Consider the following 57,301-nt stretch of genomic DNA (forward strand, 5'->3'; position numbering starts at 1 on the left):
CGGCCTGCCCGTCCGGCGCTCGGCCACCGTCGGCTCCGACCCGCGCTTCGCCGCCGCCGTCCGCGACCTCCTCCTGGAACGAGCCGCCACCGAACGGGGGACCCGGGCGGAACGGTGCGCCCTGGGCACCCTCGGCCCCTCCCACGACCTGTGCCCGATCGGCTGCTGCCCGGCCCGGACGGAACGACCCGCAGCCGCCGGCGCCGACAGCCCCTACGCGTAGGAGCCCCAGCCCGCGCAGGCGAAGCGGGCGTCCGAGTGAAGCCGTACGCGCAAGGAGATCCCATGACCGAGGTTCCCGACCCCCTGCTCACCGAACTGCACGAACTCGCCCTGGAAGCCGCCCGGCGGGCCGGAGCGCTGCTGCGCGACGGCCGGCCCGACGACCTGGCCGTGGCGAGGACCAAGACGAGCCCCATCGACGTGGTCACCGAGATGGACATCGCCGCCGAGAAGCTGATCACCGGCTTCCTCGCCGAGCACCGCCCGCAGGACGGCCTCCTCGGCGAGGAGGGCGCCGCCACCCCCGGCACCAGCGGCGTCCGCTGGGTCATCGACCCGCTCGACGGCACCGTGAACTACCTCTACGGCCTGCCCACCTGGGGCGTCTCGATCGCCGCCGAACGGAACGGCGAGACCGTCGTCGGCGTCGTCGAGGCGCCGATGCGCGGCGAGACCTACCACGCGGTCCTCGGCCGCGGCGCGTACGCGGGGGACCGGCGGCTCGCCGCCCGCCCCTCGCCCGCCCTCGACCAGGCCCTGCTCGGCACCGGCTTCGCCTACGTCCAGACCCGGCGCGACCATCAGGCCGACGTCGCCCGGCGGGTGATCCCGCTCGTCCGCGACATCCGGCGCGGCGGCTCGGCCGCCCTGGACCTCTGCGACGTCGCCGCGGGCCGCCTCGACGCCTACTACGAGCGCGGCCTCAACCCCTGGGACCTCGCGGCGGGCGCGCTGATCGCCCGCGAGGCGGGCGCCCTGACCGGCGGTCGCCCCGGAGAGCCGGAGTCCGGCGAGCTGACGGTGGCGGCCTCCCCGGGCCTCTTCGCGCCCCTCCAGGAGCTCCTGGAGGGACTGGGGGCCTGGCACGACTGACCCCGGCCCCGGTACGCACGAGGGCCCCGGAGCCGGGACGGCTCCGGGGCCCTCGTGCGGGTGTACGGCTCCGCCGGTGGAGCGGGCGGCGTCAGGCGCCCGGCGCGGCCACCTCCACGCCGTGCTCGGCGGCCAGGCGGTGCAGGTCCTCCAGCTCCGCCTGCTCCACCTCCACCAGGTAGTCGTCTCCCGTCTCACGCGCCCGCGTGAGGTCTGTTTGCGTGGTCCTGATGCGCTGCAGCAGGCCGGCGGTGAAAGCGTCCATCGTGCGCCCCCTCGTCGTGGGTCGAATGGCACGGGGGTGTGCCGAGGGTGGGTCGGATCACGCACCGTGGTCTCTGGGGGACAGAGGGCGTCGGGTGGCGCGCCACTACAGGGCGTGATCGCGGGGTGTGCAGTCGTCCTCCCCAGCGCTTTCCTCAGGGAAACCTCAACTGGCCCGCGAATCAGGTGAATTCTCGGTGCCCCCTCCGGGGGCGCCGCCCGCCCCGGGGCCCGCACCGTCGCCTTACAGCCGGTTTACGCGCGTACGGGGCAGGATGGACACCCACAGTCAGCTCAGGTACCGGCCGGTCCCCGCCCCGGGTCGCGGCTCAACGGAAGGATGTACGACGTGCGCGTACTCGTCGTCGAGGACGAGCAGCTGCTCGCCGATGCGGTGGCCACCGGACTGCGCCGGGAGGCCATGGCCGTCGACGTCGTGTACGACGGAGCGGCGGCCCTGGAGCGCGTGGGGGTCAACGACTACGACGTCGTCGTCCTCGACCGCGACCTGCCCCTCGTGCACGGCGACGACGTCTGCCGCCGGATCGTCGAGCTGGGCATGCCCACCCGCGTCCTGATGCTCACCGCCTCCGGGGACGTCAGCGACCGCGTGGAGGGCCTGGAGCTGGGCGCGGACGACTACCTCCCCAAGCCCTTCGCCTTCACCGAGCTCACCGCGCGCGTGCGAGCCCTCGGCCGCCGCACCACTGTTCCCCTCCCGCCCGTCCTGGAGCGCGCCGGCATCAAGCTCGACCCGAACCGCCGCGAGGTCTTCCGCGACGGCCGCGAGGTCCAGCTCGCGCCGAAGGAGTTCGCCGTCCTGGAGGTCCTCATGCGCAGCGAGGGCGCCGTCGTCTCGGCCGAGCAGCTCCTGGAGAAGGCCTGGGACGAGAACACCGACCCGTTCACCAACGTCGTCCGCGTCACCGTCATGACCCTGCGCCGCAAGCTCGGCGAGCCCCCCGTCATCGTCACCGTGCCCGGCTCCGGCTACCGGATCTGACCCGATGGCCACCACCCCCGCGCCCCACCCCCAGGCGCCCCCCAAGCCGACCTGGGACCCCAGGGACCCGGTCCGCCCGCTCCTGCGCCCGACCATCCGGATACGGCTCACCCTGCTGTACGGCGGGATGTTCCTGATCGCGGGCATCCTGCTGCTCTCGATCATCTACCTCTTCACCGCGCAGGCGCTCAGCGACAGCGCGGCCCAGCTCCCCTTCAAGATCGTCAAGGGCGAGGTCCAGGCCACCACCTCCCTGTGCGTCCTGCCCGGCACGGGCACCGTCGACCAGTTCAACGACGCGGTGTCCGTCTGCCTCCGGCACCAGAGCGACCGGGCCCTGGACGACCTCCTGCGCCGCTCGCTCTTCGCCCTGCTCGGCCTGAGCATCATCGCCTTCGCCTTCGGCTACGCCATGGCGGGACGGGTGCTCTCCCCGCTCGGCCGGATCACCCGCACCGCCCGCCAGGTGGCCGGTTCCGACCTGTCCCGGCGGATCGAGCTGGACGGCCCGGACGACGAGCTCAAGGAGCTGGCCGACACCTTCGACGAGATGCTGGAGCGCCTGGAGCGGGCCTTCACCGCCCAGCAGCGGTTCGTCGCGAACGCCTCGCACGAGCTGCGGACCCCGCTCGCGATCAACCGCACCCTCCTGGAGGTGCACCTCTCCGACCCCGGGGCCCCGGTGGAGCTCCAGCAACTCGGCAAGACCCTGCTCGCCACCAACGAGCGCAGCGAGCAGCTCGTCGAGGGCCTGCTCCTGCTCGCCCGGAGCGACAACCAGATCATCGAGCGCAAGGCCGTCGACCTCGCCGAGGTCGCCGAGCGGGCCGTCGACCAGGTGCACGCCGAGGCCGAGGCCAAGGGCGTCGAGATCCGGGGCGAGCGGGCGCCCGCCGTCGTCCAGGGCAACGGCGTCCTGCTCGAACGGATCGCCCTGAACCTGCTCCAGAACGCCGTGCGGTACAACGTGCCGGAGGGCGGCTGGGTGGAGGTCGGCACCGAGTCCGGACACGGCCGGGCGGTGCTGCTCGTCTCGAACACGGGACCCGTGGTCCCCGCGTACGAGATCGACAACCTCTTCGAGCCGTTCCGGCGGCTCCGGCAGGAGCGGACCGGCAGTGACAAGGGGGTCGGGCTCGGCCTGTCGATCGCCCGGTCCGTGGCCCGCGCCCACGGCGGCCGCATCATCGCGGAGCCCCGTGAGGGCGGCGGCCTCGTGATGCGCGTCACTCTGCCGATCTGACACACTGCACGTGCCGACCGGTTCCGTTCGCTTTGCGCGGAATTCCGCGGCCCCGCCCCTGAGACGCTCATGTGTGATCGATCACAGGGGAGGGCGTGCGGGCATCCACTCTCCGTGACCGGGAAATCCCTCCGAAAACCAGGAAAAGTCCGGGTTTCCGGGGGCCTGGATGACGGGAAGTACACGGGGTGGCGCCCGCGAGGGACACCCGTGGGACCGTGTACGGTCCGGTTCGCCACCCGAAGCCGATCACTCATGAGAGGGCGCGACGGGTGTCGATTGAGTAACAGACCTTGATGTGAGGCAAAATCTCCGCCTCAGGTCGGGCACAAGTCCGACCTCTCACGCGTTACGTGCGCTGGAGACACCGCAACCACCCAGAGGGGGAGAGCGACATGGCAACGGATTACGACACCCCACGCAAGACCGACGACGACGTCGACTCGGACAGCCTTGAGGAACTGAAGGCCCGCCGGAACGACAAGTCGACCTCGACCGTCGACGTCGACGAGTTCGAGGCCGCCGAGGGCCTGGAGCTTCCGGGCGCCGACCTCTCGAACGAGGAGCTGGCCGTCCGGGTCCTGCCCAAGCAGGCGGACGAGTTCACCTGCATGAGCTGCTTCCTCGTGCACCACCGGAGCCAGCTGGCCCGGGAGAAGAACGGTCAGCCCATCTGCCGCGACTGCGACTGAGAACGCTCGGCCGTGGCAGGCGACACACCGTCCCGGAAGCGGCGTCTGCGGCTCCCCGGGAGCCCGCGGACGGACAAGGGCGGACCAGGCCCGGCAGAGGGTGCCCAGGAGGCCCCCGACGCCGAGCCCACCGCCTCCCTGCCCTCCCTCGGCGCACGTGACGACGAGCGGGGCCTACCGGCCTCGCTCGAAGCGGTCACCGGACCGGAGGCGGCACCCCTCCCCGCGGAGCGGGGCACGGGGCAGGATGACGGGCCGCCCGTCGAAGCACGACGAGCCGGGCGCCTCGACGCCGTCAAACGGCTCGCCGACCCCGCACGGGACCGGCTCGACAAGCTGAAGATCGACCCCGGCCGGATCGACGCCGTCCGGCGCGGCGTCGCGCAGGGCGTGAAGCGCGGCGGAGACAGCGCCAGGGCCGGCATCGGCCATCTGGCCGACCGGCTGATCGACCTCGCCCCGCGGATCCCCGTCCGCGACCTGGCGACCCTGCGCAAGCAGTTCCCCGGGCTCGGCCCCGAGGAGATCGCCGACAAACTCGTCACCGGCGCGGCGAACGCCTCCTCGACCGTGGGCGCCGGCATCGGCGCCGCCGCCATGCTGCCCGTGCCCCCGGCCATGCCCGCCGAGCTGGCGGCCGAGATCACCGGCGTCGCCGCCGTGGAACTCAAGCTCATCGCCGAACTGCACGAGGTGTACGGCCTGCGGCCCCCCGGCCGGCTGACCCAGCGCTCGGCGGCCTATCTGACCTCCTGGGCCGAGGAGCGGGGCATCGACCCCACCAAGCCCACCACCGTCAACGCGGCGCTCGGCGGACAGCTCAAGCGCGAACTGCGCCAGCAGATCATGAAGCGCATGGTGCGCAACCTGCCGAACCTCATGCCGTTCATGGTGGGCGCCGCCGTCGGCGCCGTCATGAACCGCCGCGACACCAAGAAGCTCGCCTCGCACATCCGCAAGGACCTGCGCGAGCGCCAGATCCCCTGGGACGCCCTCCCGGAGCTGCCCCCGCTGGAGCAGCCCGAGAACCCCGAGGAGCTGGACTTCTAGGCCCGCCGTGCCGAAGGCGGCTGCGGCTTCCAGCCCCCGGTGCCGGTCCGCTTTCAGTCCCTGGTGCCGGTCCGCACGGCCTCGACGGCCGCCTCCAGGGCCTCCGGCTCGCGCGTGGACAGGTACACGTACGGCGTCGGGTCCGCCGGGTCCACCACCTCGATCCGCACCGCCCGCGGCACGTAGCTCCGCATCAGCATGAAGGCGCGCGGATCGGCCTTGTGCGTGCGCCAGGCGCGCGCCTCCTCCGCGTCGAGGACCTCGACCGCCCCCAGGGCGGAGACCGGGATCCGCGCGTCCCCCGCCACCAGCGAACCGGCCACCACCCGGATGCGGGCGGAGCCGTACGAGGAGACCGCGGCGCCGGCGAGCACCGCCGCCACGATCAGGCCGCCCAGCATCGGGACCGTGCCGAACGGGAACATGATCAGACCGCCGGACAGGCCGAGCAGGCCCGCGATCGCCCACCAGGAGCCGGGCGCCGTCAGCCGCTCGTCGAAGCGCGGCGCGGCCGGGGCGGCGGAGGACTCGGGGGAGGGGGCCGGGGACGGTACGGAAGGCTGCATGCGTCCAAGCTTGGCACGGCGCGACCCGCGTCCGTCCGCGCGGGTAAGGTCTGCGCCTGTGACTGCAACATCTGCCGCCCTCACCCCGCCGGCCGACGCCATACCGCCGGTACGCCACCCCGACGCGCCGGCCCCCGGCGAGCTCCTCGGCTCGCACTACGGGCACTGTTTCGGATGCGGCGGCGGGCAGCCCCACGGCCTCCACCTGGAGGCGCGGGCGGGCGAGGGCGTGACCGTCACCGCCGAGTTCACGGTCACCGCCGACCACCAGGGCGCCCCCGGCCTCGCGCACGGCGGCGTCCTCGCCACCGCGCTCGACGAGACCCTCGGCTCCCTCAACTGGCTGCTGCGGGTCATCGCCGTGACCGGACGCCTGGAGACCGACTTCCTCCGGCCCGTGCCGGTCGGCACCGTGCTCCACCTGGAGGCCGCCGTCACCGCCGTGCACGGCCGCAAGCTCTACTCGACCGCCGTCGGCCGGATCGGCGGGCCCGAGGGCCCCGTCGCCGTCCGCGCCGACGCCCTCTTCATCGAGGTCAAGGTCGACCACTTCATCGACAACGGGCGCCCGGAGGAGATCCGGGCGGCCATGTCCGACCCCGACCAGGTCAGGCGCGCCCGCGCCTTCGAGGTGAACCCCTGATGCGCAACCCCGTCGACGTACTGATCCGGCGCGTGGACCCCGAGGTCCCCATTCCGGCCTACGAGCACCCCGGCGACGCCGGCGCCGACCTCGTGACCACGGAGGCCGCCGTCCTGGCCCCCGGCGAGCGCGCCGTCCTGCCCACCGGCGTCTCCCTGGCCCTCCCCGACGGGTACGCCGCCTTCGTGCATCCGCGCTCCGGCCTCGCGGCCCGCTGCGGAGTGGCGCTCGTGAATGCCCCGGGGACGGTGGATGCCGGGTACCGTGGAGAGATCAAGGTGATCGTGGTCAACCTCGACCCGCGCGAGAGCGTGCGGTTCGAGCGATTCGACCGGATTGCCCAACTCGTCGTCCAGCAGGTCGAGAAGGTGCGCTTCCACGAGGTGGCGGAACTTCCCGGTTCGGCGCGGGCCGAGGGGGGCTTCGGGTCCACCGGCGGCCACGCCGCCGTGGACGGCACAACGGGTGGGAATCGATACGCTTCGGTCGTATCCGACCGGGAAGGACAGTGACGTGTTCGGACGTCGCAAGAAGAGCGGTGCCGCCGAGGACGCGGCGGGCGAGGCCGAGCAGGTCGTCGACGCGGTGGAGGACGAGGACGACGCGGCCGAGCCGCGTCGGGTGAACCTTCCGCCCGCGCCCCGGCCCGACGGGCCCTGGGACATCTCCGAGGTCACCAAGCCCGACGAGGGCCGCGTGGACCTCGGCGGGATCTTCGTACCCGGCGTCGAGGGAATGGAGCTGCGGGTCGAGGTGGCGGGCGACGCGATCGTCGCGGCCACCGTCGTGCTGCGCGACAGCGCGGTGCAGCTCCAGGCCTTCGCCGCCCCCAAGAACGAGGGCATCTGGGGCGAGGTCCGTGACGAGATCGCCACGGGCATCGTGCAGCAGGGCGGTGTCATCGACGAGGTCGAGGGGCCGCTGGGCTGGGAGCTGCGCGCGCAGGTCCCCGTGCAGCTGCCGGACGGCAACCGGGGCGTGCAGCTCGTGCGCTTCGTGGGCGTCGACGGGCCCCGCTGGTTCCTGCGCGGAGTGATCTCCGGACAGGGCGCGGTCCAGCCCGAGGCGGCCGGCCTCCTGGAGCAGATCGTCCGCGACACCGTGGTCGTCCGCGGCGACGGCCCGATGGCCCCGCGCGACCCGATCGTCCTCAAGCTGCCGAACGACGCGCAGATGGTGCCGGACGGCGTGCAGCAGGAGGAGCAGGAGAACTCCCGCTTCTCCGGCGGCATGGGCCAGCTCCAGCGCGGCCCGGAGATCTCCGAGATCCGCTGAACGACGGGCTGCGGAAGCCCGTGGACGAGGCCGGTGGGCCGTCTCCCGACCGCGAGGTACGGGAGACGGCCCACCGGCGTGTCCCGCTCTCCCCGGTTGTCCACAGGCCGGAGCCCCGCCCCTGGTCCTCCGGACCCGCGCCGGACCATACTGGCGAGCGCACGCGTTCGAAGAGGGGGAGCACACGGTGAGCGAGAGCAGCACGGGGTCCGCGACGGCCGTCGTCGAGGACCCGGCGGACCGGCCCATGGTCCGCGTCGAGGACCTGCGCCGCTCGTACGGCACGGGCGAGGCCGCGGTCCACGCCCTGCGCGGCGTCTCCTTCGACATCCCGCGCGGCGAGCTCGTCGCCCTCAAGGGCCGCTCCGGCTCCGGCAAGACGACCCTGCTCAACCTCGTGGGCGGTCTCGACAGCGCCGACGGCGGCCGGATCGTCATCGACGGCACCGACCTCTCCACGCTCGGCGAGAGCGGACTCCTGGAGCTGCGCCGCGACCGGATCGGCTTCGTCTTCCAGTCCTTCGGCCTCCTCCCGATCCTCTCCGCCGCGGAGAACGTGGGCGTCCCCCTGCGGCTGCGCAGGGCGGACCCGAAGGAGCGCGAGGAGCGGGTGGCCCTGCTGCTCGGCCTGGTGGGCCTCGCCGACCACGCGGCCCAGCGGCCCGGCGAGCTCTCCGGCGGCCAGCAGCAGCGCGTCGCCATCGCCCGCGCCCTCGCCAACAGGCCGGCCCTGCTCATAGCCGACGAGCCGACCGGCCAGCTCGACGCCGAGACCGGCCTCGCCGTCATGCAGCTGCTGCGCGCCGTGGTCCGCAGCGAGGGCTGCACGGCCCTGGTCGCCACCCACGACCCCCAGCTCCTGGGTCTGGCGGACCGGGTCCTGGAGCTGCGCGACGGCGAGATCCTGGAGGCCTGAGGACACCCGGGACCCGTCTTCCGGATCCTTCCGGATCGTGCCGGATCGGGGAGACGGCCCCGGACGCGGGCGGGCATCAGGATCACGTCAATACCGCCCGCGACCGTTCTCCGCGTGCGGGACGGCCGGTCGGCTGGACGTATGGTCGAGCCATGGGACGCGGCAAGCTACGCATCTACCTCGGCGCTGCGCCGGGCGTCGGCAAGACCTACGCGATGCTCTCCGAGGGCCACCGCCGGGTGGAGCGCGGCACGGACTGCGTGGTCGCGTTCGTGGAGCACCACGGACGCCCGCGCACGGAGACCGTGCTGCGCGGCCTGGAGCAGGTGCCGCGCCGCACCCTGGAACACCGGGGCGCCACCCTCACCGAGATGGACGTCGACGCGGTCCTGGCCCGCCGCCCCGCGGTCGCCCTCGTGGACGAGCTCGCCCACACGAACGCGCCCGGCTCCCGCAACCCCAAGCGCTGGCAGGACGTCGCCGAACTGCTCGCGGCCGGCGTCGACGTCGTCTCCACCGTCAACATCCAGCACCTGGAGTCGCTCGGCGACGTGGTCGAGGCGATCACGGGCGTGCGCCAGCGGGAGACCGTCCCCGACGAGGTCGTGCGCCGGGCGGACCAGATCGAACTGGTCGACATGAGCCCGGAGGCGCTGCGGCGCCGGATGGCCCACGGCAACGTCTACACCTCCGACAAGGTCGACGCGGCCCTCTCCAACTACTTCCGCCCCGGCAACCTCACCGCCCTGCGCGAACTGGCGCTGCTCTGGACCGCCGACCGGGTCGACGAGTACCTCCGCAAGTACCGGGGCGAGCACAACATCCGCTCCACCTGGCAGGCCCGGGAGCGCATCGTCGTCGGCCTGACCGGCGGCCCCGAGGGCCGCACCCTCATACGCCGGGCCACCCGCCTCGCCGAGAAGGGCGCCGGGGGAGAGGTCCTCGCCGTCTACATCGCCCGCAGCGACGGACTCACCGCGGCCTCCCCGAAGGAGCTGGCCGTCCAGCGCACCCTGGTCGAGGACCTCGGCGGCACGTTCCACCACGTCATCGGCGACGACGTCCCCACCGCGCTCCTGGAGTTCGCCCGCGGGGTCAACGCCACCCAGATCGTCCTCGGCTCCAGCCGCCGCCGGTCCTGGCAGTACGTCCTCGGCCCCGGCGTCGGCCAGACCGTCGCCCGCGACTCCGGACCCGACCTCGACGTCCACATCGTCACCCACGGCGAGGTCGCCAAGGGCCGCGGCCTGCCGGTCGCGCGCGGCGCCCGCCTCGGCCGCTCCCGCATCCTCGCCGCCTGGACGGTCGGCGTCGCGGGCCCCGCCTGCCTCGCCCTGCTCCTCACCCATGTCGACGCCGACCTCGGGCTCGCCAACGACATGCTGCTCTTCCTCGCCCTGACGGTGGCCTCCGCGCTGCTCGGCGGGTTCCTGCCGGCGCTCGCCTCGGCCGCCGCCGGCTCGCTCCTCCTCAACTGGTTCTTCACCCCGCCCGTCCACCGCCTCACCATCGCCGACCCCAAGAACATCGTCGCCCTCGCCGTCTTCCTCGGCGTCGCGATGTCGGTCGCCTCGGTGGTCGACCTGGCCGCCCGCCGCACCCACCAGGCCGCCCGGCTGCGCGCCGAGTCCGAGGTGCTCTCGTACCTCGCGGGCAGCGTGCTGCGCGGCGAGACCAGCCTCGACGCCCTCCTCGAACGGGTCCGCGAGACCTTCTCCATGGAGTCGGTCGCTCTCCTGGAGCGCGAGGACGACGTCGAACCGTGGACGCCCGTCGCGAGCGTCGGCCCCCACCCGGCGGTCCGGCCGGAGGACGCGGACGTCGACATGCCGGTCGGGGACCGCCTGGCGCTCGCCCTCTCCGGCCGGGTGCTGCCCGCGGAGGACCGGCGGGTCCTCGGCGCCTTCGCCGCCCAGGCCGCCGTCGTCCTCGACCGGCAGCGGCTCGTCGGCGAGGCGGAGGAGGCCCGGAAGCTGGCCGAGGGCAACAAGATCCGCACCTCCCTGCTCGCCGCCGTCAGCCACGACCTGCGGACCCCGCTCGCGAGCATCAAGGCCTCCGTCTCCTCCCTCCGCTCCGACGACGTCGAGTGGTCCGAGGAGGACCGGGCCGAGCTCCTGGAGGGCATCGAGGCCGGGGCCGACCGCCTCGACCACCTCGTCGGCAACCTCCTCGACATGTCCCGGCTCCGGACCGGCACCGTCGCCCCCCTCATGCGGGTCGTCGACCTCGACGAGGTCGTCCCCATGGCCCTCGGGGGAGTGCCGGACGGCAGCGCCGAGCTCGACATCCCCGAGACGCTGCCCATGGTCGAGGTCGACAAGGGCCTCCTGGAGCGGGCCGTCGCCAACATCGTGGAGAACGCCGTGAAGTACAGCCCCGGGGGCGTGCCCGTCACCGTCGCCGCCAGCGCCCTGGGCGACCGGGTCGAACTGCGGGTCGTGGACCGCGGCCCCGGCGTCCCCGACGAGGCCAAGGACGGCATCTTCGAACCCTTCCAGCGCTTCGGCGACGCCCCGCGCGGCTCCGGCGTCGGCCTCGGCCTGGCGGTGGCCCGCGGCTTCGCCGAGGCCATGGGCGGGACCCTCGGCGCCGAGGACACCCCGGGCGGCGGCCTCACCATGGTGCTCACCCTGCGGGCCGCGCGGGGCGGGCCCCCGGCCCCGGCCGCCGACCTGCCGGCCCACGCGGTGACCTGAACCGCGCCCCCGCCCCGTACCCGTACCCGTACCACCGTCCCGTCCGCCCGCACGGCGGCCGAAAAGGAAGGCATCACCCCATGACCCGGGTCCTCGTGGTCGACGACGAGCCGCAGATCGTCCGCGCCCTGGTGATCAACCTCAAGGCGCGCAAGTACGAGGTCGACTCCGCCCCCGACGGCGCCACCGCCCTCCGCCTCGCCGCCGACCGGCACCCCGACGTCGTCGTCCTCGACCTCGGCCTGCCCGACATGGACGGCGTCGAGGTCATCAAGGGCCTGCGCGGCTGGACGCGGGTGCCGATCCTGGTCCTCTCCGCCCGGCAGACCTCCGACGAGAAGGTCGAGGCCCTCGACGCGGGCGCCGACGACTACGTCACCAAGCCCTTCGGCATGGACGAACTGCTCGCCCGGCTGCGCGCCGCCGTGCGCCGGAACGAGCCCGTCGGCGTCCCCGAGGGCGGGATCGCGGTCGTCGAGACCGAGGACTTCACCGTCGACCTGGCGGCGAAGAAGGTCCACCGCGACGGCCGGGACGTCCGGCTCACCCCCACCGAATGGCACCTCCTCGAAGTCCTCGTCCGCAACAGCGGCCGCCTGGTCGGCCAGAAGCAGCTCCTCCAGGAGGTCTGGGGACCGTCGTACGGCACGGAGACCAACTACCTCCGGGTGTACATGGCGCAGCTCCGCCGCAAGCTGGAGCGCGACCCCTCCCACCCGCGCCACTTCGTCACCGAACCGGGCATGGGGTACCGCTTCGAACGCTGAACCGGACGCCGTACGGAGGGGCGCCCCGGGCCCGGTCCCCGTGACGGCGGCGGCCGGTACGCTTTCTGTATGAGTGCTGCACCGCGTACAGAGAAGCCGGCCGGGAGGTTCCGCCGGATGCTCGACCGGCTCTCCTCCTCGTCCGAGGACCTGGAGTCCGAGGAGCTCCAGGAGGACGCCGAGGCGTCGGGGTGCACACGTATCTCCGACTGCTCCGACCGCCAGATAGTCAAGGTGACTGGTACCTTGCGCACGGTCACGCTGCGCCCCCGGGCCGGTGTGCCCGCCCTTGAGGCCGAGCTCTTCGACGGCACGGCGCCGCTCGACGTCGTCTGGCTCGGCCGCCGCTCCATCGTGGGCATCGAGCCCGGCCGCAAGCTGATCGCCTCCGGCCGGATCTCCCTGAGCCACGGCAGGCGGGTCCTCTTCAACCCCAAATACGAGCTCCGACCGCTCGGACAGGAGTAGCCGGTGACGTCCCTCGACAAGCCGACCAGCACGGACCAGGGCGCCCAGGACGCACGCGCCTCGAAGGAGGCCACCGAGGCCGCGCTGTTCGAGGCCTTCGGCGGTCTGCGGGGCATGGTCGAGACGGTCGTGCCGGGCCTGCTGTTCGTCACGATCTTCACGGTCAACAAGAACCTGTACGCCTCGGCGATCGCCGCGCTCGCGGTCTCCCTCGTCCTCGTCGCCGTCCGGCTGATCCGCCGCGACACCGTCAAGCACGCCTTCAGCGGCGTCTTCGGCGTCGCCTTCGGCGTGGTCTTCGCGATGATGACGGGCAACGCCAAGGACTTCTACCTGCCGGGCATGCTGTACACGCTGGGCCTCGCCCTCGCGTACATCGTCACCGCCATGGCCGGAGTGCCCCTGATCGGCCTGATCCTCGGCCCGGTCTTCAAGGAGAACCTCTCCTGGCGCACCCGCAACCCGGGCCGCAAGAAGGCGTACACCAAGGCGAGCTGGGCCTGGGGCCTGATCCTGCTCGGCAAGTGCGCCATCCTCTTCCCGCTGTACTTCTGGGCCGACCCGACCCGGTTCGGCTGGGTCTCCGTCGCCCTGAAGATCCCGCCGTTCCTGCTCGCGGTCTACCTCACCTGGGTGTTCCTCGCGAAGGCCCCGCCGCCGATCGACGTCTTCGCCGAGATGGAGGCGGAGGAGCGCGCGGAGAAGGCGCGCGAGGAGGCGGCCGCGGCCGAGGGCCGGCCGGAGGCCTGAGCCCCGGAGCCGGGGCTGCCCGCCCCCGGCACGTCCACCGTATGCACGGAGAAGGGCCCGGACCTGGTGGACAGGTCCGGGCCCTTCCGTACGGCAGTCTGCCGTCAGGGCGTCTCGCGACGCACCTGCAGCAGGTCCTCCAACTGCTCCTCGCGGGCCTGCGCGGCCACGAACAGCAGCTCGTCACCGGCCTCCAGGGTCTCCTCGGGGCTCGGCGTGAGCACCCGCGAACCGCGGATGATCGTCACCAGCGAGGTGTCCTGCGGCCAGTCCACGTCCCCGACCGAGGTGCCGGCGACGGCCGACTCCGGCGGAAGCGTCAGCTCGACCAGGTTCGCGTCGCCGTGGCTGAAGCGCAGCAGCCGGACCAGGTCGCCGACGCTCACCGCCTCCTCCACCAGGGCCGACATCAGACGCGGCGTCGAGACGGCCACGTCCACGCCCCACGCCTCGTTGAACAGCCACTCGTTCTTCGGGTTGTTCACCCGGGCGACCACCCGCGGCACGCCGTACTCGGTCTTGGCGAGCAGCGAGACGACCAGGTTCACCTTGTCGTCGCCGGTCGCCGCGATCACCACGTTGCAGCGCTGGAGCGCCGCCTCGTCCAGGGAGGTGATCTCGCAGGCGTCGGCGAGCAGCCACTCCGCCTGCGGCACCCGCTCGACCGAGATGGCGGTCGGCGCCTTGTCGACGAGCAGCACCTCGTGCCCGTTCTCCAGGAGCTCGCCCGCGATGGAACGGCCCACCGCACCCGCGCCCGCAATGGCGACACGCATCAGTGACCACCCTCCTCGGGACCCTCCGCGAAGGCCTCCTCGACCTTCGCGATCTCGTCCGTACGCATCATCACGTGCACCAGGTCGCCCTCCTGGAGCACCGTCTGCGACGAGGGGATGACGGCCTCGCCGAGCCGGGTCAGGAACGCCACGCGCACCCCCGTCTCGTCCTGGAGCCGGCTGATCTTGTGGCCGATCCAGGCCGGCGAGGTGTGCACCTCGGCGAGCTGCACGCCGCCGCTCGGGTCCGTCCACAGCGGCTCCGCGCCCGAGGGCAGCAGCCGCCGCAGCATCTGGTCGGCGGTCCAGCGGACCGTCGCGACCGTCGGGATGCCCAGGCGCTGGTAGACCTCGGCGCGGCGCGGGTCGTAGATCCGCGCCGCCACGTTCTCGATGCCGAACATCTCGCGCGCGACCCGCGCCGCGATGATGTTCGAGTTGTCGCCGCTGCTCACCGCGGCGAAGGCCCCGGCGTCCTCGATCCCGGCCTCGCGCAGCGTGTCCTGGTCGAACCCCACGCCCGTGACGCGCCGACCGCCGAAACCCGACCCCAGGCGCCGGAAGGCCGTCGGGTCCTGGTCCACGACCGCGACCGTGTGCCCCTGCTGTTCGAGGGTCTGCGCGAGAGCGGCTCCCACTCGCCCGCAGCCCATGATGACGATGTGCACGTCCCCTTACCCCGCACTCCTGATCGCCTTGCTGACCTGCGAAAACAACCTGCTCACAACTTTCCTCGCCCGAACCGCCCGGGCCGCGGCGGGCGACGCCCTGCCGGGTCGCCCGCTCCGAGCTTAAGCGGCAACGCCTACGGGGGCCGCATCCGAGGTGGTCCGCGGAAAGATTCCGTATGGATCCGTGAGGACAAGGGGGTCGCGGTGAACTTGACGCTTTTCGAACGCTTACGATCCTCTCCGTGTCCAAACTGACCGACGTGCCCAAACGGATCCTGATCGGGCGGGCCCTGCGCAGCGACAAGCTCGGAGAAACGCTCCTCTCGAAGCGGATCGCCCTCCCCGTCTTCGCCTCCGACCCGCTCTCCTCGGTGGCGTACGCGCCCGGCGAGGTCCTCCTCGTCCTCTCCGTAGCAGGTCTGTCGGCCTACCACTTCAGCCCCTGGATCGCGCTCGCGGTCGTCGTCCTGATGTTCACGGTCGTCGCCTCCTACCGGCAGAACGTGCACGCCTACCCGAGCGGCGGCGGCGACTACGAGGTCGCCAACACCAACCTCGGGCCGAAGGCCGGACTCACCGTGGCGAGCGCCCTGCTCGTCGACTACGTCCTGACCGTCGCCGTCTCCATCTCCTCGGGCATCGAGAACCTCGGCTCGGCGATCCCCTTCGTCGTCGAGCACAAGGTCGCCTGCGCGGTCGCCGTCATCGTGCTGCTCACCCTGATGAACCTGCGCGGGGTGAAGGAGTCCGGCACCCTCTTCGCCATCCCGACGTACGTCTTCGTCACCGGCGTCTTCCTGATGATCGCCTGGGGCGCCTACCGGGGCATCGTCCTCGGCGACACGATGAAGGCCCCCACCGCCGACTTCGAGATCAAACCCGAACACCAGGGACTGGCCGGATTCGCCCTCGTCTTCCTGCTGCTGCGCGCCTTCTCCTCCGGCTGCGCCGCGCTCACCGGCGTCGAGGCCATCTCCAACGGCGTCCCCGCCTTCCGCAAGCCGAAGTCGAAGAACGCCGCCACCACGCTCGCCCTCATGGGCGGCCTGGCCGTCACCATGTTCTGCGGCATCATCTTCCTGGCCATGGCCACCGACGTCCGGATGGCGGAGAAGCCCGCCCAGGACCTGATCCTCAACGGCGTCCCGGTCGGCCCGGACTACGTCCAGGACCCGGTCATCTCGCAGGTCGCGGCCGCCGTCTTCGGCGACGGGACGTTCCTCTTCGTCGTCCTCGCCGCCGCCACCGCGCTCGTCCTCTTCCTGGCCGCGAACACCGCGTACAACGGCTTCCCGCTCCTCGGCTCGATCCTCGCCCAGGACCGCTACCTGCCGCGCCAGCTGCACACCCGCGGCGACCGCCTCGCCTTCTCCAACGGCATCGTGCTCCTCGCCGGCGCCGCCGCCCTCCTCGTCTGGCTCTACGGGGCCGATTCGACCCGGCTGATCCAGCTGTACATCGTCGGCGTCTTCGTCTCCTTCACCCTCAGCCAGATCGGCATGGTCCGGCACTGGAACCGGCACCTGAAGGACGAGCAGGACCCGGCCAAGCGCCGCCACATGATCCGCTCCCGCGCGATCAACGCCTTCGGCGCCTTCTTCACCGGCCTCGTCCTGGTCGTCGTCCTCGCCACCAAGTTCACCCACGGCGCCTGGGTCGCCCTGCTCGGCATGGTCATCTTCTACGGAACGATGACCGCGATCCGCAGGCACTACGACTCGGTGGCCGCGGAGATCGCCGCCGCCGAGGAGCGGCCCGACGAGTACGTGCGCCCCTCCCGGGTCCGCTCCATCGTCCTCGTCTCCAGGCTCCACAAGCCCACCCTCCGCGCCCTGGCCTACGCCAAGCTCATGCACGCGAACGAGCTGGAGGCGCTGACCGTCAACGTCGACCCGGCCGATACGAAGGCCCTCAAGGAGGAGTGGGAGCGGCGTGGCATCAACGTCCCGCTCAAGATCCTCGACTCGCCGTACCGCGAGGTCACCCGCCCGGTGATCGAGTACGTGAAGAGCCTGCGCCGCGAGAGCCCGCGCGACGCCGTCTCCGTCTACATCCCCGAGTACGTCGTCGGCCACTGGTACGAGCACCTGCTGCACAACCAGAGCGCCCTGCGCCTCAAGGGCCGGCTGCTCTTCACCCCGGGCGTGATGGTGACCTCGGTCCCGTACCAGCTCCGGTCCTCCGAGGCCGCGCGGAAGCGGGCCAGGAAGCGCCAGGAGTGGAACGCGCCGGGCGCGGTCCGCCGGGGCCCGGTGGAGAAGGGCCACAAGGAACCGGCCGGAAAGAACACCCCCTAGGCCGCCCCGGGAGAACGACGGGAAAGACCGGGCTAGACTGGTGGGCTGCCGTCCGAACGGCAGCCCGCACCCCTTCCCCTTGGAGCTCCCCGCCATGCAGAACACCCCTGTCTCGTCGCTGGTCGGGGAGGAGTACGAGGTCGAGGTCGGCCCGGTCGCCCACGGCGGCCACTGCATCGCCCGTACGGAGTCCGGCCGGGTCCTCTTCGTCCGCCACGCCCTGCCGGGGGAGCGGGTCCTCGCCCGCGTCACCGAGGGCGAGGAGACCTCCCGCTTCCTGCGGGCCGACGCGGTCGAGATCCTTGACCCGTCCAAGGACCGGGTCGAGGCCCCCTGCCCCTTCGCCGGCCCCGGCAAGTGCGGCGGCTGCGACTGGCAGCACGCCAAGCCCGGCGCCCAGCGCCGGCTCAAGGGCGAGGTGATCGCGGAGCAGCTCCAGCGCCTGGCCGGGCTCACCCCGGAGGAGGCCGGCTGGGACGGCACGGTCATGCCGGCCGAGGGCGACAAGCTGCCCGCCGGCGAGGTCCCGCAGTGGCGCACCCGCGTCCAGTACGCGATCGACCCCGAGGGCCGCGCGGGCCTGCGCAAGCACCGCTCCCACGACGTCGAGGTCATCGACCACTGCATGATCGCCGCCCAGGGCGTCTCGGAGCTCGGCGTCGAGCAGCGCACCTGGGAGGGCATGGCCTCGGTCGAGGCGATCGCGGCCTCGGGCTCGAACGACCGCCAGGTCATCCTGACCCCCCGCCCGGGCGCCCGCCTGCCCCTGGTCGAGCTCGACAAGCCGGTCTCGGTCATGCGGGTCGACGAGAAGGACGGCGGGGTCCACCGCGTCCACGGCCGCGCCTTCGTCCGCGAGCGCGCCGACGAGCGCACCCACCGGGTGGGCAGCGGCGGCTTCTGGCAGATCCACCCGAAGGCCGCCGACACCCTGATGAAGGCCGTCATGCAGGGCCTCCTGCCGCGCAAGGGGGACACCGCCCTCGATCTCTACTGCGGCGTCGGCCTCTTCGCGGGCGCCCTCGCGGACCGCGTCGGCGACCGGGGCGCGGTCCTCGGCATCGAGTCCGGCAAGCGCGCGGTGGAAGACGCCCGCCACAACCTGCAGCACTTCGAGCGGGTCCGCATCGAACAGGGCAAGGTCGAATCGGTCCTCCCGCGCACCGGCATCACCGAGGTCGACCTCATCGTCCTCGACCCCCCGCGTGCCGGCGCCGGCAAGCAGACGGTCCACCACCTGACGACCCTCGGCGCCCGCCGCATCGCCTACGTAGCCTGCGACCCGGCGGCCCTGGCCCGAGACCTCGCCTACTTCGGGGAGCGGGGCTACCGGGTACGGACGCTGAGGGCGTTCGATCTGTTTCCGATGACGCATCATGTGGAGTGCGTCGCGATCCTTGAACCTGCCGAGAAGGGCCGCTGAACTGCGGTTTTCCTGAGTGTGCATGATGTGCGCCACGTGCGTTACGGGCGGTATCTTGACGTATGTCTGACGTATGTCTGACGCACGGACGGCCTCATTTCTGATGAGCCGTCATGCGAACTCGGCGACCGTCGGAGCGGAGTTCGACGCCGCTGCTCTCAGGCGCACCGAGGTGGCCGGGACGTCGGCTGCCGAGCCGTCGGCCGCCCCTGCCCCGCTGTTTTCGGTAGTGACGTTCCGTGATGCAGGCGGTGCCCCGGCCGTGTGGTGTCACGGGAGGGACGGCCGGAGACCGCGGACCCGCTGCCCGGGGATGTCGGGCAGCCGGGGCGGGGCGGTCCTGCCCTCGTCCTCACCCGGCCGCAGGACCTCGGCCGAGGCGAGCAGGGTCTCGATCAGCTCGTCCAGCTCCAGGCGCTTCTCCACCGCCTCCACGTGTGCCACCCGGGTGCTGGTGCTCGCCCGGGGCGGGGCGAGCAGGCTGCAGCAGTCCTCGTCCGGGAGTACCGAGACGTCCGCGGTTCCGATCGCCCGGGCCTCGTCGATGATCTCCTGCTTCTCCCGCCCGATCAGTGGGCGCAGTACGGGTAGGGACGCGGCTTCGTCGACGGCGACGAGGTTGGCCAGGGTCTGGCTCGCCACCTGCCCGAGGCTGTCGCCCGTGACGAGAGCCTCGGCGCCGGTGCCGGCCGCGAGTGCGGAGGCGGTACGCACCATGAGCCGGCGCTGGGCCACCACCTGGAGCCGCCCCGCGCCCGCGATCGCGAGCTGTTTCTGTGCCTGGCCGAGGGCTATGAGGTGCAGGGTCCCGGGCGGCTGGAACTCGTTCAGCCGGCGGGCGAGAGCGTAGGCCTTGTAGACGGACGCAGGATTCGTGTAAGGCGCTCCGCTGAAGTGGACGAAGTCGCAGGCCAGGCCCCGGCGCATGGCACGGTGTGCGGCGACGGGGGAGTCGTAGCCGCCGGACAGCAGCACCAGTGCCCGGCCGCTGGAGCCGACCGGAAGGCCGCTCAGACCGGAATGGCGCGCCCAGGAGAGGTAGGTCTCCTTTCGGTCGATCGCCACGGTCAGGGTGACCCCGGGCGCGGTGAGGTCGACGGACAGGGCGGGTAGCGCTTCGCGTATGCGGGCTCCGAGGTGGCGCTCCATGGGGGCCGAGGTGAGCGGGAACTGCTTGTCCCGCCGTTTCACCCGGACGGCGAAGCTCGACACGGTTCCGCTCCCGTGCAGGGTGCGCAGCGTGTCGACGGCCGTGGCGGTGATGATCTCCAGGGTGCTGGGGACGCGTACAGCCGGCTCCACCGAGGTGAAGCCGATCACGTTGCGTGCCCGCTCGACGAGGACGTCCTGCGGGACCTGTCCGCCGAGCACGGTCACGTGCTGTGCGTTCTTGATCCAGGTGGAGCCGCCGACGCCCCGCAGCGCGACACGGAGGTTGTCGTGCAGGCGCTCCGTGAAGCGGTGGCGGTTGCGGCCCTTGAGGAAGGCCTCGCCGTGCTTGAGCAGGACGCACGGGTCGGCCGAGGGCGGTGCGGTGAGGGCATCGGTGGTCATGGTGGTTCTCAGAAGTCCCAGTCGTCGTCGGCGGTGTCCTCGGCCTTGCCCATCACGTAGGACGAGCCCGAGCCGGAGAAGAAGTCGTGGTTCTCGTCCGCCCCGGGGGACAGAGCGGCGAGGATCTCGGGGTTGACCTCGGTCTCCGTGGCGCCGAATCGGGTCGGGTGGCCGAGGTTCATCAGGGCCTTGTTGGCGTTGTAGCGGACGAACACGGCCACGTCGTCCATGAGACCGAGCGGCTCGTAGAGCTCGCCCGAGTACTGCAGCTCCAGCTCGTAGAGCTCGTCCAGCAGCGCGTCGGTGAACTCGCGCATCTCGTCCTGACCGGCCTTCGTGAGCTTCTCCAGCCCCCGCTGGTACTTGTAGCCGGAGTAGTAGCCGTGCACGGCCTTGTCGCGGAGGATCAGCCGGATCATGTCGGCCGTGTTCGTCAGCAGGGCGTGGGTGGAGAAGTGCAGCGGAAGGTAGAAGCCTGCGTACAGCAGCAGCGACGACAGGAGAGTGGAGGCGACCTTCCGCTTGAGCGGGTCGTCACCGTAGTAGTGGGCGAGGACCGTCTTGCAGCGCTGCTGGAGGACGTCGTTGTCCACCGCCCAGCGGTAGGCGGCGTCGATCTCCGGGGTGGTGGCGAGGGTGGAGAACACGGACGAGTAGCTGCGGGCGTGGACGGCCTGCATGAAGGCGATGTTGGTGTACACCGCCTCCTCGTGCTCGGTACGGGCGTCCTGGATCTGGACGATCTCCCCGACGGTGGCCTGGACCGTGTCGAGCATGGTCAGTCCCGTGAACACCCGCATGGTGAGGGTGCGTTCCTCCGGGCTGAGACGCTGCTGCCAGGCGCTCACGTCGTTGGAGAGCGGGACCTTCTCCGGCAGCCAGAAGTTGGCGGTGAGCCGGTTCCACACCTCCAGGTCCTTCTCGTCGGTCACCCGGTTCCAGTTGACCGGGCGCAACCGTGCCAGGGGGTCGTGGCGGTAGGAGGGAGGGGTGACCGACACCTCGGTCAGCGGTGCGGGCGTGGTGGTCATCGCTGGTGCTTTCGTGAGCTGTGCGGGCGGGGTGGCGGTCACAGGGTGCAGGAGAGGCAGTTCTCGATCTCGGTGCCTTCGAGGGCCTCCTGGCGCAGCCGGATGTAGTAGAGGGTCTTGATGCCCTTGCGCCAGGCGTGGATCTGCGCCCTGTTCAGGTCGCGGGTGGTGGCGGTGTCCCGGAAGAAGAGCGTGCAGCTCAGGCCCTGGTCCACGTGCTGGGTCGCCGCCGCGTAGGTGTCGATGATCTTTTCGGCGCCGATCTCGTACGCGTCCTGGAAGTACTCCGCGTTGTCGTCGTCCAGGTGCGGTGCCGGGTAGTAGACGCGGCCGAGCTTGCCCTCCTTGCGGATCTCCACCTTGGCGGCGACCGGGTGGATGGAGGCGGTGGCGTCGTTGATGTAGCTGATGGACCCGGTGGGAGGGACGGCCTGGAGGTACTGGTTGTAGATGCCGTGCGCCTGGACCGACCTCTTCAGCTCCCGCCAGTCGTCGCGCGTGGGGAGGTGGATCCCGGCTTCCGCGAAGAGGTCCCGCACGCGTGCGGTGGCCGGTTCCCAGGTGCGGTCGGTGTACTTGTCGAAGTACGAGCCGTCGGCGTACGCGGAGCCGGCGAAGCCGTCGAACGCCGTGCCGCGCTCGGTCGCGATCCGGTTCGAGGCGCGCAGCGCATGATAGGCGACGGTGTAGAAGTACATGTCGGTGAAGTCCACTCCTTCCTCGCTGCCGTAGTGGATGCGCTGCGAGGCCAGGTAGCCGTGGAGGTTCATCTGGCCGAGGCCGATGGCGTGGGACAGGTCGTTGCCGCGGGCCACGGAGGGCACGGCGCCGATGTCGGACTGGTCGGAGACGGAGGTCAGGGCGCGCACCGCGGTCTCCACCGTCGCCCCGAGGTCGGGGGAGGCCATGGCGGCGGCGATGTTGAGAGAGCCGAGATTGCAGGAGACGTCCCGGCCGACGGTCTCGTAGCCGAGTGCCGCGTCGTAGGTGCTGGGAGTGTTGACCTGGAGGATCTCCGAGCACAGGTTGGACATGTTGATCCAGCCGGGGACCGGGTTGGCACGGTTGACGGTGTCCTCGAACAACAGGTAGGGATAGCCCGACTCGAACTGCAGCTCCGCGACCGTCTTGAAGAACTCGCGGGCGCTGAGCGCGGTCTTGCGGATCCGCGGGTTGGCGACCATGTCGTCGTAGTGCTCGCTGACGGACAGGTCCGCGAGCGGCTTTCCGTACTCGCGCTCCACGTCGTACGGGGAGAACAGGTGCATGTCCTCGTTGCGCTTGGCGAGTTCGAAGGTGATGTCCGGGACCACGACCCCCAGGGAGAGGGTCTTGATGCGGATCTTCTCGTCGGCGTTCTCCCGCTTGGTGTCCAGGAACCGCATGATGTCGGGGTGGTGCGCGTGCAGGTACACCGCGCCGGCCCCCTGGCGGGCGCCGAGCTGGTTGGCGTAGGAGAAGGAGTCCTCCAGCAACTTCATCACCGGCACCACACCGGACGCCTGGTTCTCGATCTTCTTGATCGGGGCCCCGCGCTCGCGCAGGTTCGTCAGCAGCAGGGCCACGCCGCCGCCGCGCTTGGACAGCTGGAGCGCCGAATTGATCCCGCGTCCGATGGACTCCATGTTGTCCTCGACCCGCAGCAGGAAGCAGGAGACGAGCTCTCCACGCTGGGCCTTGCCGGCGTTGAGGAAGGTGGGGGTGGCGGGCTGGAAGCGGCCCGTCATCATGTCGTCCACCAGCCGGGCGGCCAGGGCCTCGTCGCCGGCGCCGAGGTACAGGGCTGTCGCCACCACGCGGTCCTCGTACCGCTCCAGGTAGCGGGAGCCGTCGAACGTCTTCAGGGTGTAGGAGGTGTAGTACTTGAAGGCGCCCAGGAAGGTGCGGAAGCGGTGCTTGTACGCGTACGCCCTGCGGTACAGGTCCTCCACGAACGGCCAGGCGTAGTGCCTGATCGGGGCTTCCTCGTAGTAGTCGTTCTCGATCAGGTGGTCGATCTTCTCCTTCAGCGTGGGGAAGACCACCGTGTTCGGGTTGACGTGCTGGAGGAAGTACTGGCGGACCGCCTCGCGGTCCTTGCCGAACTGGATGCGTCCGTCGCAGTCGTACATGTTCAGCATGGCGTTCAGCGCGTGGTAGTCCTTGCGCGCGCCGACGGACTCGCGCGGGCCGGCCTGCGCGGTGGCGGCCGGGGCGGCGACCGCGCTCATGCCGCCGGCCGTCCCGTCACCGATGACTGTCGTGTCCAAAACCTCTGCAGTCCTTCCTTCACGGCGCGGACGTCGCGGTCCGTACCCAGCAGTTCGAATCGGTAGAGCTCGGGCACCCCGCACTTCGCCGAGATCACCCGGCCCGCGAGGCAGTAGTCCGCACCGAAGTTGGTGTTGCCCGAAGCGATCACGCCGCGCAGCAGCGCACGGTTGTCCGGGTCGTTCAGGAAGCGGATCACCTGCTTGGGGACCGCGCCCGCGTGCTCGCCGCCGCCGTACGTCGGCACGATGAGCACGTACGGCCCGGCGGCCCGGGGCATGTCGTCGCGATGCGGGTGCAGGGGGATGCGCGTCGCCGGCAGATCCAGCTTCTCCACGAAGCGTTTGGTGTTCTCCGAGACACTGGAGAAATACACGAGACCGCTCATCGGTCCCCGCTCCTCTCGCTCGTTCCCGTGTCCGGGGCTGGGGGGGGAACGCGGCGGAGCGTACGGCGAGCGGCGGATCGGCGGAGGAAAGCTCGTCCGATCCGGGTCCGTGCGGCAGCCACGCGGCCCTCCCTCGGGGCCTCGGAGCGCGTACGCCGCGATTCGGCGGACGCACCGGTGGCAGGTCTTCGGACTCGCGGGCCCTTCTCGGCGCCATACGCCGAGGATTCCTACCGGCCGTCGCTTCCCGAGCCCGCTCCGGCGGACTCAGTGCGTATGACGGCGGTCGTTCCCGCTCACCGCTGCGGGGCAGTCCCGGATTCTCACCGGGTTCCCTCTTGCCTCGCCCGGCACATCGGTGCCTGGCGAACCACCAGCACGAGCAACACTACATCTGGGAGCCGGGATGTCCAGCCTGGGCAGATGTTGTGTCGCAGCTCGAACTTAGGTATACCTAAGTAATCCCCTTATGGTGCCGTCGCCTGTCGGTTCGCTCCGCCCGGTCGGGCCATCTTCCGGGCGTGACGAAGACACGCGCCGAGTTCGGAGGCGAGCCCCCGTGTGTCAGCAGGGTCGGCCGAGGCCAGCCGCTTCTCCAGGGACTCCAGCCGGTCGACGAGCTCCCGCAGCCCGCTCCGCAGCGCGCGGACACGCGACGCCTGCCCACCCAGCTGGCGGCGACTCGCCAGCAGCTTGTCGAACTCGCTCGGCGAGAGGACGACCACCCGCTCCCCGTCCAGAACCAGGTGTCGAACGTGCCTGTTCATGCCGCCTCCCCGCGTCGGCCGCCAGTCGGTCGCGTGGCGGCGACATATCAGAATACGGACAACGCGATGCGTGAGTTCCCTGTGCGAGGCGTGCGCCGGAAAGAGTGAAACGTTCGCGGAAACGGCCCCGCCCGCGGTCCGGGCCGGTTTCGGCAGGATCGCGGGCGGGGTGTGACATGCGTGAGGAAGTGGGTCCGGTTACGGACGTACGGGAGCCACGCGCGGCTTCGGGTTGGTGCTCGCGGTCTTGTTCAGCGAGAACGACCAGCCCTCGAAGCTGCCCTGGGCCGGCTTGCGGCCCGAGGCGCCGGACGTGCTGTAGGTCCAGCTGCCGCCGTTGGGGGCGTGCCAGTACGACCAGTACGCCGAGGCCGGGGGAGTGTTCACACAGGACTCGGTGGCGGCGGTGGGCTTGCCCTCGATGCGGCAGACGAAGGCCTTGCCCCAGCGCTGGGTCCCGGTGACGTCGAATCCGGCGTTCTCCAGCGCGGCGAGGCCGGTGGCCTGGTCGCCGGGGGCGCAGCGGACGACGGTGCCGCCGCCGAGCTCCTGGAAGTCGACGACCACGGTCACGCCGCTGCTGTTCGGGCAGTAGCCGGCCGTCCCCTTGCCGTTCAGGGCGGTGGCCTCGGGGGCGGACGCCAGGCCGAGGCCCGTCAGGCCCAGGACCAGCGCGAGGGACAGCACGGCGGCGCGCAGCGCGCGTACCGCGTGGCTGTAGGTGGATCTGGTCATGTGTCGTTCCTTCTGTTCGAGGCCGCGCGTAGGAGTCGCGGCCGAGTGCGGGCGCAGTGTTCGGGCGGCGGCCCCGGTGGCCGAGCCGAGTCAGGCCGTGCCGAGGGCCGGGGCGGGCCGCTCCGCACGGATGCCGCGCCGTACCGGCGCGGTGGTGCTCATGCCCGCGCCCTCTCGCCGCGGCGCCTGGCGGTGCGGACCGCGGCGTAGCCGGCCGCGGCGAGTCCCGCCGCGACGCCGGCGAGTGCCAGGGCGCTGGTGCCGGTGGCGGCCAGCACGCCGCCGCTGCCGCCCTGAGGCGTGGCCGTGTTCGGGTTCGCGGCTGCGGTGGGCGTCGGACTGCCGGTGCCGTCGGGCGACGCGGTCGCGCCGGGATCGTCCGACGGGTGATCGGTCGGGTCGTCCGACGGGGTACCGCTGGGGTCGGCGGTCGGGTCGCCGGTCGGGGTGTCGCCGGGGTCGTCCGACGGGGTACCGCTGGGGTCTCCCGACGGGTCGCCGGTCGGGGTGTCGCTGGGGTCGCCCGACGGGGTCCCGGTCGGGTCGTCGGTCGGGTCCGGGCCGGGGCCGGGCTCGGTCAGGCCGATCCTCCCCAGGGGAACCTGCGCGAGCGCGAGCACGGCCTGCGGCGTGGCGCGGCGCCACTGGTCGCGGAACTCGCCGATGCCGGCGGCCTTCGCGTCGGCCAGTGCCGCGTCGTTGTACGCGATGGCGCCGCTCTCCGCCGCAGCGGCTCCTCCGTTCGACGCGCTGATCTGCCGGGCCTCCACCCAGTCCGCCGCCTTGTCGGCCTCCGCCTGGTGTCCCGTCGCCGCCAGCGCCTGGCCGCCGAGGCCCGTGCTGTTCGCGTTGGCGTCGCTGGTGGGGCCGGATCCGGTCAGCGAGCCGTCGGCCTGCTGGGTCTTCGCCAGCCAGTCGCCGCCCTTCCCGGCGGCCTCGGCGGCACCCACCGCACCGTCCTCGGCCGCGGCCAGCAGCGCCTGCACGGCCATGGCCGTGGAGTCCGGGTCCAGTACCACGGTCGCCCCCTGGGCGTCGCAGTCTCCGGTCACCGTGGTGTCGCCGCTGTCGAGGTCGAACGGGAAGAGGCGGAAGCCGCCCGCCGCGCACTGCTGGTCGATGAGGAAGTCGACGGCGCTCTGCGGCACGTCACCGCTGCGCGCGAGTCCGAGCACGGCCAGGGACTGACCGAAGGTGTTGCTGTCGTCGCGGCCCCCGACGACCTTGTCCTTCACCCGGCCCTCCTCCAGCCCCGCGGAAGGTCCGGCGATCAGGTCGAGCGTCTCCTGCCGCAGGTCGTACGCACCGAACTCGGCGGGGTCCTCCCCCGCGACCACGGCCGCATAGAGCAGCTTGGCGGTGGCACCGGCCACCCGCTGACCGGGCTCGCCCCAGGCGTCGAAGCTGTTGTAGTCACGGACGTGTGCCTTCAGCGTGTCCACGACCTTGTCGGCCGACGCCTCGTCCGTGCCCGTCGCCTTCAGGGCGATGAGGGTGTCGATCGTCAGGCCCCAGTCGTACATGCCGGGGGCGAAGCCGGGTATCGCACCGTTGTCGAGCTCACCGGCCTGCCATCGGGCGGCGGCCACGGCGGGGTCGTGTCGCGGCGCGGCGGCGGCGCTGGAGCTGAGGGTGACCAGGCCCGCGGCGAGTACACAGCCGCCGGCGGCCAGCGCGGCGACGAGCTTGACCTGTGGTCTGACGCCGAGCATGGCGCAGATCCCTTCGACAAGGGGCCCGCACCATGTCCCCCGGAACGCCGACGACGCGGAAGGAGCCCTGAAGCGTGTTCGTGGGGCGAACACACCAGGGCCCGGGAGGCGGTGACCGGGCTCCACGCTGCAGACCATGACAGTGAGAAGCAGTACACGGACACGAGAGAGTGATCCGGCTCGCGGCAAGGAGTGCTCCACCGCTCACGGTTGCAGGTCAGCGCCGGACTCGCACCGGCTTCCCTCCCTCGCGTACGCATTCAGTTGTGCGTCCGCCATCAAGCGGAACGGCCGAATCCTATGCAGGTGAAAGCAATTTCGGCCAGCTCGATACGTGCGGTACACGCCACATTGCGCTCGCGACGCCGCAGTTCACAGCGTCGGACACCGCCTCAGGCCCGCCTGGTGTCCCGAACGGGAGGGCACGGGCGGCCCGGACACGGGAGGTCCGGGTCGCCCGCCCTGAGAACGCCGACCGTCAGAACGAGGTCCAGGTGAAGGCGACCTGGTCGCCGTTCTCTATCTCGAACTGGCAGCCGCCGACGGGGGTCGGGGTGCCGTTCACCGAGATGCTCCAGTACGCCGAGCCGCCGCCGCTGACGCCCTTGACCGTGTCGACGGAGAAGTCGTCGAACGACGCGTACCAGGTCCCGTCCCACGTGAAGCCGTTGCGCTTGGCCGCGTGATCGAGGGCGGCCGTCGGGGTCGGGACCTTCGTGGCGTGCGCGCTGCCGTTGGTGCCGTCGCACTTGTGGGTGCCGCCGGTGGTGGTCGTGACGTCGTGGCCCCAGGTGAAGACCTTCTTCTGGAAGAGCAGTCCGTCGGGGCCCTGGACGGTGACGGTCACTCTCACCGGCGCGTTCGTGAACGAGGCCGTGGTCCCGGCCTGCGCGACCGCGGGCGCGGTGGTCAGGGCGAGACCGAGGGCCGTGGTGGTGACGGCGGCGCGGCGGAGCAGGGTGGTGCGCATGAGGTTCCCTTCGGTAAGGAATGCGTGGTCGGTGCGTGGTTCATCCGGCGGTGCCGTCCGGGCTCGTGTCCCGGCCCGCGAAGCGGATCGGGGCCTGGAAGCGGGCTTTGCGGGCGGCGCGGCGGAAGACGGTGAGGACGGCGGGGCCGGCCAGGGTGATGGCGACGAGGTTGGTGACGGCGCGTCCGGTGTCCCAGCCGAGCGAGGTCGCCAGGTCGAAGGCGAGGTACCGCTGGAACTGCTCGGTGAACGGGAGTCCCGGGAGGTAGGCGATGGAACTGTTCGGGTCCAGGGAGAAGGGCCAGAAGGAGAGGTTGAGCAGGAAGCCGAACAGATAGCCGGAGAGCGAGCCGTACACCGCCAGGAGGGCCACCTCCCGACGGCCGGTGGCCTTCGGCAGGAACCCGGCGAGCATGCCGACGAAGGCGCAGCCGAACATCTGGTACGGCATCCAGGGGCCGACGCCGCCGGTGATGAGCGCCGAGGCGAAGAGCGAGGTGCAGCCCAGGGTGAACCCGAAGCCGGGACCGTAGACCCGGCCCGCGAGCACGAGGATGAAGAAGACCGTCTCGATGCCGGCGGTCCCCGCGCCGAGGGGGCGGATGGCGGCGTTGACGGCGGACAGGACGCCCAGCATGGCCAGGGCCTTGGAGTTGATGCCGCCCTCGGCTATCTCGGAGATCACCACGCAGAGCACGATGACGAGCAGCACGCCGAAGATCAGGGGCGGGGCGTAGTTCGAGCCGAACTTGCCGGGCGCGACGAGGAACGGCCAGAAGAACGCGACGACGCCGAGGAAGGCCGCCATGGCGATGACGAGCGCGGCTCGGGGGCGGATGCGGATGGCCGCGGGGGAGGTGCTCACGCGCTCGGGTCCGTTCCGTGGACGTCGAGTACCGAGGCCAGTTGGTCCACGGTGAGGTAGGGCAGGGGAGCGAGGATCTTCGCGGTCTGCGGGGCGAAGACGGGGGAGGCGACGATGACCTCGGTGGTGGGTCCGTCGGCGACGACGTCCCCCTCGGCCATGACGACGACCCGGTCGGCGGCACGGGCGACGAACTCGACGTCGTGGGTGGAGATGACGACGGTGCGGCCCTCTGCCGCGAGGCCGTCGACGATCCCGATCAGTTCGCCCTTGGCCCGGTAGTCGAGCCCGCGCGTGGGCTCGTCGAGGAGCACGACCCGGGGGGCGGCGGCGAGTTGGATCGCGAGGACGAGGGCGAGTTTCTGGCCCTCGGACAGATCGCGGGGGTGGGTGGTGTCGGGGATGCCGGGCGCGAGCCGGTCGAGCAGGGCGCGGGCCGGGATGCCGTCGGCCCGTACTTCGGACTCGGAGTCGGCCTGGTCGAGTTCCTGCTTGACGCTCTCCAGATAGAGCAGGTCGGTGGGCGTCTGCGGCACCAGGCCGACGAGGCGGCGGGCCTCGGTCGCCGAGACCTTCCGGGGATCTCGCGTCCCCGGGCCGTCGGACTCCCCTACGGAGACCGAACCGGCCTTGCGGGGGCCGGAGCCCTGGAGCGCCCAGAGCAGGGAGGACTTGCCGGAGCCGTTGCGGCCCATGAGCGCGGTGATCTCCCCGCCGCGGAGGTCGAGGTCGACCTCTCGGACGGCGGGCACGCCCTGGTACGTGACCGTGATGCCGCGTGCGGTCAGCAGCCGGGGCCGGTCCGCGCCGGGCGCCGGCCGGACCGCCGGGGGCACGACACCGTTCAACCGGCTCCGCAGGGGCGCCGCCGCCCGTCGGGCGTCGCGGATGGACAGGGGCAGCGGCGACCATCCGGCGGTGCGGCCGAGCTCGACGACGGGCGGGGCGATGGACGACGTACGGAAGACGTCCGCGGGTGGTCCGGAGACCACGCGCCCGTCCCCGGGGAGGTGGATGACGCGGTCGGCGTACTGGACGACCCGCTCCAGGCGGTGTTCGGCGAGCAGGACGGTGACGCCGAGGTCGTGGACGAGTCGGGTGACGGCGGCCAGGACCTCCTCGGCGGCCGTCGGGTCCAACGCGGAGGTCGGCTCGTCGAGGACCAGGACGCGCGGGTGGGCGGTGAGGACGGAGCCGATGGCGACGCGCTGCTGCTGGCCTCCGGAGAGCTCGTGCAGGGCCCGGTGGCGCAGGTCGGCGAGACCCAGCAGGTCGAGGGTCTCCTCGACGCGCTTGCGCATGGTGGCGGGTGGGACCGCCAACTGTTCCATCGCGTAGGCGAGTTCCTCCTCGACGGTGTCGGTGACGAAGCCGTCGAGGGGGTCCTGTCCGACGACGCCGACGACGTCGGCGAGTTCGCGCGGCGGGTGGTCGGCGGTGTCCCGGCCGTCGACGGTGACCCGGCCGTAGAGGGTGCCGCCGGTGAAGTGCGGGACGAGCCCGTTGACGGCGCCGAGGAGGGTCGACTTGCCGACGCCGGTGTGGCCGACGACGAGGCAGAGTTCGCCCTCCTCCACGGTCAGGTTCACGTCCCGCAGGACGGGCTCGGCCGTGTCCTCGTAGTGGACGGTGACCTGGTCGAAGGTGATCACGTGGATTCCTCGGTGCGCTGTGCGGGGATGCCCGGACGGACCGGTGCGCTCGGTGGTGGGGCCAGGAATCCGGCGGTCCCCGCGAGCAGGATCGCGGCGGCCGGAACCAGCGGGAGCGTGGGCCAGCTGAGCGGGTAGATGGAGGGGTTGAGCTCCGCGGCGTTGAAGCCCGCGTTGCTGAACAGGAGTACGGCGGACAGGACACCGCAGCCGGCGACGGCCCACTCGGCGGCCCGCCAGGGGTCCGGCCGGTAGGCGGTCCGGGTGATCCGGCGCCCGCCGAGGCGCAGCCCCGCCACGCACAGCAGTCCGCCGGCCAGCAGTGCGGGGAAGCCGAGCAGCATGGGGGCGGTGGCGTCGAGGAGTCCGTACGCGCCGGCGCACAGGCCGCACATGCCCAGCAGCATCAGGGCGCCGGTCGTGCGGCGGGAGCGGCGGGTGGCCGTTCCGGCCCGGCCGTAGCCGCGGGAGTCCATGGCCGCGGCGAGCCGCAGGGAGCGTTCCAGGGCGTCTTCGAGGACGGGGACGATGATGCCGCGCAGGGCACGCAACCCCTTGGAACGCCCGGCCCGCAGGCGTCGTGCCCGGTGCACCCGCTGGACGCTCTGCACCAGTTGGGGCGCCACGCTGATGGACACCGTGACGGCCACGCCGAGTTCGTACAGCGCGCCGGGAAGCACCCGTAGCGCCCGCTTGGGGTTGGCGAGGGTGTTGGCGGCGCCGATGCAGCAGAGCATGCAGGCGAGCCGGAGGCCGTCCGTGGCGGCGGAGAGCAGGGCCTCCAGGGAGACCGGGCCGCCGATCTGGATGCCGGCGTACCAGTCCGGGGTGGGCAGGTGAGGGAGGGAGAAGAGGAAGTGGTCGTGGGGGGTGATGCCGGTGGCGAAGACCGCGCGGAACACCACCCGGATCGCGACGACGGTGAGCGCCAGGTAGAGGTAGTACTTGAAGCCGCGCGCCCAGGGGGCCTCGGTGCGGCGCATGGTGATGACGTATCCGAGGACCGCGAGGACCAGGAAGAGCAGCAGCGGGTTGTTGGTGCGGCTGACCGCGGTGGCGAGCGCCAGGGCCCAGATCCACCAGGCGACGGGATGGAGGGTGCGGGGCAGCCGACGGCCGCCCGCGTCCGGCGCGAGGCCGGGCGCGGACGACCGAGCGGTCGCCGCGGAGGTGCGGGACACGCGGCTACTCCGTACGACGGCGGCGCTTGGCCGCGAACACGGCGGCGGCGCCGATCAGCAGGCCCAGGGCCCCGGTGACGACGGCGGGAACCCAGGAGCCCACGTCGTGGGCCGCGTCCGCCGCCGGTGCGGCGTCGACCACCTTGGGGCCCGGTGCGGCCACCGCCGGAGAACCGGTCGTCGCCGACGGAGTCGCGGACGGGGTCGGTGTGGGTGTCGGGGGCGGCGTCGGGGAGGCGCTCTTCGACGGGGTCGGGCTCGCCGTGACCGAGAGGGAGGGGGACGGCGGGGGAGGCGTGGTCGGATCGGCCGGGGGCGGGTTCTCCGGCGCCGGCCCGGTGTCGACGCCCGGGGGCAGCGGAGCCGCCGTCCGGGTGTCGCGGGGCACGGGCCCGCCGCCGGTCGGCTTCGCGTTCTTCGCGCGCAGCTGGTCGGGGGTGACGGTGGGCCGGCCCTGGGTGCCCTCGATGTTGGTGCCGCCGAAGATCCACAGGTCGACGCTGCCGGGCTTGGGCTTGTAGAGCATGGCGCCGAGCTGGCTGTACGTCCAGGTGTTCTGGCCCGGGTCGGCGTGCCAGTACGACCAGTACGCCGACGCGGGCGGGGTCAGGACGCAGTCGTCCTGCTGGGGCGTCGGGTACTGCTTGCCGCCCTGGTGGCCGCTGTAGCCGATGCGGCAGATGAAGGCGGGACCGTCGTGGCCGGTGCCGGTGGTCCGCCAGCCGCCCTGGTTCAGCAGCTCGTACCCGGTGGTGGGCGTCGTGCCGCAGGAGCGGTAGATCGGTCCGCCCCAGTGGCTGAAGTCGACGGCCAGCACGACACCGGACGAGGTGGTGCACTGCCCCATCGGCTGAGGAGCGGCTCCCGCCGGGGCGGCGGTGCCGGCGAAGGCCGCCACGGTGAGCGCCAGCGCGGCCGTCGTACGGGCGAGGCCGGGGGCGCCCCGTCGGGCGGTCATGCCTGACCGCCGTCGGTCTCGCGGCGCCTGCGGGCGGCATGGGTCGCGCCCCAGCCGGCGAGGACGAGGAGGACGGCGGCGACGGCGAGGCCGGTGACCTGGGATCCGGTCGCGGCGAGGCTGCCACCCCCACCCGTACTGCTTCCCCGGCCTCCTGCGGAACCGGAGGCTCCGCCGTCCTCGCCCTCGGTGATGATCACTGGGGTGGAGGTGCCGGGCCGCCCGGTGATGCTCGGGACGGGCTCCGGGGTGGTACCGCTCATGTCCCGGGTCAGCACGCCGAAGGAGATGCCGGTGGCGCCGCCGACGGCCTGGGCGGAGGCCCGGACGTCCGATCCCGCCTGGTCGCCCTTGCTGACGTTGAAGCCGCCGTCCTTGTTCTGCTGCGAGGCCAGGAACTTCCGGGCCTTCGCGATCTCGGCCGCGTACTTCTCGGCGTCCAGTGACAGCCCCTGGACGGCGAGCGCCGCGGAGTTCACGGAGTTCCCGGAGGCGCCGGGGAACCCGCCGTCGGGAAGCTGCCGGCCGGCCAGCCACACCAGCGCCCGGTCGACGGCAGCCTGCGAGTCGGCGTCGGGGAGCAGGTCCAGGGCCATCGCGGCCATCGCGGTGGAGTCGACCTCGATGTCGCTCGGCTCGCCGATGAGGCTGGGCCAGGCACCGGTCGACGGGTCGCGGAGGCTCTTGAGGTACGTGACGGGCTGGGCCGCGGCGGCCTGTTCGCCCGCCCGGATCTGGGCGATGACGCCGAGGGACTGGGAGAAGACCGAGGTGGCGTAGGTGTAGTTGCCCTTGCCCGCGCACTTGCGCGGCTCGGCCGGGGTCGCGGCCGCGCAGGTGCCCTGGGCGAGCGCGGCGATCAGGTTCTTCCCACCGAAGTTCCGGGGGTCGCGGCCCACGGACTCGGCGAGCACGGCGGTCTTGCCGATGAACCCGCCGCCCGCGTACTTCGTGCCGATCTTCGTCCAGTCGTGGACGCCGCGGCCGGAGGCGTCCTTGCCGCCCTTGTCGAGGAAGTCGACGATGTTGCGCAGGGTGGCGTTGTCGTGGCCGGTGGCGGCGAGCGCGTAGGCGCCGTCGATGGTCATGCCGTAGTCCGCGAAGCGGGGGCTGCCCTCGTAGTACCGGCCCTGGATCAGGCGCTTGTGGTCGGCGAGGTAGGCCGAACCCTTCTTCAGGTCCGGTCCGTCACCGGCCGGGGGAGTGATCGGCCCGGTCGTGGGAGGCGTGGTGGGCGGGGTCGTCGGAGGCGTCGTCGGGGGTGTGGTCGGCGGGGCGGGTTCCTTCGTCGTGAGCGTCACTAGGTCGCTCTTCGCGCCGGCGATCACGGCCGTGGTGGTGGCGTAGAGCAGCGGGTCGGTGGTGCCTTCCTCGAAGGCGAAGGAGCCACCGGGGAGCTGCTGGCGGGAGAGCCACGAGACGGCGGCGTTCGCGTGGGCGCGGTCGCCCAGGGCCCGCAGGGTCTGGGCGACCCAGCCGGTCGCGTACGCGCTGCCCGGGACGCTGTACGAGGCGGCCGGCCAGGCGCCCGTCTTGAACTGGGCCTTCTTGAGGGAGGAGCGGGCCTTGGTGACGACCGCCTTGTGGCCGCCGGCGCGCTGGAGGGCGAGCGTGACCAGCGCGGTGCTCCCGGCCTCGCTCTCGCAGACCTGCCCGTCCAGGATCAGGAAGCTCGGGAAGCCGCCGTCGTCGCACTGGAGCTGAGCCAGCCGTGTCACCGCCTCGACCGGCGGGGTCACGTCCCCGTTCAGCAGCGCGATGACGGCCAGCGCCTGGCCCTCGGTCTGCCCAGTCGTCCGGAAGTCGCCCTTGGTGGCGCAGCCGGGGACGGGCTGCGGCGCGTCCGCGCCGCTGAGGCAGACGTTCGCCATCAGGTCGCCGAGGAGGTCGTGGCCGCCGAAGTCACGCGGGTCCTTGCCGGTGGCCTCGGCGACGAGCGCGAGGCGGGCGGCGGCGGTGGCGTCCGGAGCCTCGTCCTTGCCCGCCGGGTAGGCGTACGCGTCGGTGTGCTCGGGCCGGCCGAGGAAGGCGGCGATCCGGCGGGCGGTGGGATGCTCGCCGTCGGTGGCGGCCAGGGCGTAGGCCACCTCGGTGGTGGCGAGGTAGTTGGGCGTGGTGTCGCCGTCGTTGACGACGCGCTGCCCGTTGGTCAGCCGCTCGGTGAGCCAGCGGGTCGCGGCGGGCAGATCGATCGTGCCCGGGGGCACGTTCGGCGCCGGCGGGTCGCCGGGGGCCGGCGGGTCGCCACCGTCCGCGCGGACGTCGTCGGGCGTGAAGGTGGGCCGGCCCTTGGTGCCGCCGATGTCCGTGCCGCCGAAGACCCACGCGTCCACGTCGCCCGGCTTGAGCGTGCGGGACATGGCGCCCAGCGGGCTGTACGTCCACTTCTTCTGGCCGGGGGAGGCGATCCAGTACGACCAGTAGGCGGTGGCCTGCGGGGTGAGGACGCAGTCCTCCTGGGCCGGAGTGGGGTACTTCTTCCCGGCGTTGAAGGAGCGGTTGCCGATGCGGCAGATGAACGCGGGGCCGTCGTGGCCGGTGCCCTCGGTGGTGAACCCGCCCGCGTGCAGCAGTTCGTAGCCGGTGGTGGGGGTGGTGTCACAGCCGCGAACGACGGGACCGCCCCACTTCCCGAAGTCCACGGCGACGATGGCGCCCTTGGTACGGGTGCACTTCGCGATCGGGTCGGCGCTCGCCGGCGACGCTGCCGTGAGGTGGGTCAGGCCCGCACCGAGCGCCAGAAAGGAAACGGTCAGGACGGACACCAGGCGTCGTCTCGCCCTCGACCACCGTCTCGCCTGCTGTTCGGTCCCCACCGCGGCCCCTCGTCTCTGCCGGGCGGCCTGCGTGCGTGGCGATGAGCCCCGCACGGCTGTGGGGCCGTGGAGAGGCGCTGACGACCACGCCGTAGTCCGCGACGGCGTTCTTCGTGCTGAGTTCCAGCTCCAGGCATTCCGACTCGCCCGGGGCGAACCGGGCCTACGGTTGCGGGTCAGTGCCGGAGTTCGACCGGCTTCCCCTGGTGCTGACTGCTTATCGGACGGAGTGCAACACGGATCCGTCGGGACCGTCAATATGCTGTCCGTCTCACAGGGGTCCGCAGTGGCGGCCCCTCAGGCCGCTTCTCGCGGCGCTGCTGGCGGTACCTTGACCGTTCGGGTAGCGTCCTGGGCTGCCACGTGGGGGAATCCGGTGCGAATCCGGAGCTGACGCGCAACGGTGTCGAGACGGCGGGGGCCGTCTCCGAGCCCGAATGCCCATACGGCGACGCAGTACAGAAGCCGTACCACGCGTTCCGGACGACGGCTCCCCGGCGATTCCCGGCCGTGCCCCGTCGGGGCGGCGCGAGGCCTGCCCGGAGCGGCCGGCGTCCGCCGACTTCCAGGAGCAGGCCCATGTCCCTTCCCCGTACCCCCCGCCGCCTCCCGCTCGCGGTGCCCGCGGCGCTCGGCGCCCTCGCCCTCGGCACGCTGCCCGCCTTCGCGACCTCCACTCCCGCGCAGATAGCCACGTCCAAGACCAACGGCGTCGCCTACCTCAAGTCCCTCCAGGCCGCCGACGGTTCCTACGCCGGCTCGGGTCTCTCCAACGAGTGGGCCTTCAGCGCGTTCGCGGCCGCGGGCACGGCGGTCGTCGACGTCGCGCCCGGCGGCGACACCACCAAGAACGCCAGAACCGTCTACCGCAACCTGCTGTCGACGGCCGCCTGGCCGTCGGCGACCCCGGTGGTCACGGACTACGAGCGGGGCGCGCTCAACGCCTACGCCGCGGGTATCGACCCGGCCCGGGTGTCAGCCTCGCGCAACCTCGTCGCGCACATCTACTCCTACTGGCAGACGGCCGAGCCGGGCTACTTCGGCCCGTCCGCGAACTTCAACGGCACCGTCTTCGCCGCCCTCGCGCTGCGCGGCGCGAAGACCCAGGCCGGTACCGCCCGCATCCCCCAGTCCCTCACCGACTCGATCGTCGCCCGTCTCCGGGCCAACCAGCACAACGACGGCGGCTGGACCTACCAGAAGGTGGAAGGCAACCCCACGGGCCTCGCCTCGGCCAGCGACATCGACATGACCGGCGCCGCGATGGCCGCCCTGTGCGTCTCCGGCGTCCCGAACACGGACGCGGACGTCGTCCAGGCCAAGAACTTCCTCAAGGGCAAGCTGGTCGCCTCCTCCGGCGCCTTCAACTCCCTGTACGGCGTCAACACCAGCTCCAACGGCTGGGGCATCGCCGGCCTCAACGCCTGCGGCATCAACCCGCAGTCGGCCGACTTCACCACGCTCAGCGGCAAGACGCCGGTCGACTTCCTCATCGCCAACCAGTACAACCCGGCGGGCGGATTCAAGTACAAGCCCGCCGACACCGTGCCCTCCGCCTACTCCTCCATCGACGCGCTCCGCGCGGTCGCCGGCGGCGGCTTCACCACCGCCCCGCCGGTCCCGGTCACCCCGGGCGCCCCCCAGTGGGTCGCCCAGCCCACCTTCACGGCGGGAACCGCCACCAAGCTGGCCCTGACCGTCGACGACGGCGCCGGCAACCTCAAGGTGTGCTCCGTGGCCTTCACGCCCACGGGAACGACCACGACGCTCGGCGACGTCCTCGCCGCCGCCACGGGCGCCGCGACCCCGGCCGGATGCGTCACCTCGGTGACTCCGGCGTCGGGAACCGGTGCGATCACCGCGGTCAACGGCAAGGCCAACAGCGGCTCGAACACCTGGAAGGTCAGCGTCGACGGCTCCTCGTTCGCGGGAGCCCTGCGCGAGAAGACGATCAACGTCGGCGACACCGTCGCACTGCGCTGGGGCGCCTGAGGTCCCGGAGGGTGAGGGCCCGCTGCCGGGCCCTCACCCTCCGTGCGGCCGGAAGGCCGCGGTCCGGGCTCGCGTCGGGGCCCGGACCGTGGGCCGGGTCGTGGGCGCGTCCGGGTCCCACGAGAGTTGGGCAAGGAGAACGGAGAAGGAATGGCCGCCAGGAGCGAGCCCGCGACGACGACGGTCGACGGCCGGCCCATGGTCCTGCTCAGCGAGCGGGAATACGAGGCTCTGCTCTCGTCCCGTCGCCAGCTGGGCTCGCAGGCGGCCCGGTCGGCGAAGGTGCGCGAAGCGCTCCTCGACGTGGTCGAGCTTGCCGAATCTCTCGGAACGGCCCTCGTCGACCAACGAAATCAGGCGGTCACCGGCGAGGGCAGAGCGGACGATGCCGGAGCGGACGGCGTGGTGGTCCTCCTTGGCGAGGCGCACCGGCGCCTCGACCGCGCCCGTCGCGCCGCCGGTGTGCGAAAGCCGGCGACGGATCCCGCCCGGGAGCAGTAGGGCGCGACGCCGGCCTCTCCCCGTCCGGCCGGGCCGGTCAGCCGGCGGTGTCGTCGGAGCTGGGCCGGAGCAGGTAGGTGTCCATGATCCAGCCGTGCTCCGCCCTGGCCGCGGCCCGCGTCCGGCTGATGTCGTCGGCGACCTCGTCGAGCGGGCCGGAGATCAGGATCTCGTCCGGAGTGCCGAGGTAGGCGCCCCAGTAGATCCACGTACCACCTCCGGCGAACTGTCGGAACGACTCGTGGGCGTCCAGCATGACGACGATGTCTCCGTCGTCGTTGCCCACCGTCTCGGCCAGCCGTCGTCCGGGAGTGATGTGGATCGGGCGGCCCACCCGGTTGAGGCCGACGCGGTGGCGCGCCGCCAGCGTGGACACGCTGCTGACGCCCGGGACGACGTCGTACGTGAACGTCACGTTCCCGCGGGCGGTGATCTCCTCCAGGACGGCCAGCGTGCTGTCGTACAGCGAAGGATCGCCCCACACCAGGAACGCTCCGCGTTGCCCGGGAGCGAGTTCCTCGCGGATCAGCCGCTCGCAGACGTCGGCACGCCGTCGCCGCCAGTCGTGGACGGCGTCGGTGTAGCCGCCCCGGGCGTCCTGTGCGCGGTCGCGCCACGGGTCCTCGGCCTCGACCACGCGATGCGGACGGGGAGCGTGTTCGGCGAGCATGGCCCGTCGGAGGCCGGTGAGGGACGACTTCTCCTCGCCCTTCTCCAGGACGAAGAAGACGTCTGTCCCCCGCATGGCCTTCACCGCACCGAGCGTCAGCTGGTCGGGGTCCCCGGATCCGATCCCGATCACCGCTATGTGCCTCGTACCGTCCAACGCTGCTCTCCTCTTCACGTCACCGACCCCCTCCGCGCCGCGGACCCACCCGGAACGAATCCGGTGAAGGGCGGACCGGGCAAGGTTACGGAACGGCCCGCGCCGGTCGCCCGGCGGGCGTGGTGGCAGGGAGGGAACACGGAGGGCGGGAAGCCTCCCCACTTCCCGCCCTCCGGGCGCACCCACCGGGCGGACGGCCCCCGTCCGCTGTGGAACGTGGACGAGGCCTTCGCCTCACCCGGCCGCATCCACGTCCAGGTCGCCGCGATGCCCGACGGACAGCGCCACCTGTGGACGGCCCGCGCCGTCACCCGCCACCGGGGCGGTTGGGGCGAGCCCGGCAAGACCTTCGCGATCGGCCTCGGCTGCGAGATCCGCCACGCCCACCGGCTCGTGTACTCGGACGGACTGGACCTCGGCAACGCGGCCGCCGCCACCCCGATCGGCATGGGCTGCCGCGTGTGCGAGCGCCTCGACTGCCCCCAGCGCGCCGCCCCGCCCCTCGGACGCCCGCTCGGAATCGACCAGAACGCCAGCACCTTCGTCCCGTACCCCGTGGCCGAACCTTCGGCCCGAGGCCTGGATCAGGGCAGCAGGAAGGCCTCGGCCACCGACACGGGGTCTCCCGCCGTGACCCCGTGGAGGACGTGCGCCAGCACCTCCGCGCCGCGCACCACCCGGGGGCCCGGCCGGTTGAAGTAGGCGGGCCCGTCCAGCACCCACACCGCGCCGGACCGTACCGCGGGCAGATCGTCCCAGCCGGGGAGGGAGGTCAGCAGCTCGCGCTCGCGCACGGTCCGTTCGGGCGGGAAGCCGCACGGCAGGACCAGGAGGACGTCGGGGCGGGCGGCCCGGACGTCCTCCCACGTCATCGGCTTCGTGTGCTCACCGGGGGCGGCGAGGAGCGGTTCGCCGCCGGCGCAGGTGATCTGTTCGGGCACCCAGTGCCCCGCGGGCCACAGCGGATCGAGCCACTCGACGGCCACCACCCGGGGCCGGACCCGGCCCGCCGTGAGTCGGCGTACCGCGGTCAGCCGATCGCGCAGCTCCTCGCGGCGGCGCTCGGCCCGCTCCCGTACGCCCAGCAGCTCACCGACCGTGACCAGACAGTCCAGGACGTCGTCCAGGGTGCGGGGCTCAAGACTGAGGACGCGAGGGCCGCCGTCGAGGACGCGTACCGCTCGTGAGACGGCCTCGTACGACACCGCGCAGACGTCGCACAGGTCCTGGGTGAGCACGACATCGGGCGCGAGAGCGGCAAGCGCCTCAGCGTCGAGGGCGTAGAGCGAGGACCCGCCATGCGCGGCCCCGCCGACCGCGGACGAGATCTCCCGACTGCTCAGCGCGTCCGACGAGAACGCGGCGGACGTGACCACCGGCACGCCGGCCACATCCCGCGGCGGCCAGTCGCACTCGTGGGTCCTGCCCACCAGGTCGGCTGCCAGTCCGAGCTGGGCCACGATGTCGGTCGCCGCGGGCAGCAAGGAGACGATGCGCATGGTCCGAGCCTATAGGCGGTGTGCCGGGCATCGGCCGTCGACTGTCCCGATGCCGCCGCCGCGCCGTGGGCGGGGGTGGACTTACTAGGACGTCCAACTATATGTTCGTGGCAAGCCCGCGGTGCAGGGAAGCCGGTGTGAATCCGGCGCGGTCCCGCCACTGTGACCGGGGAGTGCGTCCTTCCAGCAGGACAGGCCACTGACGGAAACCATCCGTCGGGAAGGCCGGAGGGCGTGCGCTGATCCGGGAGTCAGGATACCGGCCGTGGGGTGTTCCGTGTTGTCCACGAGGATGGAGCAGACACGCATGGCACCGGTACGTGACCACGACCCTGGTGATCCGGCGGAGTACCCGAACCCCGAGGCCCTGTCCCCGCGTTCGTGACTCGACGAGGGCTCCCCCGCCCTCCCCTGTCTCGCGGAAGGCCCGCGTACGCGCACCCCGATCGGTGCCGTTCTCGCGGCCCTCTCCGCGCCCTCCTCGGATCCGTACCTGACGAGAGCAGGCTTCGATGGTCCGCGAACTCACCCATTTCATCGGCGGCAAGCACACCGCCGGCACGTCCGGTCTCTTCGCCGACGTGTACGACCCCAACACCGGCACCGTCCAGGCCAGGGTGCCCCTGGCCGGGCGTGCCGACACAGAGACGGCGATCGCCGACGCCGAGCAGGCACAGCAGGAGTGGGGCCGGTGGAATCCGCAGCGACGCGCCCGCGTCCTGCTGCGCTTCCTGCAACTCGTCGAGGGAGAGCGGGACTCGCTGGCTCGGCTGCTGTCCGCCGAGCACGGAAAGACCGTCGCCGACGCCCACGGCGACCTCCAACGAGGCCTTGAGGTCGTGGAGTTCGCCGCCGGTATCCCGCACCTGCTCAAGGGCGAGTTCACCGACAACGCGGGCACGGGAATCGACGTCCACTCGCTGCGCTCACCGCTCGGCGTGGTCGCGGGCATCACCCCGTTCAACTTCCCGGCCATGATCCCCCTGTGGAAGGCGGCCCCCGCCCTGGCCTGCGGCAACGCCTTCATCCTGAAGCCGTCCGAGCGTGACCCCTCGGTACCCCTGCGGCTCGCCGAGCTGTTCCTGGAGGCGGGTCTGCCGCCCGGTGTGCTGAACGTGGTCAACGGTGGCAAGGAGGCCGTCGACACGCTCCTCGAAGACCCCCGGGTCCAGGCCCTCGGCTTCGTCGGCTCCACCCCGATCGCCGCGCACATCTACGCCACCGCCGCCGCCCACGGCAAGCGCGCCCAGTGCTTCGGCGGCGCCAAGAACCACATGATCGTGATGCCCGACGCGGACCTCGACCAAGCCGCCGAGGCACTGATCGGAGCCGGCTACGGCTCCGCCGGCGAGCGCTGCATGGCCATCTCCGTCGCCGTCCCCGTCGGCGAGGAGACGGCCGACGCGCTGGTGGCGAAGCTGAAGGAGCGCATCGCCTCCCTGCGCATCGGCACCTCCGACGACCCGGACGCCGACTTCGGACCCCTGGTCAGCCGGGACGCCCTGGACCGGGTCAACCGCTACGTCGGCATCGGCGTCGACGAGGGAGCGGAACTCGTCGTCGACGGAAGGGGGTTCACCCTCCCCGGACACGAGAACGGCTTCTTCGCAGGCGCGTCGCTCTTCGACCGCGTCACGCCGTCCATGCGGATCTACCAGGAGGAGATCTTCGGCCCGGTGCTGTGCGTGGCGCGGGCCGCCGACTACGAGGAGGCCCTGCGGCTGCCCAGCGAGCACCCGTACGGCAACGGCGTGGCCATCTTCACCCGCGACGGCGACACCGCCCGCGACTTCACCCGACGTGTCAACACCGGCATGGTCGGCGTCAACGTCCCCATTCCGGTCCCCGTCGCGTACCACACCTTCGGCGGCTGGAAGCGCTCCGGCTTCGGGGACCTCAACCAGCACGGCCCCGACGCGATCCGCTTCTACACCCGCACCAAGACCGTGACCTCCCGCTGGCCCTCCGGGGTCAAGGAGGGCGCGAGCTTCACCATGCCGACGATGGGATGAGCGCCGTGACCACCCTCACCGAGGACCAACTGGCCCTCGCCGAAGTCACCCTCGACTTCGCGCAGGAACAGCTCGCCCCGTACGCCGTGGCCTGGGACCAGGACAAGCACTTCCCCGTCGACGTCATCCGCAGGGCCGCCGCGCTCGGCCTCGGCGGCGTCTACGTACGCGAGGAGCACGGCGGCTCCGGACTCACCCGGGCCGACGGCGTCCTCGTCTTCGAGACCCTGGCGACCGGCTGCCCCTCCATCGCCGGCTACCTCTCCATCCACAACATGGTCGCCTGGATGATCGACCGGTACGGAAGCCCCGCCCAGCGCGCCCGGTGGCTTCCCGGCCTCTGCTCCGCCGAGACCCTGGGCAGCTACTGCCTCACCGAACCCGGCGCGGGTTCGGACGCCGCCGCCCTCCGGACCCGCGCCGAGAGAGACGGCGAGCACTACGTCCTGACCGGAGTGAAGCAGTTCATCTCCGGGGCGGGCTCCTCCGACGTGTACATCGTCCTGGCCCGCACGGGAGGCGACGGCCCGCGTGGGATCTCCGCCTTCGTCGTCGAGCGCGGCGACCCGGGCCTGTCCTTCGGTGCCAACGAACGCAAGATGGGCTGGAACGCCCAGCCCACCCGGCAGGTCGTCCTCGACGGCGTGCGGATCCCCGCCGACCGGCGCCTCGGCGCCGAGGGCGACGGCTTCCGCATCGCCATGCACGGACTCAACGGCGGCCGCCTCGGCATCGCCGCCTGCTCCCTCGGCGGCGCCCAGAGCGCCCTCGACCGCAGCCTCGCCCACCTCGCCGACCGCGAGGCCTTCGGCACACGACTGCTCGACGCCCAGGCCCTGCAGTTCCGCCTCGCCGACATGGCCACCGAACTCACCGCCGCCCGCGCCCTGGTACGACAGGCCGCCGACGCCCTCGACCGCGGGGACCCGGGTGCGGTGCAGCTCTGTGCCATGGCCAAGCGGTTCGCCACCGACACGGGGTTCTCGGTCGCCGACCGGGCGCTCCAGCTGCACGGCGGCTACGGCTACCTGAGCGAGTACGGCATCGAGAAGATCGTCCGGGACCTGCGGGTCCACCGGATCCTGGAAGGGACCAACGAGATCATGAACGTCATCGTCGCCCGCGGCCTGACGGAGAGCCTCCGATGACCGAGGACGTACTCGTCCGCGCCGAGGGCCGGACGGGCCGCCTGATCCTCAACCGGCCCCGGGCACTGAACGCGCTCACCCACCCCATGGTGCTGCGCATCGAGGAGGCGCTCACCGCCTGGCGGGACGATCCCGCCGTCGAAGCGGTGGTGATCTCCGGCGCGGGGGAGCGGGGACTGTGCGCGGGCGGTGACATCCGGGCCATCCACGAGGACGCGCGGGCCGGCGGCACGGCCTCGGCGGACTTCTGGCGGGACGAGTACCGGCTCAACGCCCTCATCGCCCGCTACCCCAAGCCGTACGTCGCCCTCATGGACGGCATCGTCATGGGCGGCGGCGTCGGGGTCTCCGCCCACGGCACCGTGCGGATCGTCACCGAACGCTCGCGCGTCGCCATGCCCGAGACCGGCATCGGCTTCGTCCCCGACGTCGGCGGCACCTACCTCCTCGCGCTGGCACCCGGCGAGCTGGGCACCCACCTCGCCCTGACGGGGGCGCCCGTCGGCGCCGCCGACGCCCTGCTGTGCGGGCTCGCCGACCACTTCGTACCGTCCGAACGGCTCGACCGGCTGGTGGAGGACCTCTCGCGGACCTCCGTGCACGACGCCCTGGCCGCGCACGTCGGCCAGGCACCTCCCGGTGAACTCGCGGCTCGCCGGGAGTGGATCGACCACTGCTACGCCGCCGACACCGTCGAGGAGATCGTCGACCGGCTCGTCGGAAGTGGTGTACCGGCCGCCAAGGAGGCTGCCACCACCCTGAACTCCAAGTCGCCGACCGCGCTCAAGGTGACGCTGACCTCGCTGCGCCGCGCCCGCGCGCTCGGACCACTGGAGCGGGTCCTGGAGCAGGAGTACCGCGTCTCCTGCACGGCGCTGACCTCGCCCGACCTGGTCGAGGGAATCCGGGCCCAGGTCATCGACAAGGACCGCGACCCCCGCTGGTCCCCCGACCGGCTGGCGGGCGTCACCGACGAGGACGTGGCCCGCTACTTCACCCCGCTCGGAGCCGACCGCGAGCTGCGGCTCACGTCCCCCGACACGCTTCAGGAGGTGCCCTGGTGACCACCGTCATCGGCTTCATCGGCCTCGGCCACATGGGCGGCCCCATGGCCGCCAACCTCGCCGCCGCCGGCCACCGCGTCCTCGGGTTCGATCTCGTCCCCGAGGCCCTGGAGACCGCCGCATCGGCGGGAGTGGAGACGGTCGGCTCGGCCCGGGAGGCGGCCGCCGCAGCGGACGTCGTGATCACGATGCTGCCGGCGGGCCGCCATGTCCTCGCCCTCTACCAGGACGAGGGACTGCTCGCGGCGGCCCGACCCGGAACCCTCTTCGTCGACTGCTCCACGATCGACGTCGCCGACGCGCGCGCCGCCCACGACGCCGCCGTGGCCGCCGGACACCGCGCCCTGGACGCCCCCGTGTCGGGCGGCGTCGTCGGAGCCGAGGCCGCCACCCTCACCTTCATGGCGGGAGGAGGGGAGGCGGAGTTCCACGAGGCCGAACCACTCCTCGCGGCCATGGGGAAGAGGGCCGTGCACTGCGGCGGCGCGGGCGCCGGACAGGCCGCGAAGATCTGCAACAACATGATCCTCGGCATCTCGATGATCGCGGTGAGCGAGGCCTTCGTCCTCGGCGAGACCCTCGGCCTCTCCCACCAGGCGCTCTACGACGTCGCCTCCACCGCCTCCGGCCAGTGCTGGGCCCTCACGACCAACTGCCCCGTCCCCGGCCCCGTACCGACCAGCCCCGCCAACCGCGACTACCGCCCCGGCTTCGCAGCCCCGCTCATGGCCAAGGACCTCGGACTCGCTGCCAACGCCCTGCGCGCGGGCGGCATCGACGCGGGGCTCGGCCTGCGGGCCGCCGAGATGTACGCCGCGTTCGCCGAGACGTCGGGAGCGGCCCAGGACTTCTCCGGGATCGTCCACGTCCTGCGCGACACCGCAACCGAAGCACCGAAGGGAACGACCCCCGCATGACCGCCACCGACTACGAGACGATCACCGTCGAGCGTACGGGCGACCGCACCGCGCTGCTCACCCTCAACCGGCCCAAGGCGCTCAACGCCCTCAACCTGCAGGTCATGGAGGAGGTCGTGGCCGCCACCGAGGCCCTCGACCGCGACCCGGACATCGGCTGCGTCGTGATCACCGGCTCCCCGAAGGCCTTCGCCGCCGGCGCGGACATCAAGGAGATGCAGCCCCAGGGGTACATGGACATGTACCTCACCGACTGGTTCACCGCCTGGGACCGGCTCGGGAACCTGCGCACCCCCACGATCGCGGCCGTCTCGGGCTACGCGCTGGGCGGCGGCTGCGAGCTGGCCATGCTCTGCGACATCCTGCTGGCCTCCGACACCGCCGTCTTCGGCCAGCCCGAGATCAAGCTCGGCGTCATCCCCGGCATCGGCGGCTCCCAGCGCCTCACCCGTGCCGTCGGCAAGGCCAAGGCCATGGAGCTGTGCCTGACGGGCCGGACCATGGACGCCGCCGAGGCCGAGCGGGCGGGCCTGGTCTCCCGGATCGTCCCGGCCGAGGACCTCCTCTCCGAGGCCCTCGCGGTCGCCGCGACCGTGGCGGGGATGTCGAAGCCGGTCGCGATGATGGCCAAGGAGGCCGTGAACCGCGCCTTCGAGACCACCCTCGCGGAAGGCGTCCGCTTCGAACGGCGCCTGTTCCACGCGGTGTTCGCGACGGCCGACCAGAAGGAGGGCATGTCGGCCTTCGTCGACAAGCGGGCCCCGGACTTCAGCCACCGCTGACCCGTCCCGGTCGCCTCCTCACGCCACGGAGAGGAGGCGGCCGCCGGCGGCGAGCGCGGCGGCCGGTCAGGAAGCGGACGCGACAGCGTGCGCGACCCTGACCGCGTCCGCCGTGGCGCGCACGTCATGGACCCTGACGGCCCAGGCGCCCCGGTGGGCGACGATCGCGGAGAGGGCGGCCGTCGCGGCGTCCCGGTCATGGGCGTGGGGAGGTGTGCCGTCCGCGTCGGCCAGGATGTGGCCCAGGAACCTCTTGCGCGAGCCGGCGACCAGGACGGGGCGGCCCAGGGCACGCAACTCGGCCAGTCCGGCGACCAGACGGAGATCGTGCTCCGGTCGCTTGGCGAATCCCAGGCCCGGGTCCACGACCAGCCGCTCCCGGGGAACGCCCGCTGCCACCACGGCCTCCACCCGGGCGCCGAGTTCCGCGACGACCTCGCGCACCACGTCCCCGTACACCGCTCGTCGGTTCATGTCGTGGCTGAAACCCCGCCAGTGCATGACGACGAAGGGAACACCCCCGGCAGCGACGGCCGGGACCATGCCAGGGTCCGCCAGACCCCCGCTGACGTCGTTGACGAGGGCCGCCCCGGTGTCGATCGCGCGCGCCGCGACCGACGCGCGCATCGTGTCGACGGACACGAGCACCCCCTCGGCCGCGAGCGCGCGCACGACGGGCACGACGCGCCGCAGCTCCTCCTCCTCGTCGACGCGGGAGGCGCCGGGCCGGGTCGACTCGCCGCCGACGTCGACCAGGTCGGCGCCCTCCGTGACGAGATCCAGACCGTGCTTCACCGCCGCTGTCGGGTCGAACCAGCGGCCGCCGTCGGAGAAGGAGTCCGGGGTTACGTTCACCACCCCCATGACGGCGCACCGGTCCCAGTGCGGCAACCCGGCGACGACGCGTCCGTCCCCGTCGCCGTCCGGCCGCGGTACCCCCGTGGGGGCCTGGACCGGGTTCACGCCGATCCCTCCACGGGGGGGACCGGACGTCGGCGGTAGGTGTCCGGAGTCAGCAGAGGCGGCAGTTCGTCCCCCATGAGCGTCCTTTCGAGGACCTCCCGCGCTTCGGTGACATGTGTGCCGGAACGTTCGCTGGCCAGCGCGGCGGATTCGACGTCGATGAGGGCGCGGAGGCTCGTCGGGGAGACCAGGCGCTGCCTCCGCCACTGCCACAGCCGTGCGCGGGTGAGCTCGGCGGCCGACCCTCCGGTGGGCCGCCCGTCGGGGAAGGCCGTCCCCCGTCCGCTCAGCCAGGCCTCGACGTGGCGCAGCGAGAGGGCCACGGCAGCCCGGATCTGCTGCCTCGTGGGCGCTTGCGCGGGATCGGGCCGGTGCACGGACAGCAGATCGGCGGCGCGCACCGGCGCGTCGCCGGGGGCTCCGCCGATCTCGGTGAGATCGCCGGACGCCCGGACGCCCCTGCGGTGACAGGTGCGGACGAGGAGTTCGGCGTACGCCCGCATGAAGGGCGCGGTGAGCGCGGCCTCGGTGGTGTCCGGGAGCAGGAAGGAGGTCCGGTGACCGAAGGTGCCGATCACGCTGAAGAGGTAGTGCCAGGGATCGGTGGCGAGTCCGCACCCGTGCTCGCGCAGTTCGTAGAGGATCTCCTCCATCTCGAACGCGGCCGTGACCGTGTCGATGACGACGGTGGCCCGGATCGTTCCCCGAGGGATTCCGAGCAGGTCCTGGGCCCGCAGGAAAACGTCGTTCCACAGGCGGGCCTCGAACCGGTTCTCCAGCCCCGTGAGGCGGAGGCAGGGGCCGGAACCCGCGTCCAGCAGGCGTCGCGCGCAGTGGAAGAAGTACAGGCCGACGTCGACGAGGGAGGCGGAGACGGGACGGCCGTCGATCCGGAGGTGCTCCTCCTCCAGGTGCCAGCCGCGGGGGCGGACGGCGACGGTGGGGACGACGCCGCCCGGTCGTGGTTCCCGGCCGTGCGTCGGGGCGTGGTGTGCGCAGGTGTCGAGCAGGGTGAGGTGACCGGCGAGGACGTTCTCCCAGCGCGGGGAGGATGCCTCCTCGAAGTCGGTGATCGGCGCCTCGGACCCTGGCCCGGGGGCGTCCGCCGCCGTCCGGCGGTCCGGCGGCCCGGCGATCTCCACGCGCCGGCCGGTCGGGCCCGTCGCCGCCGCTGCCACCCGCCAGTTCGGATCGTCGCGGACCGCCGAGGTGGCGCGGGGGAAGTCCAGCGGGTGGCCCGACGCCAGGCTGTCCGCGCGGTGGCGGCGCGCCGCGAGGAGGTCGCGGCGGCGACGTGCGAACGCGGCGTCGAGCCGCGCCACGAAGTCCAGGGCCTCAGGGGTCAGGATCTCGCGGTGGCGGTCGCCCGGGGGACCGAGGACTTCGACGAGGTGAGTCGTCTCGGGGGTGGACATGCTGTGTTTCTCCGTCATGAGGCCGCTTTCGCGGGGTCCCTGGAAGCTTCGGAGCGACCTCGCCGGCGGGCCCGAGCCGGTCACCGCCTCCGCCGTCGCCCGGTCTGGTCGCGAGCCCTGCCCGCCGCGCGACGGGCGCGGACGAGCAGCTCGGGCGCTGAGGCGAGCAGCACGGTCACGGGGCGCCCGGTCTCAGGGACCGTCCCGCGTCCCGGGGGGTGCTCCGCTTCGAGTGCGGCCACCAGGGCCGACAGGAGGTCGCTCGTCGCCCTGAGGGTCTCGCGGACGACGCGCAACCGGGATCCCAGCGCTCCGACCTGACGGCGCACGGTCAGGAGGGCGGCGCATTCCCGGGGCGTGAGAGCCACCATGGGCTGCCCGTCGAGGGTGATGTGTCGGGGTTTCGGCTTCGCCACGTGAGCACCCTTCGTCACCGGGTCGCCTGATCGCCGGGCCGGCTCCGCCGCTGTCCGGTCGTGGTCGCCCGGGCCGGACGGCGAGGCGTCCGGCCCGGGTCCGCAGAGGCGTCAGCCGTTGTCGGCCGTCAGCCCCGCCCTGACCTCGCGCGCGGCGGCGACGAGGTTCTCCAGGGAGGCGCGGGTCTCGGTCCAGCCGCGGGTCTTGAGTCCGCAGTCGGGGTTGACCCACAGGCGCTCGGCGGGGATGGCCTCCAGGCCCTTGCGCAGGAGTGCGGCGGCCTCCTCCGTGCTCGGGACGCGCGGGGAGTGGATGTCCCAGACGCCCGGGCCGGCCTCGCGCGGGTAGCCGTGCTCGGCGAGTTCGCCGGCGACCTGCATGTGGGAGCGGGCGGCCTCCAGGCTGATGACGTCGGCGTCGAGGTCGTCGATGGCCTGGACGATGTCGCCGAACTCGGCGTAGCACATGTGGGTGTGGATCTGGGTGTCGGGCCGGACGCCGCTGGTGGTGAGCCGGAAGGACTCCGTCGCCCAGGCGAGGTACTCGACGTGGTCCGCGGAGCGCAGCGGGAGGGTCTCGCGGAGCGCGGGCTCGTCGACCTGGATGACGGAGGTGCCCGCGGCCTCCAGGTCGTTCACCTCGTCGCGCAGGGCGAGCGCCACCTGCCGGGCCGTGTCGCCGAGCGGCTGGTCGTCGCGGACGAAGGACCAGGCGAGCATGGTGACCGGACCGGTGAGCATGCCCTTGACCGGCTTGCCGGTCTGCGCCTGCGCGTACGTGGTCCAGCGCACCGTCATCGGCTCGGGGCGCGAGATGTCGCCGGCCAGGACCGGGGGCCGGACGTAGCGCGTTCCGTACGACTGGACCCAGCCGTGCTGCGTGGCGACGTAGCCGGTGAGCTGCTCGGCGAAGTACTGCACCATGTCGTTGCGCTCGGGCTCGCCGTGCACGAGCACGTCGACGCCGGTCTTCTCCTGGAAGGAGATGACCTCGCGGATCTCGTCCTTGATCCGCTCCTCGTAGCCGGCCGTGTCGATGCGGCCGGCGCGCAGGTCGGCGCGGGCCACGCGGAGTTCGTCGGTCTGCGGGAACGAGCCGATGGTGGTGGTCGGCAGCAGCGGCAGGCCGAGGTGGGCGCGCTGGGCGGCGGTCCGCTCGGCGTACGGCTGGGAGCGGCGGCCGTCGGCATCGGTGATCGCGGCGGTACGGGCCCGTACGGCCGGGTCGCGGGTGAGGGCGGAGTCGGCGCGGGAGGCCAGGTCGGCACGGTTGGCGGTCAGTTCGGCGCTGATCGCGTCGGTGCCGTTGGCCAGGCCCTTGGCGAGGGTGACGACCTCGGTGGTCTTCTGCCGGGCGAAGGCGAGCCAGCGCCGGACCTCGGGGTCGATGTCGCCCTCGGCAGCCGCGTCCAGCGGGACGTGCAGCAGGGAGCAGGACGCGGCCACGTCGACCCGGTCGGCGAGACCGAGCAGGGTGGCGAGGGTGGCCAGGGACTTCTGGTAGTCGTTGATCCAGATGTTGCGGCCGTTGACGACGCCCGCGACCAGGCGCTTGCCGGGCAGTCCGCCGACGCTCGCGAGGTCGTTGAGGTTGCCGGCGGCGCGCTCGGTGAAGTCGAGGGCGAGACCGTCCACGGGTGCCGAGGCGAGCACCTGGAGGGCGCCGCCGAGACGGTCGAAGTAGGAGGCGACGAGCAGCTTGGGCCGGTCGGTGAGCGCTCCGAGGTCGCGGTAGGCGCGGGCGGCGGCGTTCAGTTCGGCCGGGGTGCGGTCCTGGACGAGGGCGGGCTCGTCCAGCTGGACCCACTCGGCGCCCGCCGCCCGCAGGTCGGCCAGGACCTCGGCGTAGACGGGGAGCAGCCGGTCGAGGAGGGTGATCGGGTCGAAGTCGGCGGCCACGCCGGGCGCGGGCTTGGCGAGGAGGAGGTAGGTGACGGGGCCGACGAGGACCGGGCGGGCGGTCAGGCCGAGGGCGACGGCTTCCTTCAGCTCGGAGACCTGCTTGGCCGAGTCGGCGGTGAAGACGGTGTCCGGGCCGAGCTCGGGGACCAGGTAGTGGTAGTTGGTGTCGAACCACTTGGTCATCTCCAGCGGTGCGACGTCCTGCGTGCCGCGGGCCATGGCGAAGTAGCCGTCGAGCGCGTCCGCCTCGACGGCGGCGCGGTGGCGGGAGGGGACAGCGCCGACCATGACACTGGTGTCCAGGACGTGGTCGTAGTACGAGAAATCACCGGTCGGCACCTCGTCGATGCCGGCGTCGGCAAGCTGCTGCCAGTTCGAACGGCGCAGGTCGGCGGCGGTGGTCCGGAGGGCGTCGGCGGTGACGCGGCCCTTCCAGTAGCCCTCGACGGCCTTCTTCAGTTCGCGGTTCTGACCCTGGCGGGGGTAGCCGTACACGGTGGCTCGTGCTGCCGCGGCTGCGGGCTTCGCTGTCACGGAACTCTCCTTCGCGAGATGTGTCCAGAAACATCCCGGACGACGGGACGCGGACGCGAAGGGAACGACAGAACGCGCGGACCGTCTCACGGGAAGACCCCGTGCGTGCCGCTCGCTGTGTACGCCGACCCGCCCACGAGGTCACCGGGATGTCCGTACGCGGAATACGTCCGCGTGCGGGCAACGGGCAGGTCTTCGGACTCGCGGGCACGCTCTCCGGTCTGACCGGAGGACACCTACTGGCCGTCGCTTCCCAGGACCGTTGTCCGGTCCCAGTGCGTATGACGGCGGTCGTTCCCGCTCACCGCTGCGGGGCAGTCCCGGATTCCCACCGGGTTCCCTCTTACGACGCATCCCGCCTGGCGGACGGGGCGAACCAGCTGCCCGGCCAGACTAGGGTGCCGGATCACTCAGCGGCGACCCCCTGTCCATCATGCGGACATAAAAATGAGACAGATGGCCTAGTCGATCGGGAACGCCGGGCGGTGAACCGCCCGCGTTCAGTGCTCGGACACCACCGGGTACGGCACCAGGGCGCGCCGGTCGGGGTCGACGGAGAGGACACCGCCGGCGGGCGGCCGGGCGCGCTGGGCGCAGTCCCGCCGTTCGCAGATCCGGCAGCCCAGACCGATCGGGGTGGCGGCGCGCGGGTCGTCCAGGGCGACGCCCTCCGCGTAGACCAGGCGTGGCGCGTGCCGCAGCTCGCAGCCCAGCGCCACGGCGAAGTCGGCACGCGCCGCGTGGTGCCCGAACCCTCCCCGGGTCACCGTCCGGGCGATCCAGAAGTACTTCTTGCCGTCCGGCATCTCGGCCACCTGGGTGAGGATCCGGCCGGGCGCGGAGAACGCCTCGTACACGGTCCACAGAGGGCAGGTGCCGCCAAGACGCGAGAAGTGGAAGTCGGTGGCGGACTGCCGCTTGGAGATGTTGCCCGCGCGGTCGGCCCGCAGGAAGGAGAAGGGCACCCCGCGGCGGCCGGTGCGCTGGAGCGTGCTCAGCCGGTGGCAGACGGTCTCGAATCCGACGCCGAAGCGCGCCTGGAGGAGCTCGATGTCGTAGCGGAGTTCTTCGGCGGCTGTGTGGAAGGACGTGTACGGCATGAGGACCGCGCCGGCGAAGTAGTTGGCGAGCCCGATCCTGGCCAGTCCCTCCGCCTGGGCGGAGGTGAGCCCGGCGGTGGCGACCAGCTCGTCGAGGAGCGGCCCGTGCTCCAGGAACGCCAGCTGCGTGGCGAGCTGGAACGCGCGCTGCCCCTCGCTGAGCCAGGGGGACAGCAGGAGCACCCCGCTGTCCGCGTCGAAGCGCCGCGCGTCCGCGGACCGCTCCGGGCCCGACTGGAGCACCTTGACGCCGTGCGCGGTGGCGAGACGCTCCGTGAGCGCCTCCGCCGCGCGGCCGGCCCGGCCGGTGTTCAGGGCCGCGGCGGTCGCCTCGGCCTGGATCTCCAGGGCGGCGAAGTGGTTGTGGTGGGCGTAGAAGAAGTCCCTTACCTCGTCGTGGGGTTCGGCGGGCAGGAGACCCGCGGTCTCCTCGGGCGAGGCCAGCGCCGCCACCCGCTCGGAGGCGTCGCGGTAGCGCTGGTGCAGGGTGACGAGGGCCCGGGCCACCTCCGGATGGTCGCGGACCACGTCCGCGATCTCGTCCTGCGCTATCGGAGCCCCACAGGCCTCGTCCCCGAGCGCCGCCCGCAGATCCGTGGCCAGCCGCTCCTCGCCGGCCTCGGAGAAGAACTCCGGGTCGATGCCGAACACCTCGGCGATCCGCAACAGCACCGGAGCGGTCAGCGGACGCTGACTGTGCTCGATCTGGTTGAGGTAGCTGGTCGACAGCCCCAGGGCGCGCGCCAGCTCCACCTGGTTCATGCCCCGCTCGCGGCGCAGCCTGCGCAGTTTCGCGTGCGCGTAGATCTTCGGTCCGGCAGGCCGTCCCATGCGGATCAGACTCCTCTCCGTTCCCCTTCTCTGTGAAGGTAGCATCCGCAGATTTCGCAAGATTCGCAGTTTCGCAGCCGTGGCGTGGACGGATTCCGCACAGTGGCGCCCTCGATCACGCCCCGTCGGCGGGGAAGACTCGCCGACGTACGCCGTCCCCACCGCACGCCGCGAGGAGTCCCGTGATCGACCACCAGGTACGCGTCCACCCCAGTGCCGACCGCCTGCCCCGCGAGGAGCAGCTCGCCTGGAAGCTGGCCGCCGTCGCCACCGGTACCCAGGACGCGCCGGACCTCGACGCCGAGGCCTCGGAGATGGTGATCAACCGGATCATCGACAACGCCTCGGTCGCCGTGGCCTCGCTGCGCCGCCGCCCGGTCGCCGTCGCCCGTGCCCAGGCCGCCGGCCACCCGGCGGCCCCCGGCGCCTCGGCCTTCGGCCTCCCGGCCGGGACCACGCTCTCGCCGGAGTGGGCCGCCTGGGCCAACGGCACCGCCGTGCGCGAGCTGGACTTCCACGACACCTATCTGGCCGCCGACTACTCCCATCCCGGCGACAACATCCCGCCGCTGCTCGCCGTCGCCCAGCACACCGGCCGCTCCGGAGCCGACCTCCTGCGCGGCATCACCGCCGCCTACGAGATCCACGTCGCCCTGGTCAAGGGCATCTGCCTGCACGCCCACCGCATCGACCACGTCGCCCACCTCAGCGCCGCCACCGCCGGCGGCATCGGAGCCATGCTCCGCCTGGACACCGAGACCGTGTACCAGGCCGTCCAGCAGGCCGTGCACACCACGACCGCGACCCGGCAGTCCCGCAAGGGCGAGATCTCCAGCTGGAAGGCGTTCGCCCCGGCCTTCGCCGGGAAGGTGGCCATCGAGGCCGTGGACCGGGCCATGCGCGGCGAGGGGTCGCCCTCGCCGATCTACGAGGGCGAGGACGGGTTCCTCGCCTGGATGCTCGACGGGCCCGAGGCCTCGTACACCGTGTCGCTGCCCGAGCCCGGCGAAGCGCGTCGAGCGATCCTCGACACGTACACCAAGGAGCACTCCGCCGAGTACCAGGCCCAGGCGATCATCGACCTGGCCAGGGGACTGCGCGAGAAGACCGGACCGCTGGAGAAGGTCCGCTCGATCGTGCTCCACACCAGTCACCACACGCACCACGTGATCGGCTCCGGCTCCGGCGACCCCCAGAAGTACGATCCGACCGCCAGCCGCGAGACCCTCGACCACTCGGTGCCGTACATCTTCGCCGTCGCCCTGGAGGACGGCGGCTGGCACCACGAACGCTCCTACGCCCCCGAGCGCGCCCAGCGCCCGGAGACGGTGGCGCTGTGGGGGAAGATCTCCACCGTCGAGGACCCCGAGTGGACCCGCCGCTACCACGACCCCGACCCGGCCCGCCGGGCCTTCGGCGGGCGCGCCGTCATCACCCTCGAAGACGGCACGGTCGTCGAGGACGAGCTCGCCGTCGCCGACGCCCACCCCGCCGGCGCCCGCCCCTTCGACCGGGCCGGCTACACCGCCAAGTTCCGCACCCTCACCGACGGCATCGTCACGCCCGCCGACCAGGACTCCTTCCTCCGGTCCGCCGCCCGGCTCGCGGAACTGGACACCGACGGGCTCGCGGGCCTCTTCCCGGTCGTCGACACCGACGCGGTCGCCGCGTACGACGCGTCCCTCCCGAAGGGCCTGTTCTGATGCTGCACACCCACACCACACCCGCTGCCCGCCGCCGCCGGTTCCGCGAACAGCTCGCATCCGGCCGACTGCTGCGCGTCCCGGGCGCGATCAACCCGTACTCGGCCCGCCTCATCCAGCAGACCGGCTTCGACGCCGCGTACCTCTCCGGCGCCGTGCTCGCCGCCGACCTGGGCCTGCCCGACATCGGTCTGACCACGTCCACCGAGATCGCCGCACGCGCCCAGCAGGTCACCCGGGTCACCGACCTCCCGGTCCTCATCGATGCCGACACCGGCTTCGGCGAGCCGATGAACGCCGCCCGCACCGTCCAGCTCATGGAGGACGCCGGGCTGGCCGGCCTCCACCTGGAGGACCAGATCAACCCCAAGCGCTGCGGTCACCTCGACGGGAAGACCGTCGTACCCGCCGCGGACATGGTCCGGCGGCTCCGAGCCGCCGTCGACGCCCGCCGCGACCCGGACTTCCTCCTCATGGCCCGCACCGACGCCCGCTCCATCGAGGGCCTCGACGCCGCCATCGACCGGGCCAAGGCCTACGTGGACGCCGGCGCCGACGCGATCTTCCCCGAAGCCCTCGCCGACGAGGCCGAGTTCGAGGCGTTCCGCAAGGCCGTGGACGTCCCCCTGCTCGCCAACATGACCGAGTTCGGCAAGAGCCGGCTGCTCGACGCGGCGACCCTGGAGAACCTCGGCTACAACATCGCCCTCTACCCCGTCACCTTCTTCCGCCTCGCCATGGGCGCCGTCGAGGACGGACTGCGCACCCTGGCCGCCGAAGGCACCCAGGAGTCCCTGCTGCCCCGCATGCAGACCCGCTCCCGGCTGTACGAGGTGCTTGGCTACGAGGAGTACAACACGTTCGACTCGGCCGTCTTCGACTTCACTCTCCCGCCCGGCAACTGACCGACAGCACCGGAGGCCACCATGACCGCCACCGCCCCCGAGATCCACCGCGGACTGGCCGGTGTCGTCGTCGACACCACCGCCATCTCCACCGTCATCCAGGAGACCAACTCCCTCACCTACCGCGGCTACCCGGTCCAGGACCTCGCCGCCCGCTGCACCTTCGAGGAGGTCGCCTACCTCCTCTGGCACGGCGAACTCCCCGACGCGGGCCAACTGCGCGAGTTCCAGGCACAGGAACGTGCCCTGCGTCCCCTGGACCGCACCACGGCCGAGGTTCTCGCGCGACTGCCCGAGACCTGCCACCCGATGGACGTGCTGCGGACGGCGGTCAGTTTCTTCGGGTCGGAGGACCCTGCGGAGGACGACGGCAGCACCGCCGCCAACCGGGCCAAGTCCCTCTCCCTGCTGGCGAAGCTGCCGGTGGTCGTCGCGGCCGACCACCGCCGCCGGCACGGACTCGACCCCGTCCGGCCCGACCCCTCGCTGGGCTACGCCGAGAACTTCTTCCAGATGTGCTTCGGTGAGGTCCCCGACCCGGCGGTGGTCCGCTGCTTCGAGATCTCCCTCATCCTCTACGCCGAGCACAGCTTCAACGCCTCGACGTTCACGGCCCGCGTCGTCACCTCGACCCTCTCCGACCTCTACAGCGCGGTCACCGCCGCCATCGGCGCGCTCAAGGGCCCGCTCCACGGCGGCGCCAACGAGGCCGTGATGCACATGCTGAACGAGATCGGCGACCCGGACCGGGCGGAGGAGTGGCTGGAGGAGGCGCTGACCTCCAAGCGCAAGATCATGGGTTTTGGACACCGTGTCTACAAGCACGGCGACTCCCGCGTACCGATCATGCAGGAGGCCACCGACCGCCTCGTCGCCCGCGCCGCCGACGCGGACGTCACCCGGCTCGCGGCCCTGCACGCGGCCCTGCGCCACGCCATGATCAGCCGCAAGGGCATCCACCCCAACCTGGACTACCCGGCCGGCCTCGCCTACCACCTCATGGGCTTCGACATCCCCACCTTCACGCCCCTGTTCGTCATGAGCCGTGTCACGGGCTGGACCGCCCACATCACCGAACAGCTCGAACACAACGCCCTGATCCGCCCCCTCGGCGCCTACAACGGCCCCGACCAGCGCCCGCTGCCCGCACACCAGGACTAGTTGGGCCGGATCATGTCCGGAGCCGGACGGTGAGGGCCGCGGCGGCGACCGAGACGCCCCCGTCGATCTCGCCCGCGGCGTCGGCCGCGGCCCGGAACCGCTGGAGCAGACGCTCCGTCGATCACCTGCCGGTGATCCCGCCACCGGCCACAA

49 protein-coding genes, 2 pseudogenes and 4 riboswitches are annotated in these 57,301 nt (G+C 72.2%); of the genes and pseudogenes, 27 read left to right on the top strand and 24 right to left on the bottom strand.

The annotated features are described in order from the left end of the window. Both OO47_RS00005 and OO47_RS00010 read left to right on the top strand, forming a co-directional pair. A pseudogene (locus tag OO47_RS00005) lies at nt 1–223 on the top strand (ferrochelatase); the annotation flags it as partial. A gap of 62 nt (nt 224–285) precedes the next feature. Further along, nucleotides 286–1,095, top strand: coding sequence for an inositol monophosphatase family protein (locus OO47_RS00010; RefSeq protein WP_030211222.1), 810 nt, complete (start codon nt 286–288; stop codon nt 1,093–1,095). 91 nt (nt 1,096–1,186) lie between these two features. Here OO47_RS00010 and OO47_RS37135 read toward each other — a convergent pair whose 3' ends face one another. Beyond that, on the bottom strand, nt 1,187–1,360 hold the full coding sequence (locus OO47_RS37135) for a hypothetical protein (protein ID WP_167308975.1): 174 nt from the start codon (nt 1,358–1,360) through the stop codon (nt 1,187–1,189). A gap of 348 nt (nt 1,361–1,708) precedes the next feature. Between OO47_RS37135 and OO47_RS00015 the strand changes: the two genes are divergently transcribed. The 4 genes from OO47_RS00015 (at nt 1,709) to OO47_RS00030 (ending at nt 5,347) form a co-directional block, all read left to right on the top strand. After that, entirely contained in the window at nt 1,709–2,362 is a 654-nt protein-coding gene (locus OO47_RS00015; RefSeq protein ID WP_030211224.1) for a response regulator transcription factor, read from the top strand. A gap of 4 nt (nt 2,363–2,366) precedes the next feature. Next, on the top strand, nt 2,367–3,605 hold the full coding sequence (locus OO47_RS00020; protein ID WP_030211226.1) for a sensor histidine kinase: 1,239 nt from the start codon (nt 2,367–2,369) through the stop codon (nt 3,603–3,605). A 395-nt stretch (nt 3,606–4,000) separates the two neighbouring features. Then, complete coding sequence (locus OO47_RS00025) at nt 4,001–4,297, top strand: DUF4193 domain-containing protein (RefSeq protein ID WP_003955561.1); 297 nt, start codon at nt 4,001–4,003, stop codon at nt 4,295–4,297. Between the two features lie 12 nt (nt 4,298–4,309). Further along, nucleotides 4,310–5,347, top strand: a complete 1,038-nt coding sequence (locus OO47_RS00030; protein ID WP_030211228.1) for a hypothetical protein — start codon at nt 4,310–4,312, stop codon at nt 5,345–5,347. A gap of 53 nt (nt 5,348–5,400) precedes the next feature. On the opposite strand, the gene OO47_RS00035 is transcribed toward OO47_RS00030, so the two are convergent. After that, a complete protein-coding gene (locus OO47_RS00035) occupies nt 5,401–5,913 on the bottom strand; it encodes a DUF3093 domain-containing protein (protein ID WP_030211229.1) in 513 nt (170 codons plus the stop codon). Nucleotides 5,914–5,971: 58 nt separating this feature from the next. On the opposite strand from OO47_RS00035, the gene OO47_RS00040 reads away from it, so the two are divergent. The 8 genes from OO47_RS00040 to OO47_RS00075 all read left to right on the top strand — a co-directional run bounded on the left by OO47_RS00040 (nt 5,972) and on the right by OO47_RS00075 (nt 13,431). Beyond that, a complete protein-coding gene (locus OO47_RS00040) occupies nt 5,972–6,556 on the top strand; it encodes a PaaI family thioesterase (RefSeq protein ID WP_030211231.1) in 585 nt (194 codons plus the stop codon). After that, nucleotides 6,556–7,068: a dUTP diphosphatase gene (dut, locus tag OO47_RS00045; protein ID WP_030211236.1), complete on the top strand. Its 513-nt coding sequence runs from the start codon at nt 6,556–6,558 to the stop codon at nt 7,066–7,068. The genes OO47_RS00040 and dut overlap by 1 nt, the downstream gene beginning before the upstream one ends. 1 nt (nt 7,069) lies before the next feature. Next, nucleotides 7,070–7,831, top strand: coding sequence for a DUF3710 domain-containing protein (locus OO47_RS00050; RefSeq protein ID WP_030211239.1), 762 nt, complete (start codon nt 7,070–7,072; stop codon nt 7,829–7,831). 187 nt (nt 7,832–8,018) lie between these two features. Next, nucleotides 8,019–8,747 (top strand): ABC transporter ATP-binding protein, encoded by a 729-nt coding sequence (locus tag OO47_RS00055; protein WP_030211241.1) that lies wholly within the window; start codon nt 8,019–8,021, stop codon nt 8,745–8,747. 152 nt (nt 8,748–8,899) lie between these two features. Then, nucleotides 8,900–11,446, top strand: coding sequence for a sensor histidine kinase (locus OO47_RS00060; RefSeq protein WP_030211244.1), 2,547 nt, complete (start codon nt 8,900–8,902; stop codon nt 11,444–11,446). Nucleotides 11,447–11,526: 80 nt separating this feature from the next. Next, entirely contained in the window at nt 11,527–12,213 is a 687-nt protein-coding gene (locus OO47_RS00065; protein ID WP_030211245.1) for a response regulator, read from the top strand. Between the two features lie 69 nt (nt 12,214–12,282). Further along, nucleotides 12,283–12,681, top strand: a complete 399-nt coding sequence (locus OO47_RS00070; RefSeq protein WP_078489404.1) for an OB-fold nucleic acid binding domain-containing protein — start codon at nt 12,283–12,285, stop codon at nt 12,679–12,681. Nucleotides 12,682–12,684: 3 nt separating this feature from the next. Continuing rightward, a complete protein-coding gene (locus tag OO47_RS00075) occupies nt 12,685–13,431 on the top strand; it encodes a DUF3159 domain-containing protein (protein WP_030211249.1) in 747 nt (248 codons plus the stop codon). 104 nt (nt 13,432–13,535) lie between these two features. Here the strand turns inward: OO47_RS00075 and OO47_RS00080 are convergent, their stop codons facing one another. Then, nucleotides 13,536–14,207, bottom strand: coding sequence for a potassium channel family protein (locus tag OO47_RS00080; protein WP_030211251.1), 672 nt, complete (start codon nt 14,205–14,207; stop codon nt 13,536–13,538). Beyond that, entirely contained in the window at nt 14,207–14,875 is a 669-nt protein-coding gene (locus tag OO47_RS00085) for a potassium channel family protein (RefSeq protein WP_030211255.1), read from the bottom strand. Before OO47_RS00085 ends, OO47_RS00080 begins: the two co-directional genes overlap by 1 nt. A gap of 245 nt (nt 14,876–15,120) precedes the next feature. Between OO47_RS00085 and OO47_RS00090 the strand changes: the two genes are divergently transcribed. After that, nucleotides 15,121–17,175 (top strand): APC family permease, encoded by a 2,055-nt coding sequence (locus OO47_RS00090; RefSeq protein WP_030211258.1) that lies wholly within the window; start codon nt 15,121–15,123, stop codon nt 17,173–17,175. 94 nt (nt 17,176–17,269) lie between these two features. Beyond that, nucleotides 17,270–18,598: a class I SAM-dependent RNA methyltransferase gene (locus OO47_RS00095; RefSeq protein WP_030211260.1), complete on the top strand. Its 1,329-nt coding sequence runs from the start codon at nt 17,270–17,272 to the stop codon at nt 18,596–18,598. A gap of 270 nt (nt 18,599–18,868) precedes the next feature. Here the strand turns inward: OO47_RS00095 and thiI are convergent, their stop codons facing one another. The 13 genes from thiI to OO47_RS00160 all read right to left on the bottom strand — a co-directional run bounded on the left by thiI (nt 18,869) and on the right by OO47_RS00160 (nt 35,477). Next, a complete protein-coding gene (gene thiI, locus OO47_RS00100; RefSeq protein WP_051715751.1) occupies nt 18,869–20,152 on the bottom strand; it encodes a tRNA uracil 4-sulfurtransferase ThiI in 1,284 nt (427 codons plus the stop codon). 8 nt (nt 20,153–20,160) lie between these two features. After that, nucleotides 20,161–21,183 carry a class 1b ribonucleoside-diphosphate reductase subunit beta gene (gene nrdF, locus OO47_RS00105; protein WP_078489405.1) on the bottom strand — a complete coding sequence of 341 codons (1,023 nt, stop codon included), beginning with the start codon at nt 21,181–21,183 and terminating at the stop codon, nt 20,161–20,163. Between the two features lie 38 nt (nt 21,184–21,221). Then, nucleotides 21,222–23,432, bottom strand: a complete 2,211-nt coding sequence (nrdE, locus tag OO47_RS00110) for a class 1b ribonucleoside-diphosphate reductase subunit alpha (protein ID WP_030211264.1) — start codon at nt 23,430–23,432, stop codon at nt 21,222–21,224. Further along, complete coding sequence (nrdI, locus tag OO47_RS00115; RefSeq protein WP_030211265.1) at nt 23,390–23,821, bottom strand: class Ib ribonucleoside-diphosphate reductase assembly flavoprotein NrdI; 432 nt, start codon at nt 23,819–23,821, stop codon at nt 23,390–23,392. Before nrdI ends, nrdE begins: the two co-directional genes overlap by 43 nt. A 162-nt stretch (nt 23,822–23,983) precedes the next feature. Continuing rightward, a riboswitch (cobalamin riboswitch) is annotated at nt 23,984–24,211 on the bottom strand. A 77-nt stretch (nt 24,212–24,288) separates the two neighbouring features. Beyond that, complete coding sequence (locus OO47_RS00120; RefSeq protein WP_033207501.1) at nt 24,289–24,588, bottom strand: hypothetical protein; 300 nt, start codon at nt 24,586–24,588, stop codon at nt 24,289–24,291. Between the two features lie 198 nt (nt 24,589–24,786). Next, on the bottom strand, nt 24,787–25,323 hold the full coding sequence (locus OO47_RS00125) for a hypothetical protein (protein ID WP_030211268.1): 537 nt from the start codon (nt 25,321–25,323) through the stop codon (nt 24,787–24,789). A gap of 158 nt (nt 25,324–25,481) precedes the next feature. Beyond that, nucleotides 25,482–27,035, bottom strand: a complete 1,554-nt coding sequence (locus OO47_RS00130; protein WP_051715753.1) for a prenyltransferase/squalene oxidase repeat-containing protein — start codon at nt 27,033–27,035, stop codon at nt 25,482–25,484. Nucleotides 27,036–27,131: 96 nt separating this feature from the next. Beyond that, a riboswitch (cobalamin riboswitch) is annotated at nt 27,132–27,343 on the bottom strand. A gap of 170 nt (nt 27,344–27,513) precedes the next feature. Next, nucleotides 27,514–28,005 (bottom strand): DUF4430 domain-containing protein, encoded by a 492-nt coding sequence (locus OO47_RS00135; RefSeq protein ID WP_030211273.1) that lies wholly within the window; start codon nt 28,003–28,005, stop codon nt 27,514–27,516. A 40-nt stretch (nt 28,006–28,045) separates the two neighbouring features. Next, nucleotides 28,046–28,870: an ECF transporter S component gene (locus tag OO47_RS00140; protein WP_030211279.1), complete on the bottom strand. Its 825-nt coding sequence runs from the start codon at nt 28,868–28,870 to the stop codon at nt 28,046–28,048. After that, a complete protein-coding gene (locus OO47_RS00145; RefSeq protein WP_030211281.1) occupies nt 28,867–30,522 on the bottom strand; it encodes an ABC transporter ATP-binding protein in 1,656 nt (551 codons plus the stop codon). The genes OO47_RS00140 and OO47_RS00145 overlap by 4 nt, the downstream gene beginning before the upstream one ends. Then, nucleotides 30,519–31,703, bottom strand: a complete 1,185-nt coding sequence (locus OO47_RS00150) for an energy-coupling factor transporter transmembrane component T (RefSeq protein ID WP_030211283.1) — start codon at nt 31,701–31,703, stop codon at nt 30,519–30,521. Before OO47_RS00150 ends, OO47_RS00145 begins: the two co-directional genes overlap by 4 nt. Before the next feature lie 4 nt (nt 31,704–31,707). Continuing rightward, nucleotides 31,708–32,661: a hypothetical protein gene (locus OO47_RS00155; protein WP_030211285.1), complete on the bottom strand. Its 954-nt coding sequence runs from the start codon at nt 32,659–32,661 to the stop codon at nt 31,708–31,710. After that, on the bottom strand, nt 32,658–35,477 hold the full coding sequence (locus tag OO47_RS00160) for a prenyltransferase/squalene oxidase repeat-containing protein (protein WP_030211287.1): 2,820 nt from the start codon (nt 35,475–35,477) through the stop codon (nt 32,658–32,660). The genes OO47_RS00155 and OO47_RS00160 overlap by 4 nt, the downstream gene beginning before the upstream one ends. Nucleotides 35,478–36,056: 579 nt before the next feature. Between OO47_RS00160 and OO47_RS00165 the strand changes: the two genes are divergently transcribed. Both OO47_RS00165 and OO47_RS00170 read left to right on the top strand, forming a co-directional pair. Next, nucleotides 36,057–37,469: a prenyltransferase/squalene oxidase repeat-containing protein gene (locus tag OO47_RS00165; protein ID WP_030211289.1), complete on the top strand. Its 1,413-nt coding sequence runs from the start codon at nt 36,057–36,059 to the stop codon at nt 37,467–37,469. Nucleotides 37,470–37,619: 150 nt separating this feature from the next. Continuing rightward, nucleotides 37,620–37,970: a hypothetical protein gene (locus OO47_RS00170; protein WP_030211291.1), complete on the top strand. Its 351-nt coding sequence runs from the start codon at nt 37,620–37,622 to the stop codon at nt 37,968–37,970. Between the two features lie 37 nt (nt 37,971–38,007). Here the strand turns inward: OO47_RS00170 and cobF are convergent, their stop codons facing one another. Next, complete coding sequence (cobF, locus tag OO47_RS00175; RefSeq protein WP_030211293.1) at nt 38,008–38,796, bottom strand: precorrin-6A synthase (deacetylating); 789 nt, start codon at nt 38,794–38,796, stop codon at nt 38,008–38,010. Between the two features lie 186 nt (nt 38,797–38,982). Between cobF and OO47_RS38685 the strand changes: the two are divergent. Further along, nucleotides 38,983–39,354, top strand: a pseudogene (locus OO47_RS38685) (DUF2083 domain-containing protein); the annotation flags it as partial. 26 nt (nt 39,355–39,380) lie between these two features. Here OO47_RS38685 and OO47_RS00180 read toward each other — a convergent pair. After that, on the bottom strand, nt 39,381–40,295 hold the full coding sequence (locus OO47_RS00180) for an ABC transporter substrate-binding protein (protein WP_030211295.1): 915 nt from the start codon (nt 40,293–40,295) through the stop codon (nt 39,381–39,383). A 102-nt stretch (nt 40,296–40,397) separates the two neighbouring features. After that, nucleotides 40,398–40,577, top strand: a riboswitch (cobalamin riboswitch). Between the two features lie 230 nt (nt 40,578–40,807). Between OO47_RS00180 and OO47_RS00185 the strand changes: the two genes are divergently transcribed. The 5 genes from OO47_RS00185 to OO47_RS00205 are packed head-to-tail and all read left to right on the top strand — an operon-like array spanning nt 40,808 to nt 46,218. Continuing rightward, nucleotides 40,808–42,307 (top strand): CoA-acylating methylmalonate-semialdehyde dehydrogenase, encoded by a 1,500-nt coding sequence (locus tag OO47_RS00185; RefSeq protein ID WP_030211296.1) that lies wholly within the window; start codon nt 40,808–40,810, stop codon nt 42,305–42,307. Further along, entirely contained in the window at nt 42,304–43,455 is a 1,152-nt protein-coding gene (locus OO47_RS00190) for an acyl-CoA dehydrogenase family protein (RefSeq protein ID WP_030211297.1), read from the top strand. Before OO47_RS00185 ends, OO47_RS00190 begins: the two co-directional genes overlap by 4 nt. Continuing rightward, nucleotides 43,452–44,519: an enoyl-CoA hydratase/isomerase family protein gene (locus OO47_RS00195; protein ID WP_030211298.1), complete on the top strand. Its 1,068-nt coding sequence runs from the start codon at nt 43,452–43,454 to the stop codon at nt 44,517–44,519. Before OO47_RS00190 ends, OO47_RS00195 begins: the two co-directional genes overlap by 4 nt. Continuing rightward, nucleotides 44,516–45,436 carry a 3-hydroxyisobutyrate dehydrogenase gene (mmsB, locus tag OO47_RS00200; RefSeq protein WP_030211300.1) on the top strand — a complete coding sequence of 307 codons (921 nt, stop codon included), beginning with the start codon at nt 44,516–44,518 and terminating at the stop codon, nt 45,434–45,436. Before OO47_RS00195 ends, mmsB begins: the two co-directional genes overlap by 4 nt. Continuing rightward, nucleotides 45,433–46,218: an enoyl-CoA hydratase gene (locus tag OO47_RS00205; protein WP_030211301.1), complete on the top strand. Its 786-nt coding sequence runs from the start codon at nt 45,433–45,435 to the stop codon at nt 46,216–46,218. The genes mmsB and OO47_RS00205 overlap by 4 nt, the downstream gene beginning before the upstream one ends. Before the next feature lie 66 nt (nt 46,219–46,284). Here the strand turns inward: OO47_RS00205 and folP are convergent, their stop codons facing one another. The 5 genes from folP to OO47_RS00230 form a co-directional block, all read right to left on the bottom strand. Next, a complete protein-coding gene (gene folP / locus OO47_RS00210; RefSeq protein WP_030211302.1) occupies nt 46,285–47,082 on the bottom strand; it encodes a dihydropteroate synthase in 798 nt (265 codons plus the stop codon). 95 nt (nt 47,083–47,177) lie between these two features. Then, the gene (locus OO47_RS00215) at nt 47,178–48,596 is read right to left on the bottom strand and encodes an aldolase/citrate lyase/malate synthase family protein (RefSeq protein WP_030211304.1); all 1,419 of its coding nucleotides are present in this window, start codon (nt 48,594–48,596) and stop codon (nt 47,178–47,180) included. A gap of 80 nt (nt 48,597–48,676) precedes the next feature. Continuing rightward, nucleotides 48,677–49,012 (bottom strand): hypothetical protein, encoded by a 336-nt coding sequence (locus tag OO47_RS00220; RefSeq protein ID WP_030211306.1) that lies wholly within the window; start codon nt 49,010–49,012, stop codon nt 48,677–48,679. Nucleotides 49,013–49,123: 111 nt separating this feature from the next. Then, complete coding sequence (metE, locus tag OO47_RS00225; RefSeq protein ID WP_030211308.1) at nt 49,124–51,448, bottom strand: 5-methyltetrahydropteroyltriglutamate--homocysteine S-methyltransferase; 2,325 nt, start codon at nt 51,446–51,448, stop codon at nt 49,124–49,126. Between the two features lie 169 nt (nt 51,449–51,617). Further along, nucleotides 51,618–51,844, bottom strand: a riboswitch (cobalamin riboswitch). A gap of 104 nt (nt 51,845–51,948) precedes the next feature. Then, entirely contained in the window at nt 51,949–53,379 is a 1,431-nt protein-coding gene (locus OO47_RS00230; RefSeq protein WP_030211310.1) for a short-chain fatty acyl-CoA regulator family protein, read from the bottom strand. 182 nt (nt 53,380–53,561) lie between these two features. Between OO47_RS00230 and OO47_RS00235 the strand changes: the two genes are divergently transcribed. Genes OO47_RS00235 through OO47_RS00245 form a run of 3 tightly spaced genes read left to right on the top strand, consistent with a single transcriptional unit; the run spans nt 53,562 to nt 57,148 of the window. Continuing rightward, nucleotides 53,562–55,082, top strand: a complete 1,521-nt coding sequence (locus OO47_RS00235) for an MmgE/PrpD family protein (protein ID WP_030211313.1) — start codon at nt 53,562–53,564, stop codon at nt 55,080–55,082. Then, complete coding sequence (gene prpB, locus OO47_RS00240) at nt 55,082–55,987, top strand: methylisocitrate lyase (protein WP_030211315.1); 906 nt, start codon at nt 55,082–55,084, stop codon at nt 55,985–55,987. Before OO47_RS00235 ends, prpB begins: the two co-directional genes overlap by 1 nt. A gap of 21 nt (nt 55,988–56,008) precedes the next feature. Next, entirely contained in the window at nt 56,009–57,148 is a 1,140-nt protein-coding gene (locus OO47_RS00245) for a bifunctional 2-methylcitrate synthase/citrate synthase (protein WP_030211318.1), read from the top strand. The last annotated feature ends 153 nt before the right edge of the window (nt 57,149–57,301 follow it).

The sequence above is a fragment of the Streptomyces bikiniensis genome (genome assembly GCF_000716625.1).
In the GTDB taxonomy this organism is placed as follows: Bacteria; Actinomycetota; Actinomycetes; order Streptomycetales; family Streptomycetaceae; genus Streptomyces; species Streptomyces bikiniensis.

Coding starts and splice junctions, on each gene's coding strand:
- OO47_RS00010 (WP_030211222.1), top strand. CDS start 286: ATGACCGAGGTTCCCGACCCCCTGCTCACCGAACTGCACGAACTCGCC.
- OO47_RS37135 (WP_167308975.1), bottom strand. CDS start 1,360: ATGGACGCTTTCACCGCCGGCCTGCTGCAGCGCATCAGGACCACGCAA.
- OO47_RS00020 (WP_030211226.1), top strand. CDS start 2,367: ATGGCCACCACCCCCGCGCCCCACCCCCAGGCGCCCCCCAAGCCGACC.
- OO47_RS00025 (WP_003955561.1), top strand. CDS start 4,001: ATGGCAACGGATTACGACACCCCACGCAAGACCGACGACGACGTCGAC.
- OO47_RS00035 (WP_030211229.1), bottom strand. CDS start 5,913: ATGCAGCCTTCCGTACCGTCCCCGGCCCCCTCCCCCGAGTCCTCCGCC.
- dut (WP_030211236.1), top strand. CDS start 6,556: ATGCGCAACCCCGTCGACGTACTGATCCGGCGCGTGGACCCCGAGGTC.
- OO47_RS00060 (WP_030211244.1), top strand. CDS start 8,900: ATGGGACGCGGCAAGCTACGCATCTACCTCGGCGCTGCGCCGGGCGTC.
- OO47_RS00065 (WP_030211245.1), top strand. CDS start 11,527: ATGACCCGGGTCCTCGTGGTCGACGACGAGCCGCAGATCGTCCGCGCC.
- OO47_RS00070 (WP_078489404.1), top strand. CDS start 12,283: ATGAGTGCTGCACCGCGTACAGAGAAGCCGGCCGGGAGGTTCCGCCGG.
- OO47_RS00080 (WP_030211251.1), bottom strand. CDS start 14,207: ATGCGTGTCGCCATTGCGGGCGCGGGTGCGGTGGGCCGTTCCATCGCG.
- OO47_RS00095 (WP_030211260.1), top strand. CDS start 17,270: ATGCAGAACACCCCTGTCTCGTCGCTGGTCGGGGAGGAGTACGAGGTC.
- thiI (WP_051715751.1), bottom strand. CDS start 20,152: ATGACCACCGATGCCCTCACCGCACCGCCCTCGGCCGACCCGTGCGTC.
- nrdF (WP_078489405.1), bottom strand. CDS start 21,183: ATGACCACCACGCCCGCACCGCTGACCGAGGTGTCGGTCACCCCTCCC.
- nrdI (WP_030211265.1), bottom strand. CDS start 23,821: ATGAGCGGTCTCGTGTATTTCTCCAGTGTCTCGGAGAACACCAAACGC.
- OO47_RS00120 (WP_033207501.1), bottom strand. CDS start 24,588: ATGAACAGGCACGTTCGACACCTGGTTCTGGACGGGGAGCGGGTGGTC.
- OO47_RS00125 (WP_030211268.1), bottom strand. CDS start 25,323: ATGACCAGATCCACCTACAGCCACGCGGTACGCGCGCTGCGCGCCGCC.
- OO47_RS00130 (WP_051715753.1), bottom strand. CDS start 27,035: ATGCTCGGCGTCAGACCACAGGTCAAGCTCGTCGCCGCGCTGGCCGCC.
- OO47_RS00135 (WP_030211273.1), bottom strand. CDS start 28,005: ATGCGCACCACCCTGCTCCGCCGCGCCGCCGTCACCACCACGGCCCTC.
- OO47_RS00155 (WP_030211285.1), bottom strand. CDS start 32,661: ATGACCGCCCGACGGGGCGCCCCCGGCCTCGCCCGTACGACGGCCGCG.
- OO47_RS00165 (WP_030211289.1), top strand. CDS start 36,057: ATGTCCCTTCCCCGTACCCCCCGCCGCCTCCCGCTCGCGGTGCCCGCG.
- OO47_RS00170 (WP_030211291.1), top strand. CDS start 37,620: ATGGCCGCCAGGAGCGAGCCCGCGACGACGACGGTCGACGGCCGGCCC.
- OO47_RS00180 (WP_030211295.1), bottom strand. CDS start 40,295: ATGCGCATCGTCTCCTTGCTGCCCGCGGCGACCGACATCGTGGCCCAG.
- OO47_RS00185 (WP_030211296.1), top strand. CDS start 40,808: ATGGTCCGCGAACTCACCCATTTCATCGGCGGCAAGCACACCGCCGGC.
- OO47_RS00190 (WP_030211297.1), top strand. CDS start 42,304: ATGAGCGCCGTGACCACCCTCACCGAGGACCAACTGGCCCTCGCCGAA.
- OO47_RS00195 (WP_030211298.1), top strand. CDS start 43,452: ATGACCGAGGACGTACTCGTCCGCGCCGAGGGCCGGACGGGCCGCCTG.
- OO47_RS00205 (WP_030211301.1), top strand. CDS start 45,433: ATGACCGCCACCGACTACGAGACGATCACCGTCGAGCGTACGGGCGAC.
- folP (WP_030211302.1), bottom strand. CDS start 47,082: ATGGGGGTGGTGAACGTAACCCCGGACTCCTTCTCCGACGGCGGCCGC.
- OO47_RS00215 (WP_030211304.1), bottom strand. CDS start 48,596: ATGTCCACCCCCGAGACGACTCACCTCGTCGAAGTCCTCGGTCCCCCG.
- OO47_RS00230 (WP_030211310.1), bottom strand. CDS start 53,379: ATGGGACGGCCTGCCGGACCGAAGATCTACGCGCACGCGAAACTGCGC.
- prpB (WP_030211315.1), top strand. CDS start 55,082: ATGCTGCACACCCACACCACACCCGCTGCCCGCCGCCGCCGGTTCCGC.
- OO47_RS00245 (WP_030211318.1), top strand. CDS start 56,009: ATGACCGCCACCGCCCCCGAGATCCACCGCGGACTGGCCGGTGTCGTC.